This window comes from Aquimarina macrocephali JAMB N27 (genome assembly GCF_000520995.1).
Taxonomy (GTDB): domain Bacteria; phylum Bacteroidota; class Bacteroidia; order Flavobacteriales; family Flavobacteriaceae; genus Aquimarina; species Aquimarina macrocephali.
This window is the reverse complement of record NZ_JACA01000005.1, coordinates 346,029-392,887: the sequence shown is the minus strand read 5'-3', so window position 1 is coordinate 392,887 and position 46,859 is coordinate 346,029. Positions and strand designations below refer to the sequence as shown.

The window sequence follows — 46,859 nt, the reverse complement described above, 5'->3', positions numbered from 1 at the left end:
ACTACATTTCCTCCCGGAGGTGTTTTAAGATCTATCATCTCTAATGTTCTTCCGTTTATATCCTTGATACTGATTTGAGAAGAAGCGGATTTCACATTATTAATTTCCAGATTTAAAATATTTTTTGCTGGATTAGGGAATGCTTTAAATTGTAATCCTCCTGCTGGTCCATCTCCTTTGAAAGCAGAAAATGCTCCACCACAAGAACCTAAGTTATTCCATCCATTAGGAGTATATTCATACAGAGATCCGTTATAGGTTACACGGTCACCAAAAGAATATTGAACATTAGGAGAATATGGTGCTACACCATCACAGTTACCACCACCACTACTACAATTTCCTGAAGAGTTATAGGTTGTTTGGCCACAAGCAATTGTAAAGTTATCTACTACATCTCCCGAAGCTTTTTTGGCTTGCCATGCACTTCCTATAGTAGTATTTGCATTATACGAGCCTCCTGCATTGGCAGATCCCTGTAAAGAATTGTTCTGGAAATACTCTAAAGTACAATCTGTATTATTGGTAAATGTAACAGATACTGCATCTCCTGTATTACATCCGGTACCACCACAAGTCTGTATACAACTCGATCTCGAAATATGATTACGGATCACATTAGCAGGTTGAGAGCCGAACCCTAGGCTAAAATCCACACCAACACTAGTTTGTGGACAATAGCTCATAATAGTTCCTCCTCCAGCTGGGTTTCCTGGCAGCGAGCAATTTCCTTCTACACGACCAGCACAACCATCTATTGCGGTATTATTACCATTCCATACACATGCATGCGTATGCCGTGATCCTACAAGATGTCCTGTTTCATGAGATACTAAAAATACATCAAAAGAATAAGTAGGTACATTACTAAAACTACCTTTAATACCAGAAACTGCATAGTTCTTAGAACCACACAAATCTGCGATAGACGCAGCTAATCCTCCATTATATGAATAATTAACCAGATGTGCTAAATCTGCTCCATTAAGACCATTATTTCTCCTATATCTACCATAGCTATCAAGATTAGAATTCTGAAATGGTTCATTAGAACTCCAAGCTTTGGTACCAGATAATTTGAGCGTTATCTGATCATTGGCATACAGGGCAGCCACCTGATTAAATAAAGTTTCCATATAATTAGTAGCCTGTTGTTCTCCTCCTTTATCCCTAATAATATCTGCGGCTATATCGAAGAACATTTTTACACACTTTGCTGCTGATTTACTCTGTGGATTATAAGACAATTCTTCAAGAGTGTATCCTTTTTCCATATTGTCCTCTACATGGCAAGAAAAATCATTTATATAACTAAGTTCCTTGTCCTTATAGATAATATGGTTCTTGCTATTACTTAAAGCACCCAATACTATACTCCCTTGACCATTCGGGCTAATAAAACCAGATACATTATCTTTATAAAAACTAAGAGCTACTAAAGAATTAGACTGTCCGTTTACCACACCTCTATAATGTGCTATACCAGAAGAAGGCAATACCTTATTCGAAGTACCTAAAGCTGAAAAATCGTCTGTTTTAATATTCACTTTTACAAGATCAACTGACATTGCTGATTTCTGCCCTGGAATACTTAAATTCATAGTATTTGGGTAACTCCCTTGCAAAGATTTCATCTTGTTTTGATCTAATGAAAACAACACATAATCATGAAGTCCTTTAGGAAGTTTTAGGTTATTTTTTTGTTTATCTATTATTTTGAAAAGTTGAATTTTTTCAAAATCAGAACCAGATTTTTTTTGTTGAGATACTAGATCACTAGCCTTTTGTGGTTGAGTTTGCGCAAAGCTCATTATTGTAAAAAGAGCAATTGCGATTGTTAATATACGTTTCATTTTTTTGATTTTAAGATTTGAATATTTAATTGATAATGGCTGACCCCAAACCATTAACTCTAAAAATTTTATATTAATTAGTTCTAATAAAACTATAAAGTAGATGTACTATATTAATGTGTTAAATTCTAAAATAACACACTAATTATTTAACATAAGTAGAGTTTATCTAAATTAGAAGCTTCATTTTCTATTTACTCATTTTGATAAGAGATCAAAAAAGTAATAACAAATGATGCTACACATTAAAACTTTAAGAGTTTTAATAGTAATTTGTATTGGTTGAAAAATTTAGTTTAAATGCAAAAGAAGTGATCATAGAATTATTGAAGAATAATTTACGAGACTATTTATATCTCACTGTTAGAAAAATCATATCCAATAATAGTAATTGAATGAATGAGTTCTCAGATTGAGGTAATTTTGCACTGATTATTGGGAAATAACTAAATAGCAGTTATTCTAACAGTGAATACTGCTAAAAGCCTTGTGGATTGTAATAGTAACATTTTTGTCAAGTTTGTTTAGTTAAAGTTGCTGCTAAATTGATAAAAAAAATAAGTATAATCAATTAACACATGTCCCAAAACATGTAATAAGACATCTTAATTCATGTTTTAAGTCAACACAAATAACTTAAAATCAAATCACTAACTTTTTTTAGCTTCATTCAAGCCAAAGACTTCGTAAGACCTGTTTTAGAGCTCTCTTTGGCTTGATTTTTTCTACTAATTTGCTACTTCGCTTACCTTTACTATGTTCAAAATATTTATCTCTAAATTTTAATATTTTGAAACATATCGCTTATTATATGCTGCTTTGATTGAAGCTAGAAGTTGTGAGCGTTTTAAATTACTTTCTGAAGAATTAGAAGATCCAGAATTAGCTGATTTTTATAGAAGCCTGATGGTAAGTGAAGCTAATCATTATACCATGTTTATAAATTTTGCTCGCCAATATGGAAATCGCAAAGAAGTTGACAAAAATGGCAAGAGTTGCTAATTTTTGAAGCAGAAATAATGAAATATCGAGGGAATAAAGAGGCAATTCACGGATAAGAAAAATGGATGAAAATAGAATAAAGCTATCTCTCGATAGCTTTATTCATTACATCACAAGTAAAGATAATATAACAATCTGAACTGTGAAAACGGATTTTTAACCATTATCACATAAATTGATATATGGATTAACACTTATCCTCTTAAAATGGTATAAAAGCAGATACTTTATAAAATTCGTCTGATGCACCTACATCTGTAACCAAGTTAGCACCGGCAGAAAATCTAAATGCCATACCACTATCAAGTTTTAGTTTTACAGAACCTCCTAAATAACGATATACCTGTATATTTTTATTAACATCATCATTTTCCAGATTCATAAAGGCTAATTCTTCAAAAAACCCACCTAGTACTAAACGATCACTTACATTAATTCCGGGTGCTGCCCAAAAAAGGAGTAAATCCCTTGTAGAAATATCTTCTTTATCTCTTAATGATTTATAATAAGCAAAGTAAGCTTCTATATCAAAAATAGAATCATGGTAAGCCACAAAAGTATTGGGTATTACGGCCTCTCCTATCTTAGTCCCAGCAACATCTGAAAAGAATTTTCCATGACCAAAACCTATACCAGGATTAAGAAATAGATTTCCGTCCATTAGTTTAAATCCTAATCCAATACCTGTTTCTAATAATTGATCACTACCAGATTGCAGGTTTCCAAAGGAAGGGTTTGTCCAGAACATACTATAAAAAGTGATGTCAAAATTTTTATTCGTTTCAAAACCTCCTAAAAATAAGGTCGAAAACCCTGCAACACTATTTTGGATCACTTTTACAGCTAATGTTGCTTTTTTCTTTTTTTCTTCTTGTCCCTGTATTGTTGAATACTGAAAACTTATTGCAATTAATAATATTATGAATTTTTTCATGATTTAGTTTCTTTAATATGTGTTTAATGATTAGTGAGCTTGAATGGTCTGTTTTTTATTAGGTATAGAAAAATCAGGTTTTCTTTTTTCTACAAAAGCCTGCATACCTTCTTTTTGATGTTCTGTAGCGAATAGTGCATGAAAGGCTCTTCTTTCATAGAGTACCCCTTCGCGAAGACTTAACTCCATAGCTCTATCTATAGTTTCTCTGGCAACCATAGCTGTTGTCTTACTATAAGAAGCAATAATTGCTGCTGCTTCTACAGATTCCTCTAGTAGGGTTTCTACTGGTATTATGCGAGACACCAGACCTGATCGTTCTGCTTCTTCTGCATTCATTAAACGTCCGGTAAGAATCAAATCCATAGCTTTTGTTTTTCCTACCATTTTTGTTAAGCGTTGGGTCCCACCAATTCCTGGAATCACTCCCAGTTTTATTTCTGGTTGACCAAATTTTGCTGTATTAGATGCGTAGATGATATCACACATCATAGCTAATTCACATCCCCCACCTAAAGCATACCCAGATACAGCTGCTATTTTAGGGGTTCTAATTGCTGTAAAAGCTTCCCAGGCAGCAAAATAATTTTCATGAAACATATCCATATAGGATTTATTTTCCATTTCTTTTATATCTGCTCCTGCGGCAAACGCTTTTTTAGATCCTGTGATTACAAAACACCCCACACTTGGGTCTTTATCTAATTTCTGCATAACAGAAACCATTTCCAGCATCAATGCACTATTTAGTGCATTTAATGCTTTTGGGCGATTTAAGGTTATAATCACTACCCGTTTTCTTTGTTCGATTTTTATATTCATAGTTTTAATTTTTACATAGCATCTCCTATAGACTGTCTATTTTTTTTAGACGTCTGTATTAAAATTGTTAGTTTCTGCTATATGTTGTTGTATAAAAAAGTTGAGTTTGTGTTAGTACGTATTTAAGTTTAAGAATCCCAAATTGCGCCATATGCAGGTATTCCTCTACTTTCCATTCCGTAGACTACTTTCCAGGTAAGTTTTTTATTAGAAATACATATTACTGCTTCTGCATCAAAATCTTTATATGCTTTGTATGCAAGTTTCACCATATCGGGTTTTCCATGGGCATCTGTATCCCATATGATAGCTTCTGGTTGTGATTCGAGAATTTCTTCTACCAATTCATCTCCATATGTTTTTCTTGGGTTTCGTGTTGCCCATATTAAACGAGCGGGAGTTTCCTGAGAAAAAAGGTGAGGTAAACAGGGGCCAATACCGCTACCTGTCGCTACCCAAATGACTTTTTTGAATAGCTTATCAACATTTCCTACTCCTGCAGTAGTGATTCCCTTAACCCACAAGTGTTTTGGCATATCATCAATAAGATCACCTGTCCAATCCCCAGCTCTAGAGATGGTTAATCGAAATCCATCTCTACCAGGCTCTGGTACATTTGCAAAAGAATGCCACTCCATTAAAGGATCTCTACTAATTGCTGTAGAGGAACCGGCAAAAGGAGTTTCTCCATAATTGAATCTTGCAAGAATAACATGATTTGATGGTCTTGTAATATCTACTTCTACTTTTTTTAATCTTAGCCATGGTAATACTATACTGGTCGTTATTAATGCTAATGCCCAAAAACTAAAAGAATTGAATAAATTACTTAAAAAGGGTTGTTCTGAACCATTATTACTTAATATAAGTATCGTTTGTATCCAAAATAGCACTAGTGCTGTCCATCCACCAAATCGATGAGTTTTTTCAAAACTATTATGAAATTTTGCTCTTAATTTTGGTAGAGCCATAATAATCATAAAAACCAAAATCCCTGTAAGCATAGTGGTTACCCATAACAACATAATATCCTTAGAAGTTTCATTTTGGGGATTAAAGAAATCATAATACAAGGATCCCATAAATACTATAAACCAAAGGGTTCCGCTTATAGTTCCTCCAATATGAATTCCTCCAAAATGATATATTTTCCCGGCTCTTCTTCTTATTGACAAAGGCCAACTGGTAGGAATACTGGTAGCTACCCAAAACAGGAAATTAATAATATATTGTTGCCTGATAAGGATTCCTATTGTAAAATTAATTAGTGTAATCTTCGATATAATATCTAAGCGCATTTCTTGCTGAGACCACCAATTCCCTTCTGTTATCCCATAAATCATGACCCCTATATTTGCTATTAAAAGCAGTGCAAATAAGCGATAATAGTGCATTAGCTTTTCTCCTTTCCATATCCTGCTAAATGATTTTTTCTGAGGAGGTAGCTGTACCATTTCTAAATTGGGAATTTCTTCATTCCCTGTAGATTTTTGATCTATTTTTATGTTTGTTGCTTTTTCTTCTTGTTCTTCTTTCAGAGGGATCAAATTCATTAATTTTTTTTTATCGATTTTACCACGATCTGTCATTGGAAGTTCTGGCATAGTAACCACTATTGCCGGAACACAGTAATATGGCAGTACTTCTTCTACTTGTTTTTTAACTTTTTCCTGATCAATATCCTCTGGGCTTACAAAGGATATTAATGTTCTATTATCTATTTTTAAGGTAGCTGCTCTTTTACTATCTGGCATTTTTTCTATAATAGAGGATACAGAATCTAATTCTACTCTAAAGCCACATATTTTTACCTGATCATCGGTTCTTCCTAAATGTTCTAATTCACCATCCAAAGTCCATCTTCCTAAGTCTCGTGTTCTAAACATTTTTTTACCTTGACCAAGAAATGGGTCATCCACATATCTTTCATTTGTTAATTCTGGATTATTGATATATCCATGAGTTACACAAAGACCTCCAGCCCACATTTCTCCGGCTTCACCTATGCCACAAGGTTTTAGGTTTTCATCTAAAACATATACTGTATTATTAGGTGTAGGTTTTCCTATGGTAAGTAATTCATCTGTTGGAAAAAACCGCTTTACGGTATTGATAATTGTAATTTCGGTGGGTCCACAAGAATTATGAAAGGCGCAAAATGAAGACCAGTTTTCTGCCAAAACCCTTGGGCAAGGTTCTCCTGCAACTATGGCCACACGAACATTCTGACAACGTGTAACATCCAAGGAACTAAGAATCGTTGGTGTAGAAATCACTACATCTACCTCACTTACCGTTTCTTGAATGTTTTTTCCCCGTATAACCAAAGTAGCTCCATTTGCCAGGCTCCCCAAAATTTCCCATACAGACATATCAAAAGCAATACTTAAAATTTGCCCTACTTTTAGCCCGGGTCTCATTCCCAAATTACCAGGTGATGTGAGGAGTATATTGCACGTATTTCCATGGCTAACCTGTACTCCGTTGGGTTCTCCGGTTGTTCCTGATGTAAAAATTATATAGCAAATATCATTTTCGGTAACAGGTATACGTGGTAATACTATTTCTTCACTGCTATTCGTATTTGATTTCAAAAAATCGTCTATCACGATAAGCGTACTATCATCTACTACTGGTACTAAATCTTCAAATTCTGATAAAGTGAGTATTAAATTTATACTTGCCGATTTGATAACATACCTTAGTTGCTCATCTTTGGCTAATCCAATATGTTGAGGAACATAAGCTCCCCCTGCTTTTAATATGGCTAATATCCCTACTAACATTGGTATTGATCGTTGGACGAACAACCCAACATTATCGCCTTTTTGAACTCCATTTTTTATAAGTTCTAAAGCCAGTAAATTTGCTTGATAATTTAATTCTTTATATGTGATTATTTTATCTAAATGACTAGCAGCAATGGCGTTAGGACTTACCTTGGCATGGGCTTCAAATGCATGATGTATGCATCTATATGGAACTCTGGTTATTGGCCCCTGACCAAATCTTTGAAAAAGATATTGATCTGGTAATGATAAATTTGCTATTGTAGATTTTATAAAAGTATCGCCTGGTACTATGGGTATATACCCAAAAGTGTCACGTACTTCTGCTTCAGAAGTAGCATGAGAAACTGTAGTTTCCATAACAAAAATACCTTTCTAGTTTAATCTACTAAATGAAATTATCTGATATAGTCTTCTAGGAATACTATTTTTATAGAGATGATGTATACCTCTACACGTTGAGTTTGTGCGCTTCATGAGTTTGTGCAAATTAAGAGTTAATATTTGTTGCACCGAAATTAGAAACGCATCGAAATTATTGATATAAAAATTCTAACACTTAATCATTTTTATTTTAGTTATGATTGATATGGTATTACATTTTTAGCGTAAAAAGAATGCGTATAAGTCACAATAAAAAACTTAAATATCTGTTAACAATTCGATTTTTTAACATTTATTTAATGAACGTCAGAAAATAATTCAATTTGTAAAAATAACCCCTATGTGCTTTGAATTATTAAACATTCTAGTAAAAAACGATCAATACAATTGTAACATTTATTATCAAAATGAGGTTATAAAAAGTACAGGGGCATGCTCTAAAAAGATCTATCTTATTAAGAATGGAGTTATGAAAATTGGTTGTTTTACTGACCAAGGAGAAGAGGTAGTTCTTATTATATTGACAAAAAACCAAGTTTTTGGGGCAAGTTCAATTTTTATAGATTTTTGTTCATATTGTATTTATGAATCTCTTAGTGAAGAAACAAAAGTGTATGAATTTGACAAAAACATCATACAAAAGGCTATAAAAAAAAATCCTGACCTTTATAAAGACTTTTTATCAATACTAGGTAAGGAATATCAGGAGTATGAAAATAGAATAAAAACGCTTCAAATTCAATCCGCAGAATTACGGTTAATAAAAGTACTTTTTGAATTTAAAGAGAAATTTGGATGTCCTTACAATTCGGAAGAAATTATTATACATTCTCCCCTTAACCAAAATGAGCTATCAAACTATATCAGGGTTTCCAGGGTGACGACCAACAAAATCATTAATAAACTGAATAGTAATCTTTTGCTAGAATATAGCAACAAAAGTATTATTATAAAGAAGTCCTTCTTTGATAATTATAAGCAATACAATACATAGTGTGTTTTATCCTATATATTATATTTTGTAACCAAAAGAAAGTTGAATATTCCTATTACTTCCCTTTGCTCCTCCAGGAATATCTTCATCATCTATAACATTAGACACACCAAAACCATATCGTAAATCAGCAAAGAAATTCTCTGTAATACGTACACCAATACCTGCAACAGCAGATAGATTAAATGTATTAAAATTTGTTTCGACTGTTGAGTTATCTTCCCATTCCCATATCTTAAGTCCTACCTGAGGGCCGATATGAACATTAAACAATTCTGAAAAATTATATTTAAGTAATATTGGTAATTGAAGATAGTCTATTCTTAGGGATTCATCATCATTACCCAAAGAAGAGTACTGAAACTCTGGCTGAATACTCCATTTTTGGTTAATAGGGACTTCTGCTAAGAAACCTGCTATTATACCAAATCTGCTATCTTTAAGATTTTCAGGAATATCATCAGAACTAATAGAACTTAGATTGGCTCCAAGTCTTACTCCATATGTAATCTCCTGAGATTGAGATTTTAAAGCAACAAATATTAATAAAATCACAGTGAATAGTACTGTTTTTTTCATAGTACAAGATATTAGATTACGGTTCAATTTAACGCAAAATAATGGATTTTTATTGACTTTTCGGGGCTCAATGAAGATTATTACTCTTTAAAAATCGATAAAATGTACTACTTATGAATTTCACCGATTATTTAGTTTTTCATTATACAATGATTTTATAATTCCGTCAGATAGACCAATTTTTGGAACAAAGATTTCTCTGGAACTGCTCCATTTCATCGCCGAAAGATATATTCGAGTTGCTGGAGTAATCACATCTGCTCTATCCTGATTTAAATTAAGTTGCCATATTCTTTCTTCATAAGTTAAAGAATTAAGCAATTTATAATAAGAACTTAGATATAAAAAAGATAGTGGTTTCCCCATTCTTTTGCCACTATTTTTAAAGATATTATTAATATTTCCTCCAGATCCAATTAATGAAACTTTACCATAGCCTCTAGTACTTTCTTTAATCCAATCTTCTACATCTTTCCAAACTTTATCAGAAACCAAATTATTAAGAAGTCTTACAGTTCCTAATTTAAAAGATCGGGATATAATAGTATTTCCATTATGGTATAATGTAAATTCTGTACTACCTCCTCCTACATCTACGTATAAATATGTTGCATCTGTATTTATCAATTCGTGTAGATCTGTCATGGCAATTATAGCAGCTTCATCTTTACCATCTATAATATCTATTTGAATACCTGTTTTCTCTTTTATAAGGCGTGCTACTTCTTCTCCATTCTCAGCTTCGCGCATAGCAGATGTTGCACAGGCTTTATATCTAATCACTTTATGCGTTTTCATTAATAATTGATATGCCTGCATGGCATCTATCATTCTAGTAATATTTTCCGAAGAAACACGTCCGGACTTAAAAACATCTTCTCCTAATCGGATTGGTACCCTAACGAGGCTTGTTTTTTTAAATCTAGTAGTTTTTCCTTTCTCTTCGTGAATACTACTTATTAATAATCGTACCGCATTGGAACCTATATCGATGGCTCCATATTTTTCTATAGTTAACAAAATAATTAATTTCCAAGTTTTTTTAAATAATAGTCGTATGTTGCCTTTTGTGATCTTACTTTCTCATTATCGTTTTTAATGTACACATTATCTTGCTCTTTAGAAAGTCTTCTGGCTTTAACATTATCTTTCCAGCAAATATCAAAAGTATCCATTAATTCTAATTTGATATCTTCATCATAGATAGGGCAAGAAACCTCTACTCTTCTATCTAAATTACGCGTCATCCAATCTGCTGATGATATGTACACTTTGGGATCTCCACCATTTTGAAATATGTACAATCGAGTATGTTCTAAAAATTTATCTATTACACTTATTGCTCTTATATTTTCACTCATTCCCGGGATACCAGGGATTAAACAACAAATACCTCTAATAATTAGATCTATTTTCACTCCTGCTCTACTGGCTTCATATAGCTTATCTATCATATCATAATCACTCAAGCTATTCAATTTCAGTTTAATTCCTGCTGGCTTACCTTCTTTTACGTTTCTAATCTCTTTTTCTATCAATTTCACCAGAGATGATCTTGTATAATGCGGAGAAACTAACAAGTGCTTGTAGCGGTTTATTTTATAATTTATTTCAAAGAATTTAAAAACTCTATTCGTTTCTTTTAAAATAGATTCATTGGTGGTAAATAAGGTATAATCGGTATAGATTTTTGCTGTAGATTCATTAAAATTACCTGTACTTATAAAACCATACCTTTTAAGTTTTCCTTTTTCCTCTCGTTCAATTATACATGCTTTACAGTGTACTTTAAGCCCAGTAACTCCAAAAATCAAATGTATTCCTTCTCTTTGCATTTGCTCTGCATAACGAATATTTGCGGCTTCATCAAAACGAGCTTGTAATTCTATTTGTACAGTAACGCTTTTACCATTTTTGGCTGCATTTATGAGAGAGCTGGCAATGTGAGATATATTTGCCAATCTATATATAGTAATTTTAATACTTTTTACTTTTGGATCAATTGCAGATTCTCGTAAAAATTTTACCGTATATGAAAAAGTATGGTAAGGTGTGTATTGCAGGAAATCTTTTTTAGCAATCTTATTTAATAAGCTTCCTTGTAAAACAAGACCTGGTATCGCTAAGGGTTTAATTGGTTGATATACCAAATTGGCATCACCCAAGTCCGGAAAATTCATATAATCTCTACGATTATGGTACCTTCCTCCGGGAATAATACTATCGGTATTATCAACTCCCATTTTTTCCATTAAAAAATCAAGAGTATCTCTTTCTATCGTTTTATCATAGACAAATCGAACTGGTTCTCCGTCACGACGAGACCTCACACTACTTGATATTTTTTGAATAAAACTTTTACTTAGATCATTATCAAAATCCAACTGTGCATCACGTGTAATTTTAATCATATGAGCTGATGCCCGTACATAATCAAAAATACTAAAGTTAATATGCATACAATATCGGATCAAATCATCTAGAATGATAATAAATTGTTTTCCTTCTTTTTCGGGAAGTACAACAAATCGATCTGTATTTTTTGGTATCTCGATCAGTGCATATATTTTTTCTTTGGTCGTTTGTTGTAATATTTTGGAGATTCGTCCTTCTTTAGGAATTTTATCCTTAAGAACGAGTTTTACTGCTAAATAAGCTACACTATCTTTTAAATGTGGAAACTTTTCTAGATCATTAAGTATATAGGTAACTAAAGCAGGGCTAACTTTACTTACAAAATAATTGCGAATAAAAGCATCTTGATCCGGTGTAACTTGATTTTCATCTATAATAAAAATATTATGATTTTCAAGTTCATATTTAATGTTATCAATAGTTTTAAGGCTTTCTGCCTGTTGCTTGATAACTATATTTGTAATCTTTTCTAATAGCTCGTTTGCTGTAGTGCCTTTAAGTACATTCTTTCCATCTTTTCCTGCTTGGTCAATTCGTTTAATGGTAGCATATCTTACTTTAAAAAACTCATCCAGATTATTAGAAAATATCCCTATAAAACGTAACCTTTCTAACAATGGAACTGTATCATCTGCTGCTTCTTGTAATACTCTTGCATTAAATTGAAGCCAACTTAATTCCCTATTAACATATTGATTTTTAATGTTTTCTGTCATTATCGCAAAGATTTAGGAAAAATCGTTAATAAGTTTTTTCCTACAGAAATATTTTGCCATGTATCTACTTCAAATTCTATAGCAACTACTCCCGCTGTCGGTAAATTATCTATATGTTGATCTCCATAAAGATTAGCGATTGAAGTAAAAGCATGATTATGCCCAAATATCATTAAAGTATTAATATCGTCCTGGCAATTTTTTATCACATCAATAACTTGACTTCCTTCAAAATCATAAAGATTTGGTTCTAAAGAAAATATGCTTTCAGAAACATCTAAATGGCTTACGATAATTTCTGCAGTACTATACGCTCTTTTGGCTGGGCTACATAAAATTTTATCAATCGGTCTTACCAATGTTTTCAGATGTTCACCTACCAATCCAGCATCTCTTACACCTCTACTATTAAGAGGTCTTTTATCGTCTGACACATCAAACTCCCAAGAAGATTTTGCGTGTCTTATTATATATAAAGTTTTCATGAATCTGATACTATTTTAGCAAAAATGAAGTTATTTAATACAAGTTTAAGGATTCGTTTTTACAAATCTTAATATAAGAATATAAAAAATCATTTTTTATATAGTTATAGGTAAGATCAATTTTCATATTTATGCCACTTATACATATCAAATAATTAATGTAAAAATAATATGTAAAACGGCTAAAATAATGAAAATGAACATAATAAACACCTGATTTTAATCGATAAAAATGGTATTTACATCGAAAACATGTTTTTTTTCGTATAAAATTAAATGTTAAAATATAAATTTACATACGGTTTTCCCTTAAATCAGAATGTTTCCCCCAAACATTATGAGCACAAATTTATCATAATATCAGTAGGGTAATAAAAAACAAGAAAGGTGGAAAAAGTGATTACTATAAAAAGAGATCTTAAATGGTTTCAGAATATGTACCTGCTTATATTCATATGCTGTATTGGTTCTACAATTGCATATGGGCAAGTAGAGGTACCCCTTAAGAAGCGTACAGAATTAACTCTTAAAGGGGATTTCAAGTTTGTATCCAATACTGTTCTGGGGAAAGTTAGTAATGATGACGGGTCTGGTGTATTTGACCCTAATGAGAGCTATAATGATGGTGGATTAAACAATTTATTTAAAATGGGCTTTATCGATATTGATAATGATCCAACTACTTTTAATTCCAGTAGCGCAGATTTAGATATTGATTCTAATTGTAATGCTATTAAACATGTTGGTTTATATTGGACTGCTGCTTATGCAGATAAAAATAGACAACATGATATAACTTCTATAAAAATAAAATACCCTGGCCAAAAGTCGTATTCGACTATTAGTGGTGGTCAAATAATCCATGATTATTATAATGATAGTGAATCTTTGTTCAAACAATACTCTTGCTATAAAGATATTACTACAGATATTTTAAAGTTAGAAAATCCCTTAGGGACATATACTGTTGCAAATATTCCTGCTACTACTACTGCGGTAAATGATGATGAAACTTTAGGTAATGGCCTTGCCGGTGGATGGACAATGGTTGTTATTTATGAAGATGACACCAAACCCAGAAAAAGATTTTATGTATACGATGGTTTTGTAAATATTGATTCTAAAGCAAAACCTGTAGCCTTTTCTTTTAACAATTTTCAAACTATTCCTAATGGAGCTGTTCACGGAAAAATAGGTGTAATTGCCTATGAAGGAGATAAAGGAATTATTGGAGATCGTTTTCAGGCAATGTCTAATGAGACTAATAAATATAAAAGTCTTGCAGATGGCATTAACCCTATGAATAACTTCTTCAATGCCAATATTACTGAAAATGGTAAAAATGTAAAAACCAGAGTACCTGCAAGTCAAAATACATTAGGATATGATGCTGATTTATTTGATATAAAAAATGTAAGAAATAGAATTATAGGTAATAATCAAACGGAAGCCAAATTTAGATTATCAACTAATAATGATGGATATTCTGTTATGGCAGTTGCGTTTAGTGTAGAAATATATGAACCTGCAATCCACATTGTAAAAAGATCAAAATATACAGCAAACGATCAATATATTCATCCAAATGATGTTTTAGCCCCAAAACAAGAAATAACGTATCATCTTACAGTATATAATGATGGTAATGATGATGCGAAGAATACAATAATTAAAGATGTTCTGCCAAAAAATGTAATATTTTCCGAAAAGACTATGATTTTGCCTACTAAAAGAATAAAGGTAAAATACGATAAAGCATCTCGAACATTAAATTTCATTGTACCAAATAAAATGGTAAAAACAGATAGTGAGCCATTTAAAATTAGCTATAATGTGATTGTAGATACCGAATGTGAATCAATTAATACAATTGATGATATTCTTGTAGTGGATCAACCGGTTATGGCCGAGTTTAATGGTACACTAAACGAAACTATTAAATACTCTAAAGGGTACAACCATATTAACTCTTGCGAATTACCAGATTACTACCAATTTAAATTAGCTATAGACATTAGTGAATTAAACTGTCCTAATGCCAGTCGTCTTGTTTCTATTCCTAAAAAGAAAATGAATAGCCAATTTGCAGCGGTAATACCAGGAGAAATGGACGAAGTAACCAAATCTAATAATACAAAAAGCGGAGGTCTTGCCTCGGGAGATATCGTACAATCTAGCGGTGCACCAGAATCACCTTTACAATCAGAGATGAAATTGACCAAAACAATCAATGATCTGATAAATCTAAATGAAATTTATTTTGATTTTGATAAATGGGATATCACCGAAAAAGCAGAAATAGAGCTTGATAAAGTGGTAGAAATTATGAATAATGATTATCCTAATATGGTAATCAAAATAGAAACACATTCTGACAGTCGTGGTGGAGAAAATTATAATCTAACTCTTTCACAAAAAAGAGCAGAATCCATTTATAATTACTTATTAAGTAAAAATATTTCTAAAAACAGAATCCTCTCCTATGTTGGATTTGGAGAAACCAGACCTGTTAATAATTGTAAAGATGGAGAAGACTGTTCTGAAGACCAATACCAAAAGAACAGACGTTCTAGTTTTGTAATTATGTAATCTTTTTTATGGAGATAACCTTTCTATCTCCCAATTCTTTTTTTGATTAGAAAAACGAATGCGGTCATGTAATCGATTAGCTCTACCTTGCCAAAACTCAAACTCGATAGGCATTATACAATACCCTCCCCAAGATTTAGGCATAGGTATTTCTTTATCTTTATATTCTTTTTCTAAAGATTGTAATCGGTTTTCTAATGTTTCTCTTGATTTGATTACTTCGCTTTGATCCGATGCTAAAGCTCCTAATTGACTCCCTCTTGGGCGAGATAAAAAATAACGAGCACTCTCTTCTTCTTCTACCTTTTGCGCAATACCTTTAACAATAACCTGTCGCTCCAAATTAGGCCAAAAGAAAGAAATACACACTTTATTATTAGTAGTTATAGCTTTTCCCTTTTCTGAAGAATAATTAGTGTAAAACACAAAACCATTTTCGTCAAAATGTTTTAACAATACTATTCTTGCTTTTGGAAACCCGTCTAACCCTGTAGTCGTAATTGTCATTGCATTAGTCTCATCAACTCCCCCTACTTCTTCTACTTCTGCAAACCAATCAGAAAAAAGTTTAAATGGGGAATCCGGAAGATTCTCTTCTTCTAAAAAGCTTTTTTCATATGACTTTCTATATGCTGTAAGATCTCTATTCATTATCTCAAATTATTATGCAATTTACCTATTTTTAAAATATAGAAAACAATAATAAGCTGATAATTTTTATCACATCAATACTCAAACACTTTACCATCATCAGCTATTTCTACATCATCAAAAACAGTCTGCGCTTCTTCTCTAAAAAGCTCAATGTTTTCATACCTCGTAGAATAATGCCCCAGAATTAAGGATCCAACATTTGCTTTTTTGGCAATAGTAGCCGCTTCAATAGCCGAACTATGCCCTGTTTTTGCACACAAATGTTTATGACTTTCTAAAAAGGTAGATTCATGGTATAATACAGTAACATCTTTAATTAAAGGAATTTTCTCTTCGTTATACTTGGTATCGCTACAAAATGCATAACTCTTAACAGGTTTAGGAGGATCGGTAAGCTCTTCATTAGAAATCACAGTACCGTTATCCAAAACAACATCTTTTCCTTTTTTTATCGCACGATAATACACTTTATCAATATCATAATCAGATACCTTATCAATCAGTAACGTTCGATCTCCAGGTTTTTCCTGAAATAAAAACCCATTACAATATACCCTATGCTGTAAGGGTATTGTACGCACTACTACTTTTTCATCTTCAAAAACAATTTCTGATTCTGTATTGGTAAGTTCATGAAAGTGCAAAGGATAATCTGTCCACGAATTAGAAAGCTTTAATTGTAATGTGATAGCTTCTTTTATTCCCTTTGGACCATGAATGTGTAATGGTATATCCCTGCTAAGTAATCTAAACGTAGATACTAATCCGATCAACCCAAAAAAATGATCCCCATGAAGATGTGAAATAAAAATATGTTTTATTCTTGAAAACTTGATTTTATTTCGTCGTAATTCTACCTGGGTTCCTTCTCCACAATCAATCAAAAAGATATGATTATTCATTTCTAAGACCTGAGAAGTTGGATTTGTAAATGTTCGGGGAGTTGCAGAATAGCAACCTAAAATCGTAAGTTTCAAAATTATTTTTCCTATTTATTAAACAGGCTGTGAATATAATCTAATCTTATTTATAAATCAATCTAACGACCAAAAGAATCAAACGATGTTAATAATGATATATATCCTTTTGCATCAAGATTTCTTCTATAGCCTGTTACCCCTAATACGTTTCCTTCCTTATCCAGAACTAAAATAACAGGAAAAACCCATTTTCTGTTATATTTTTGGGCAAGCACTTTATTTTTCTTTTGCTGAACCAAAGAAAGTTTATTTTTTTTACGCTTAGGAAAATCAGCTTTTACCCAAACAAATTTTTGATCAGCAAATTCCATAAATTCCTCATTAGAGAAAACTTTTCTTTCTAATCTAATACAAGGAGGGCACCAATCTGATCCGGTAAAAAATAATACGATATTTTGGTCCTTTTCTTTTGCTAATGATTTTGCTTCGTCAAAATCATATTTCCAATCCTGACCGATAACGTCTTGACCAAAAAAAACAAAAAAAAGTATACTTACAAATGGGGCAAATCTGTTCATAGCATATCAGACGAAAAGCAAAACAAATAATTACAAAAAAGTTAAATTTTCTAAAAACCCAGATCTCTCTCTATTTCTTCCATTTCAACCAAGTCATATGCTTCCTGTAATGTAGGAACAATTGTAATTTCGCCTAGGACCTCATCATAGGATATCTTGCTTGTAACAATCACGAATGAATGCTTAGCAGCCTTATGCAAGTTAGAAATCCTTAAAAACTCATTGATATCATCTACTGAGATTTGTTCTAGTGAAAACAAGTTAACAATTATATTATCATTTTCCAGGGAAGTATACTTGTCTTCAAGGCCTTTAACAAATTCTATAATTGTAGTTTTTTCCTGTGTAATTATAGTTGTAGAACCTTCTTTATTAAAAATCATAAATCATCGTTTAATTTTTGAAGCTAAAAGATATATTACAGCCATTCGCACTGCAACCCCATTCTGTACCTGATCCAATATTATGGCTTGGTTAGAATCAGCAACATCACTCGTGATTTCTACTCCACGATTGATTGGTCCTGGGTGCATGATTACAATTTCCTTATTCAGACTATCCAATAACTTTTTATTTACTCCAAATTGTTGAGTATATTCTCGTGTTGATGGAAAATAACTAATCTCCATTCTTTCATTTTGCACACGCAACATATTGGCGACATCGCACCATTCTAGTGCTTTTTTTAGATCTGTTTCGACCTGAACTCCTAATTTCTCAATATATTTAGGAATTAGAGTTTTAGGGCCACAAACTTTTACTTCTGCTCCTTGTAGTTTTAAGGCAAAGATATTAGACAGTGCAACTCTAGAGTGCAAAATATCCCCTACAATCACAACCTTTTTCCCTCCTACTTCTCCTAATCGTTCGCGTATAGAATACGAATCCAATAAAGCTTGTGTAGGATGCTCATGGGCTCCATCTCCTGCATTAACAATACTTGCTTCTACATGTTTAGAAAGAAAAACTCCCGCCCCGGGGTTAGGGTGTCTCATGACTACCATATCTACTTTCATAGAAAGGATATTATTTACGGTATCAATAAGGGTTTCTCCTTTCTTTACAGAAGAAGATGCTGCAGAAAAATTAATTACATCTGCAGAGAGTCGTTTTTCTGCTAATTCAAAAGATAATCTTGTTCTTGTACTATTCTCAAAGAAAAGATTAGCTATCGTTATGTCTCTAAGCGAAGGAACTTTTTTAATTGGTCTATTAATAACTTCTTTAAAGTGATCAGCAGTCTCAAAGATTAAATTAATATCTTCTTTATTTAGATATTTTATTCCCAATAAGTGATGTACACTTAATTCGCTCATTCGTCTTAATTTATAATTTTAAATAAAACAATCTTATTTAGAGATCTTAATTTCCTATCAAATACACGGCATCTTTACCATCATTTTCTTCCCAATCTACTTTCACCTTTTCTTGATTTATGGCATCTACCTGTCGACCTCTATAATTAGGTTGTATCGGTAAATGTCTACTAAAACGTCTGTCAATTAGCGTTAGTAGTTCAATTTCTTGTGGCCTTCCAAAAGATTGTACAGCTGTCAAAGCTGCTCTAATACTTCGTCCTGTATATAATACATCATCAATAAACACAATTCGTTTATCTTCTACAACAAAATCAATATGGGTTTTATTAGCCTCAAGAATTTTTTCTCCTCTCCTAAAATCGTCTCGATAGAACGTAATATCAAGGTAACCTAATTTGATATCTGTTACCATATAATGATCTACCAAAATTTTCTTGATACGATCAGCTAAAAAAGCTCCTCTAGGCTGAATCCCAATTAAAACAGTATCTCTAAAATGCGTATGATTTTCAATTAATTGACAAGCCAAACGGTGCAGAATTATATCAATCTCTTTCGCACTAAGTAGTAATTTTTGACTCATAATCTCCAAATGGATATCTGGAATACAAAAGTAGTGAAATTTTGGAACTATACAATTCAATTTCTAAATAACATACTATAGAAAATCTACTTTGCAGAAAACATATTACCGTAAATTAATAGTTCTAAATTTATAGTATATAAAAAAGAGATCCCTTCAACATTATGAGCTACAAAAAAAGGCGTAATTTAATAATTACGCCTTTTTAAAATAATTATCTATACTATATTCCCCCAGCTAATAGTACAAACGAGTTTTTGGACACTGGAGATACTTCATAATTCTTAATATCTTCAATAGTCTTCATATATTTTTCGGCTTCCAGGAATGCCGTTTCCAAAGCACTTAAATTAGAGTTTTCTTTTACAACAATAGTTTTAGACATAATACCGCCATCTGTGTATTCTATCGTTATTTTCCATTTTTTGATAGAATGAAAACTTTTATTCTTAGTTACTTTTTTAGTTTTTTTATTTTTTGGCTCTGTATCTATATTCTTTTTTACAGACGTTATAATTGGCTTATCATTTACTGCAATTGCCAGTCTATTTGTTTCTTTGGCATTTGCCTGAATGATTATTAAAAAATTTAATACAAATATGATTGCCCTGTTTATATTTTTCATTTTAAAAAACGTTTATGATTTTGTACAATGCAAATATCAGGAAGCTTCACTCTCTATACCATACTACTATTAGTGAAAATAACCTCCCATTTTTCAGGGATATAAAATTTTACAATTCAGTCAAGTCAACACATTATCAAATAATAATATCATTGTATTATGTTTGCTAATCAAACCATTTTTCACTAGAGTACATGTCAAAAAACCCAGTTATAATCATGGTTATGGTATATACTAATAAAACATAGTTATAATTTTGAGCAGAATAAGCCCAAAGTAGAGGGAAGTAAAAACAACACTGGATACAGTGTATTTATAAAAACAAAAGGCCGTTCATAAGAACGGCCTTTGCTATATCAAAAAATGTTGAGAAACTAGTTCCCTCCTTTTTCCATTTTAGCTTTAAGATCTGCTAAAGCATCGATATCACCAAGCGTTGTTTTTTCTGCTGAACCTGTAGCAGCTTTCTTCGCAGCTTGTTTAACGATCTTAGCTTCTTCTTCTTTGAATAAAGCTGTATGAGAAGCAACCACTCTTTTGAATTCTTTATTGAACTCAATAATTTGGAATTCTGCTTCATCACCTTTCTTAAGTTTGCTTCCATCTTCTTTTTCAAGATGACGAGATGGTACAAAAGCAACTACATCTTCATTGAAATCTATAGTAGCACCTTTGTCTACGATTTCACCGATTGTTGCAGTATGCTTAGTTCCTAAAGCAAATTCACCTTCATATTTATCCCAAGGATTATCTTCTGTTTGCTTATGACCTAGACTTAACTTACGTCCTTCTACATCTAGTTCAAGAACAATCACATCAAGCTTATCACTTACATTAGTAAAGTCTGATGGGTGTTTGATTTTCTTAGTCCATGAAAGATCTGAGATATAAATTAAACCATCGATACCTTCTTCTAATTCTACGAATACACCAAAATTAGTGAAGTTACGAACAATACCATTATGCTTAGATCCAACAGGGTATTTAGTTGTAATATCTGTCCATGGATCTGGAGTCAATTGCTTGATACCAAGAGACATCTTACGTTCTTCTCTATCCAAGGTAAGAATTACTGCTTCTACCTGATCACCTACTTTTACGAAATCTTGTGCAGAACGTAAATGTGTAGACCAAGACATTTCAGATACGTGAATTAATCCTTCTACTCCTTCTTCAACTTCGATAAAAGCACCGTAATCAGCAATTACAACAACTTTACCTTTAACTTTATCACCTACTTTAAGTTCTTTATCAAGAGCTTCCCATGGGTGTGGTTTTAATTGTTTAAGACCTAATTGAATACGAGTCTTAGCCTCATCAAAGTCTAAGATAACTACATTCAACTTCTGATCAAGTTCAACGATCTCATTTGGATGGTTGATTCTAGACCAAGAAAGATCTGTAATATGAACTAATCCATCAACTCCTCCAAGATCAACAAATACACCATAAGAAGTAACATTCTTAACAGTACCTTCTAATACTTGACCTTTTTCTAATTGACCAATAATTTCTTTTTTCTGCTCTTCGATATCTGCTTCGATAAGCGCTTTATGAGATACAACAACGTTTTTGAATTCGTGGTTTATTTTCACCACTTTAAATTCCATTGTTTTTCCTACATACGCATCATAATCACGAATTGGCTTCACATCGATTTGAGAACCTGGTAAGAAAGCTTCAATACCAAATACATCTACGATCATACCTCCTTTGGTTCTACATTTCACAAAACCATTTACAATTTCACCTGTATCATGAGCACTATTTACTCTATCCCATGCTTTAATCACACGAGCTTTACGGTGAGATAAGATTAATTGACCTGTAGCGTCTTCACGCACATCAATTAAAACCTCTACCTTGTCTCCTACTTTAAGATCTGGGTTATAACGAAATTCGTTTAGCGAGATAACACCTTCACTTTTAGCATTGATATCAATAATAGCATCACGATCAGTGATATTAATTACTGTTCCGTCTACTACCTCATCGTTTAGGGTATCCACAAAATTCTCGGCAACTAACTTTTCAAACTCTTCAAGTTTTGAATCAGCGATAGGATCTATCCCTTCTTCGTAGTTATGCCAGTTAAAATCTTTTAGGAATTGTTCAGGGTTTGCTTGTTGTGGAGTTTCAGCTACTGCTTTCTTCTCTACTTCCTGAACGTCTGTGTTTTTTGTTTCTTCAGACATTGAAGATAAAATTTGTATCCTGTATATTATTGAGAATCAAGACGAAAATTATACAGAAGTATTAATTAAATTAAACTATGTCCTTTTTAATCCTCTTATTCGCTAAAAAGGAGTGCAAAAGTACAATTTAATTTATTAGAAAACAAAAGATTGTAATGCGTTTCAGTAAATTATTAATACTTAATAATTTCGAATTCACTCCTCCTATTGGTTTGATGATCTTCTTCTGTACATACTTTACTACCACAGTCAATTAGAGGTTGTGATTCACCAAATCCAACAAACTGCATTCTCCTTGCATTTACATACCCTACCAAAGCGAGATAATTACGTGTAGATTCAGCTCTTTTTGCCGATAACACCTGATTATATGATTCTGTACCTCTACTATCTGTATGGGAACTTATATTAATATAAACCGTCTTATATCGTTCTAACTTTGCAGCAAGTTTATCAAGCACTTTTTTAGAATCAGCTCGTATATTCCATTTATCATAATCAAAATAAATTGGAGGCATATCAAAATAGAGTTTTCCATTCTTTTCTATAACCGGCGGGCCATCTTTGTCTGCAAGAAGGATTTCTCTTAGTCTGGTTTTGGTTATTTCTTCTTTTTTACGCTCTGTATTAGATTCACTAATTCTAGTACGCTCATTGATATTAGTACTGTCACTGGATTGTATTCTGTTTTCATCATCTGTTACGGCAATATCCTTTTCTCTATCCAAGTAAATAATGTAGATCTCTTCATCTTTCTCCTTAACCATCAACGGTTTGGTTCTAGTTTTATACTTATCTGCAGAAGCTTTAAAGTTATATCTCCCAGGAAATATCTTTAGATCAAAAGCTGCAATAGAATCTAATTGACCCTCATACACCTTTACATTATCGTTATTATACAAAACAACATCTGGATTGGCGATATAATTATCGGTTGCAAAATCCCGGACTTCAAAACGTGTTCTATATTCGCGTGGGAAAATATCTCCAATCTGAGAAAAGGTATAAATATCATCTCCTGATTTTTTTCGGTTTGATGCAAAAAAACCATCTGTTTCGTTATAATATGTGATAGAAAAATCATCGTAGCTAGAATTAATTGGCGCTCCTAGATTAACGGGTCTGATTAGTTTTTCTTTTCGTAGTTCTGAAACAAATATATCCATCATACCTAATCCTAAATGTCCATTTGAAGAAAAAAACAAATGACCCTTTTCTGAAATAAATGGAAACTGCTCTCTATTTTCGGTGTTAATCGTTGGCCCCAGATTAGTTGGTTTACCATATGTACCATCCTGATTTACGGTAACAAAATAAATATCAAAATCTCCATATCCTCCAGGCATATTCGAACTAAAATATAACATCTCTCCATTTGCACTTAATGAAGGGTGCTCAACAGAGTAGTTTACATCATTAAATTCTAATTTCTCAGGTTTGCCCCACTTACCATCAACCTTAATGGCCTTATATAAATGAATAGCATTATTATTAATACTATCAAATTTCTTTTTTCCTTTTTCAGAATTACTTTTAGACAAGTAGATTGTATTTCCGTCGGTAGTAAAACAAAAATTCCCTTCATGAAGTTTTGAATTAATTTCTTTTGAAATAGTTTCAATTTCAGAAACAGGTTTATTGTTCTGGTCCACCTTTACTTTATAAATATCCAAAAACGGGCGATGTGTCCACCTATAGTTTTTATCTAAAGGACTATAAGGACGTCTATCTGTACTAAAATAAAGAATACTATCTCTCTTAATAGCTCCAAACTCAGAAGCTTCTGAGTTAAAAGCAGCACTTGCTATAGTATAATCATCATCTTTTAATTTAAAATCCTCTATTGTAGAAATCGCATCAGAGGCACTAAAATCTCTCACGGTATTGTTTGACTTGTATATAGAAAGGTATTCTACAGATTTTTCATATTCTCCTAATGCAGAAAGCACCTGATACATCACAAAATTATACTGATTATGATATGTTTTATCTTTATCATAAAACTTACCCGAAGTTAATATCTTTAGATATCGATAAGCTTTTCTAAATTGAAAAGTATTATAGTATGAAGTGGTAATATTTTTAAGGATATGTTTTGTATACCCTTCCTTATTTAACTCTTCTTCATATTGCTGTGCAGCATTTATAAAATCTCCTTTTTCAAAAAAACGATCTGCTCTGCTTTTTTGTTGTGAAAAGGCAAATTGAGTAATCAGTACAGTTATTATCAATAATATCTTAGCTTTCATCATCTAGAAAAATCTTGGAGAGGAATATTTATTACTAAACTTAAGAAGATCAAAATTGAATAATATTACAATTTCATGGCTTCCATTATTATAACCACTTAAATCACTAACACTAAAATCATAGGAATATCCAACTTTTAGGTTTTTTGTAATATTAAACCCCGCCAAAGCAATAAAAGAGTCCGTATATCGGTAAGATATCCCTAATTCGAATTTATCATAAATCAAAGAATTTAGTGAAAGATCAAAGGTTAAAGGAGAATCTACAACCTGCTTGATAACCATTGAAGGTTTTAATTTTACTTCATCAATAAAATCAAAGACATAACCTGCTATACCATATATATGTGTTTTTGTTTGTGCAACACCTATACCATCAATATCTATATCGCTAGGAAGTAAGTTTGGCGAAGATATACCCGCGTAAAAATTATTAGTAAACAAATACAAGCCTGCTCCAATATTCAATTGTGTAGTAGATGTATTATCTGCAAACGCAGGATCATTAGCTACATCAGAACCAGAAGGATCAATTTTAAAATTATTGATACCTGCTTTTAGTCCGTATGATAATCGAGTCTGATCAGAAATTCTTGTGATATATGCAAAATCAACATTTATATAATCATTATTAACCGGGATAGCATCTCCTATCCTATCGTTTACATAATTTATACTAAGCTCAATTTTTTCACTCATAGGAATATTAGCAAATATATTGGCTGTTTGTGGCGCTCCTTCAATACCTGTCCATTGTCTTCTGTATAACAACCCAGTCGAAATCAATCCATTCTGACCTGTAGCATATGCGGGATTAACCGTACTCATATTATACATATATTGAGAATATTGTGGTTCCTGCTGAGCATAGATCATCGAGCAGAAAATTATTGACATTACAAAAACTAACTTCAATTTCATTGGTTTATCTGCTTAGGTAAAAACTTCCTTGTATAGGTAAATTATTTTCAAAGTTTGGAACAAAAACATAAAAGTATGTTCCCGAAGGAAGGTCATCTCCTAGCTGCACAGACACATTGCTTTCTCCTCTAAACTCTTCTGTATTAAGATTTCCTTCATAAACAAGGCTACCGTATCTATTGTATATTTTTAAATCAAAATCAGGGAATGCTTCTGGGATATTATACACCTCTTCTATCAACAAATCAAAAGTATCATTCTGGCTATCACCGTTTGGTGATACTCCGTCCTGAAAATCAAGAGTACATAATTCTCCATTTGCAAATCTCTCCCCGGTATTTAATATATTTATCAAAACTTCAAGACGTTCGGATTCACAATTATTTGCATCAATCGTAGCAATATAATATACCTGGTTATCAAAAAGTAAAGGATTATCAATAATAGGAATTTCACTTTCTAATGTGGCATACCAGTTATAGTTTAGAACATCAACTTCAATATCTTCTAATCTGGAGGCATCAAGAATACAAAATTCCTGAGGAGGTACGTTAGGAATCGGTAAATCTATGATTTGTATCGCTACATTTAAAGAAGATTGATCACAGGGTAACGTATTTGCTATTACATATCTAAAATTATAAATATTGTTGGTTAATGTCGCAAACTCTACTACTCCATCCGCACTTAACGCACCTGTATTATCGGTATCTTCAAAAATCCCAGTACGTGGGGTATCTCTGTCTAAAAGCGAATACAAGCTTACTCTACCATCTATTTTACAGAACGTTTCACTTCGATCATTACCAATTTCTACTGGTTCGACAATGGTAATAGTTACTGTAGATTGATCTTGTGCAGAACACCCTGGATTACCAGGTACTACATATATATAATCTCCTGCTCCCAAAACTGGCAGCAAAACATTATCAGAATCAAAAATACCTAAATGATCTGGTGAAGTATATCCAAAAGGACCCGCCCAAGTTCCTGTGGTAACTGGGTTTCCTCCTAAAAGATCAAAAAGTGTTATCGTTAAATCGTCTGAGCAGAGTGTTCTACTTGCATTCTCTCCTGCATTAGGTAATGTGTTAACTGTAAATGTTAAATCTGCACTATCAACACATCCATTTATAGTATTTGTTGTGTATGTAAATGCAAATGTTTGTGAGCTATTACTATTTGGAAAAACAAATGTATTATCAATTACATCTCCAGCTGTGTTTGTCCAAACTCCTGTTGTTACTACTGTAGTACCATTAGTTCTTAATAAACTTCTAAGATCTACTTGTCCTTGAGATTCACATAAACTAATATCTTTTGTATCTTCTCCTGCATAGTCAAATCCAAATATTTGAATTTCTACTCTGGCAGTCATAACATCACAAGGATGTTCGCAATAAAATTCTCCTAATGGATTAGTCGCATAGGGATCACAAACAGAATCAGGATCACCATTAATACTGGGGCTCACTGCATATTCAAAAACATACGTTCCCGGTTCTGCTCCAAAAGGGTTTATAGTTCCTTTATATGTATAAGGTTTTAATGGATTGGGAGGTGATAAAACATGTAGCCCTAAATCAGATGAACCTGAAACCAAACGCCAATTTGTTTTTTTATCACTAAAATATTCGAATAGTAAGCCATTTTCTGTAGTGAATTCCAGCAAATTATATAGATCTATTTCTCCCGGGATATTATTACATCTTTGAAAAGGAGGGTTACTTTGATTAAATGGCCTAAGTTGTTCATAAAACACAAAACTAACTTTCGTAGTTTCATCACTACACACTGCAGAACGTTGCTCTACACTATAGGTAAAATCAAATTTTTTCCTTCCAAATCGTAAATTATTACCATTATCAATAAGGTTATCATAAATCGCTCTCAGATTAACCATCGAATCCTGTGAATTATCAATTTGTCCTGTAGGTTCTGGCAGCCATATTCCTTCAATATCTTCTCCTAATAAATATAGGTCATTAGTTAAATCTATATCGGCATCATATACTCCAGCCAAAAGATCGTCTTCACAAATATGAATGGGCTCAGATTCTCCCGAATCTACTTGTCTAACCATTGCTACCCGAACGGTAGTTTGTTGTGGAGGAGAGCATCCCGCAATACCTGAAACAGTATAAGTCAATTCGAAAACTTCCTGATCTACTAAAGGCACTCCAGGCTGGTAAGGTATTTCTACCTTAAGAAAACCATCATTATTAACACTTATAAAGCTACTACTAGAACCATTGTATGTCCATTCCCCATTCAAATGTGGAGATGGTGTATTCTTATCTAATGCAAACGCACTAAATAAATCAAAACCAATAAGGTCACAACCTTGAGCATTTACATTAAGTGGTCCTGATGGTGGAAGTGCTACACCAGAATATGGGCCCAAAACTAATCTTGCTGTCCTAACAGGAACATCTCCACAAGTTGCATTCTTTAATTCGAAAAAATAATCATCTTGTGTAATTATTGTGGTCGACTTTTTTAGTTCCCACATAAATAAATTACCCGTCGCAGCGTCGAATGCTGAAACAAATTTTGGGTCTATAGTCCATGTTCCATCTGCAGGAGTTGTGCCTGTCTCTGTATATATATTGATAATCCCATCGGGTCCATCAACCCCATCGAAGTCTATATTTTCCATATCACACTTTTCAATAGTGATAAGACCTAGATTACATTGCGAATGTATTCTCTGTGTAATTAGGGATATGATAAATAATAGAAATAGTAACTTGCTAGTATATTTCAAAATTGGTTTTTTATTTAATAAATATTCAACATCTAAAATATTTTACAAAAAACATTGATATAAATCTTACAATTACATGCAGATTTTATGCGGGTAGGAAAAATTTAACAGCAAATATATACATAAATTTTATACTCTAAAACCGCAACATTCAAATAGTTTCCACTTTAATTAAGATAAAAAAACTAAGATCTTGATTTTAAAACTCCTACAATATCTTTTAACTCATACCCTTTTGCCTGTAGCAGTATCAAATAGTGAAATAACAGATCTGCACTTTCGTTTAAAAACAATTCTTCATTATCATCCTTTGCTTCTATAACTACTTCAACAGCTTCTTCTCCTACTTTTTGTGCTACTTTATTAATTCCTTTCCTAAATAACGATGCTACATATGATTTCTCATCCTCTTGATTTTCTTTTCGAGTTCTAATTACATCTTCAAGATCAGACAAAAAACCATAGGATTGTTTATTATCTTCGTTCCAACAGGTATCTGATCCTTTATGACAAGTTGGACCTACAGGATTCACTGTAATCAAAAGGGTATCTTTATCGCAATCATTCTTTATGTCTACTACATTCAAAATGTTACCACTTTCTTCTCCTTTTGTCCATAATCTATTTTTGGTGCGACTAAAAAAAGTGGCTTTTTTTGTTTCTACAGTTGTATTGTATGCCTCTTGATTCATATATCCAAGCATTAATACATTCTTAGTCATTGCATCCTGAATGATAGCCGGAATAAGTCCGTCGCTATTTTTATTGAAGTTTATTTCCATAATCTAAAACACTTCGATGAGTTTAACACAGTATTAAAATTTTAATATCGTTAGTTTTCATCTATCGAAGATTCTTTTTTTATAACCGTACAGGGATATTATTATCCTGTAATTTCTTTTTTAAATTTTTGATTTCTATTTCCTTAAAATGAAAAACACTTGCTGCTAATGCTGCATCTGCTCTACCCTCTATAAATGTGTCCACAAAATGTTGAACGTTTCCTGCTCCACCAGAAGCAATTATGGGGATATTTAACTCCTTTGACAGTATAGACAATGCTTCATTTGCAAACCCATCTTTGGTACCATCATTATCCATAGATGTAAATAATATCTCTCCAGCTCCTCGTTTTTCTACTTCTTTTGCCCAATCAAACAAATCCAATTCTGTAGGCACTTTACCACCTACTAAGTGTACTATCCACTTACCATCGATTTGTTTTGCATCTATAGCAACAGTAATACATTGTGATCCGAATTTTCCCGCCAGATCGTTAATCAATTGTGGGTTCTTTACTGCAGATGAATTTATAGATACTTTATCTGCTCCATTTTGCAATAAAACATCCACATCTTCGACAGATGAGATTCCTCCTCCTACGGTAAAAGGAATATTTACTTTTTCTGCTACCTTAAGCACTAATTCTGCTAATGTTTTACGACGTTCTTCTGTTGCAGAGATATCTAAAAACACTAATTCATCTGCACCTGCTTTTGAATATGCATCAGCAAGTTCTACAGGATCACCCGCATCTCGTAGATCCACAAAATTAACTCCTTTTACGGTGCGTCCGTTTTTGATATCTAAACATGGTATTATTCTCTTTGTTAACATGATCATTCTTTTTTACTCAAACATGAGTTCTGTACGCTACTATTCTTTATTTACTATAGACTTAAATTTTTCAAAAAGTTGCTTTTCAGTATACTCTTTAGCCATTTCTTCATTCATTTTTTTATGCTTTTGACAGGATATATTCTTCTAATTGTTTCAGACTAATTCTGTTTTCATAAATCGCTTTTCCTATGATAGTTCCTTCACAACCGAGTTCTGCCAGTTTTGGCAATTCATCAAAAGTAGATATTCCTCCTGACGCTATTAGTTTAAGGTTATCTGTTTGAGATAGAATCCTACGATACAGCTCAAATGACGGCCCTTGCAACATTCCGTCTTTACTAATATCAGTGCAAATCACATAGGTTATTCCTTCTTTTTGATACTCCTGGACAAATGGGATCAACTCTTTATCACTTTCTTCCTGCCATCCGCTCACTGCTATCTTTTCATTATTTGCATCTGCTCCTAGAATAATCTTATCTGTACCGAATTTTTGTAACCACGATGTAAAAATGTCGGGATTTTTTACAGCAATACTTCCTCCTGTAATTTGATTTGCTCCACTTTCAAAAGCAATTCTAAGGTCATCATCAGTCTTAAGACCGCCTCCAAAATCAATTTTTAAGCTTGTTTTTGAAGCGATTTGTTCTAAAACTTTATGATTGACTATATGTTTAGATTTTGCTCCATCAAGGTCTACTAAATGTAGGTATTCGATCCCATGAGCTTCAAATTCCTTAGCTACTTCTAAAGGGTTTTCATTATATATTTTTTTTGTGTTATAATCTCCCTTAGAAAGACGAACGCATTTTCCGTCGATAATATCTATTGCTGGTATTATTCTCATAATTTTATTGTCTTAAGTAGTAAGTATTATGTCCTAAGATTGTTTAACGCTTCGTTGAAGAGAATAATTCATATTTCTAATCTCTCTACAGGAATTGAGTAATACATCTATTTGACCCTTATTTATAAAATCCAGTTTAACAATTAAAAGCAATTGTGTTTCTAACTCACAAGTTGATCCATTAGCTATACTCAAAAAATGAATAAATTCTTTTGATGAATTTATTCCAGCACCTTCTGCTATATTTGATGGTATCGAAACTGAACACCTTTTTATTTGTGATATTAAACCATATCTTTCATTATCAGGAAGAAGCTTCATTAGTTTATATACCTCGCAAACTAAATCCATTGACTTCTTCCAAACATTTAAATTCCCAAATTGATTCATACTATAACTTAATACTTTATTTTTACAGCTTCAGAAAATTCTCTAATATCTTCTCTCCTACAACACTACTTTTCTCTGGGTGAAACTGAGTTCCATAAATATTATCTTTCTGCAGAGCTGTACTATACGTTACCCCATAATGAGTTTGTGCGACTGTATCTTCTGTAACTGGCGCATAATAACTGTGTACTAAATAGATGTATTCTTTTTCTAAGATCCCTTCAAACAAAGGTGAATCGAGAGATTCTATCTGGTTCCAGCCTATCTGAGGTACTTTTACTCCATTGTCGAATCGTACAACATCAACATCAAAAATCTGTAATCCCCTGGTATCTCCTTCTTCGGTATAATTACACATTAATTGCATCCCCAGACAAATTCCTAAGACCGGTTGTTCTAGTTCTGGAATCAAGCCATCTAATCCAGAATCTTTAAGTTTTTGCATTGCACTACTAGCTTCGCCTACTCCAGGAAAGATAATTTTATCTGCTGCTTTGATCTCTTCGGGATCATTACTTAATATCGCTTCATACCCTAATCGTTGTATTGCAAACTTTATAGATTGGATATTCCCTGCTCCGTAATTGATAATTACAATTTTCACTTTATATTTTAGATTTATGATTTCAGATGTACAATTTCAAATTGATAATTCTTCAATCTTAATTCGCAATTAACTATAATACTCCTTTAGTACTGGGTAAGACCATTTTATCAGGATCGCGTTTTACTGCAACTTTAATAGCTTTGGCAAAAGCTTTAAAAATAGCTTCAATCTTATGATGCTCATTGATACCTTCTGCTTTTACATTTAGATTTGCTTTAGCTCCGTCTGTAAACGATTTAAAAAAGTGGAAAAACATTTCTGTAGGCATTTTACCAATCATTTCACGATTAAATTCTGCTTCCCATACCAGCCAATTACGCCCTCCAAAATCAATAGCAACTTGTGCCAAGCAATCATCCATTGGTAAACAAAAGCCATAACGCTCGATTCCCAATTTGTTATCCAGAGCTCTACTAAATACTTCTCCTAATGCTATCGCAGTATCTTCGATAGTATGGTGTTCATCAACTTCTAAGTCTCCTTTAACTTTTATATCTAAATCCATTTGACCATGGCGAGCAATTTGGTCCAACATATGATCAAAAAAATCTAATCCTGTACTAATATCACTTTTACCGGTACCATCAAGATTTAATTTGATGTAAATATCAGTTTCATTGGTTTTTCGGGAAATTTCGGCAACTCGATCTTTTAGTTTAAGAAATTCATATATTTTTTGCCAGTCATTGCTCTCCAGAGCAATATGATTATCTAATTCCTCCCTTTTGATTGTAATCTCTCCTGTTCCCAGGTTAGTATTATCATTAATAAAAATCCCTTTTGCTCCCAGATTTTTAGCCAATTCCATATCAGTTAGACGATCTCCAATTACAAAAGAGTTTATCAGATCATATTCATCAGAAAAATATTCGGTTAATAAGCCTGTTCCCGGTTTTCTGGTATCAGCATTTTCATGAGGAAAGGTTCTATCAAGAAATACGTTATCAAACACAACTCCTTCATTTTCAAAAGATTTCATAATAAAATTATGCACAGGCCAAAATGTATCTTCAGGAAAGACATCGGTACCCAAACCATCTTGATTGGTAATCATTACCAATTCATAGTTTAATTCCTGAGCAATTTTACCTAAGTACGTAAATGCTTTTGGGTAGAATATCATTTTCTCGAACGCATCTATCTGCTCGTCTGCAGTTTCTTTAATAATCGTACCATCACGATCTATAAATAATACTTTCTTTTTCATAATGTAATAGTGTCTCTAAGTTTAGAGTATTTTTATTTAATTACTAATATGTTATTTGACTACTTTAGTTTTACTTTTATTTAAAAATTTCTGAAATGAGTTCACGATTTCGAAATTGTCATAAGTACCTGTATTAGTTTTTCATTTTCTTCTTTAGCACCTACTGTAAACCGAAGCGTATTTTCGCATAAAGGTTGTGTACTTCTATTACGAACCACAATACCATTCTTAATTAACTGATCGTATCGTTTATTGGCATCATCTACTCTTACCAAAATAAAATTGGCATCACTTCTAAATATCTTCTCTACAAAATCTATGGTGGACAAAGCTTCTTCTAATTGAATGCGCCCTTTTATTATAGCAGATACTTCATCTTTAATTTGATCTTCTTCAATAATCCTTTGCAGTGCTCGCTGTTGTGTTAGTTCGTTCACATTATAAGGAGGCTTTATTTTGTTTAAAACATCTATTATTTCTTCAGATGCATAGCAAATCCCTAATCGTATACCTGCCAAGCCGTAGGCTTTGGATAAAGTCTGTGTCACTATAAGGTTTGGGTATCTGAGTATCCCTTCCACCCAACTTTTTCTATCGGTAAAATCGATATAGGCTTCATCAATAATTACCAATCCACTAAAACGATCAAGAAGTTCCTCTATTCGTTTTTGTTCAATTAAATTTCCCGAAGGATTATTAGGAGAACAAATAAAAAGTAATTTAGAATCACTATTCTCAGCTGCGAGTATCGCTTCAACATCAGGTTGAAAATTTTCTTCTAACCATACTTGCTGTTCTTCTACATTATTGATATTTGCCAATACTTTATACATCCCATATGTAGGGGGCATTGTAATAATATTGTCGATACCAGGTTCGCAAAATGCTCTAAATATTAGATCTAATACTTCATCACTACCATTACCTAGAAGTATATTTGTTTCTGAAACTTTTCTTTGGCTTGCTATTATCTTTTTTAAACTTTTCTGTTGTGGATCAGGGTATCGATTAACTCCGTTCTCATATGGGTTTTCATTGGCATCCAAAAAAACCATATCCTGATCAAAATCTGTAAACTCATCTCTTGCCGAACTATACGGTTTTAGATGTAGTATATTCTTGCGAACTAATTGCTTTATATTAAATTGTGTTTTCTTCATTTTTAGTTTATTGCTGTTGGTTAAAGCATCATTTATGATTCCTGACTACTTGTCACGGCCAACTATTTTAAACTCTCTAGTCGTAATGTTACTGCATTTTTATGTGCTTGCAAGCCTTCTGCTTCGGCCATAAGTTCAATTGCTTTGCCTATATTCTGGATACCTTGTTTTGATATTTTCTGAAATGTCATTGATTTCATAAAGCTGTCCAGATTTACACCGCTATATTGTTTTGCATACCCGTTGGTAGGTAATGTATGATTGGTTCCCGAAGCATAATCACCTGCGCTTTCTGGTGTATAATTACCAATAAACACAGAACCTGCATTAGTTATATTATCAATATAAAATTCTTCATTTTTCACACATACTATAAAATGTTCTGGGCCATACTCATTGATTAATTCTATAGCTTCCTGATCATCTTCGACATAAATTAATTTAGAATTGGATATTGCTCCTTCTGCAATTTCTTTTCTAGGTAAAATTGCTAATTGTTTGATAACCTCTTCTTCTACTTTATCCATTATTTCTTTGGAAGTAGACACCAAAATTACCTGGCTGTCTTTGCCGTGTTCTGCCTGGCTTAACAAATCAGAAGCAACAAAGGATGCATTAGCAGTATTATCTGCCACCACTAGCAATTCACTTGGTCCGGCCGGCATATCTATAGCGACACCAAACTTCGTTGCCAGTTGTTTTGCTACCGTTACAAATTGATTACCCGGGCCGAATATTTTATATACAGATGGAATAGTTTCTGTACCAAAAGTCATTCCCGCAATAGCTTGAATCCCTCCTACTTTACATATTTTTGTTACTCCGCAAAGATCGGCTGCATACAAAATAGCTGGATGTATTTTCCCTTCCTTATTTGGAGGAGAGCATAATACTATTTCTTTGCATCCCGCAAGATTAGCGGGAACAGTTAGCATTAAAATCGTAGAAAACAAAGGAGCTGTTCCTCCTGGAATATATAGTCCTACTTTTTGGATTGGTCTTTTCTCTTGCCAGCATTTAACTCCACTTGTTGTTTCTATAGAAACTTTATCAGTTTTCTGTGCTGCATGAAACTTTTCAATATTAGATTTAGCTAATCGTATTGCATCTTTTAAACCCTGATTTACTTGTCTTTTTGCTTCTTTTATCTCCTCAGCATCCACAAGGATAGTATCTAGATCTACATTATCAAATTTCTTAGTATATCGTTGTATTGCCTGATCACCCTCTGCTTTGACTTCTTTAAAAACAGTAATTACTTTTTCTTCAATATCAGCCACAGTTTGCGTTGGTCTTTTCAATATTTCGGGCCAATTGTTTTTATTTGGATTGTATATTTTTTGCATCTCTTCTTAATTTCTGTCTTTACAGAAACACATTAAGTTATTTATAAAACCATTTTTTCAATTGGGCAAACCAAAATTCCTTCTGCTCCTTCTGCTTTTAGCTCATCAAGAATATCCCAAAACTTATTTTTCTCTACAACAGTATGAATAGAACTCCATCCTTTTTCTGCCAACGGTAATACTGTAGGACTTCGCATACCAGGTAGTATCTTAACAATGTCTTTTATTTTGTGGTTGGGAGCATTAAGTAAGACATATTTAGAATTTCTGGCTTTTAAAACTGCTTTGATTCTAAATTGTAATTTCTCAAGAAGTCTTTTATTATCGTTTGATATTTTTGGGGACACTGCTAGCACAGCTTCAGAAGTGAGCATTACCTCTACTTCTTTCAGGTTATTTTTAAATAATGTACTACCGCTGGATACAATATCGCAAATTGCATCTGCCAAACCAATATTCGGTGCGATCTCTACAGATCCCGATATTTGGTGTAATTCTGCCGAAATCCCTTGTTTATCCAAATATTCACTAACTGTATTTGGATACGATGTAGCAATTCTTTTTCCATCAAGATCTTTAATCGAACTGTATTCAAAATCTTTTGGAACCGCCAGAGAAACTTTACATTTAGAAAAATTGAGTCGTTCTGTAATCGAAATATCTTTTCCTTTTTCTATAAGTACATTCTCTCCTATAATAGCAATATCAACAATACCATCCCTTAGGTATTGAGGTATGTCTCCATTTCGTAAAAACATAACTTCCATAGGAAAATTACGAGTTTGAGCTTTTAGTTGATCTTTACCATTATCAATAGAGATACCACAGTCTTTCAGTATTTTTACTGAATCTTCATTAAGACGCCCACTTTTTTGAATTGCAATTTTAATTTTTGACATTTTTATTGTTGTTGTTGTGCTTGAGTAATTCAAAAACGAGTTTTGTAGAAACAAAAAACCCGTTTGAATTACTCAAACGGGTTTTCATATTATTGTGTTATACACATATCATACCTACCACGCCTGAGCGAAAATGTAAGAATGATGATGATGTATAAATATATTATTCATTGTTTTTTTCTAAATACCCTGCGAATTTATAAAAAATTATTTTTACTCAAACGCATTTCAACTTATTTTTTTGCGATTCATCTTTTTTCTATGATTAAATCCATAGAATTTAAAGCCTTCAATAGGTTGATTATAAACATTTTTATAACTTTAAGAAACCAATACTAATCAACAACACATGAAAAATCTTTCCTCTTTTCTTATTTTTCTACTTTTTGCCTGGCTGGCAATATGGTGGTATTACTCCTGTGATTGGTGTACAAAAAGCACTAATAAAAGTATACCTGTGGTAGAACAAAAACCTGATCCGGAATTAGAAGCATTAGCTAAAAAAGCATATGAAGATAGCATTACAGCAGCAAATAGAACTGTTGGATTATTTGCAAAAGGTCCACATGGACAAGATGTATTTAGATATATCGAAAATCTAAAAATTAACAATACTAACGGAGATGTATTTATTCCTGATCCTCTAAAAGGATTTAGTCAACAAGTAGCTGATTATTTAGGTCAATATCAAGATCAGGAACTCATCGTTTATGGTTACGAGAATTCTTCTGAAAATAGAGATAGTACACAATTGGGTATCTCTAGAGCTAACTTTATTAAAGATATTTTGGTTAAGACCGGAATTAATGCAGATCGTATCGTTACCAAAACACAGTTGAATAATTACACTTATTCTGATGATGGTAACTATACAGGTGGAATACTATTGAATTTTATGACTCTAAATGAAGCTAGATTGGCTGAAGTAGAAAAAAGTATAGCGGCCAGGACATTGCATTCTAATTTTGCTCAAAAAACATTTCAACCAGATGCTACTTTATCTAATTATGCACTAGAACTCAAAAATTACATCAATAAATATCCTGACAAGTCTGTTGTAATCACTGGACATACAGATGATGTTGGTGAGGAAGACGCAAATCTCTGGTTTGGACAACAAAGAGCAAATAATGTACGGGAGTATCTTATTTCACAAGGTATTGTCAAAGATAAAATCATAGCCTTATCCAAAGGAGAATCAAGTCCTATCGTTCCAAATGATAGTGAGGAAAACAGAGCAAAAAACAGAAGAATAGAAATAACCGTAAACTAAAAATATTACAACTATGTTAGATTTTTTAAACGAAGCAAATTGGTGGTGCTTATTATTGATATTATTCCTGGCATTTTTGTTAGGAAGATTTTTAGCAAAAAGAGCGCTCAAAAAAAAATATAAAAAAGCATTGGATGAGTGTGAAAGAGAAAATACCATGCTTAAAAATGCAACTAATGAAAAGGCAAATTCTACATTTTCTAACCCAGAAAATGGGATTAAAGCAGTTAAGACGCGGGATCATGGAGGAGTAGCTGTTACAAATGGTGGAGAACTGCCTACATTAAATTTTGATAGTTTTGGTAAAGCAGATGCCTCTCAAAAGGATGATTTAAAGCTAATTAGCGGTGTCGGTCCTTTTATTGAAGAAAAATTAAACAGTATTGGTATCTATACTTTTGATCAAATTAGTAAATTTACCGCAGAAGACATAGATACAGTAACAGCACTTATTCAATTCTTTCCTGGTAGAATTGAAAGAGATAAATGGACAAAACAAGCTGAAAAACTTAAAAATAAGTAGTAACCACTAACCATTTTACTATTTAGTTAAGGCCTTCATAATTTATATTATGGAGGCTTTTTTACATATAAAGTTAAAATCAAGATATATAACTTATTCAAAAAAAAGAAGACTGCCTTTTCAGACAGCCTCCTAAACAAATCACTCTAATAAAATTATTATTTTTTCACAAATTGTTTAATCATTATATCATTTTCTGATTTCAATTTCAGTATATATATTCCTTTATTCAAGCTTTGAACATCTACTATATTATTAGTAATAACTCCTTGATCTACAATTTGACCAGCAGCATTCATTATCATATAATTTATTTCTGATGTATCTGTTGTAGCAACATACATATCATTTTCTACAGGATTAGGATAAAAACTAAGTGGTATCGGAGGTCCTGCAAGATCAGTGTTTGAGGCTGAATTAACAGATGCAACCGCAGCGGCAACTCCACATGGTCCAAGATTAGTCCAGGTAGTAGCCGTCCTCTCATATAAACTTCCTAAGTATGTAACTCTACTTCCAACCGGATATGCCTGGCCAGAAACATGGGCAGCCACTCCCGCACAAGGGTCAACTGGTGCTGGAGCTAATGTATTAACATTAACTGCATTACTAAATCCAGATTCGTTTCCTGCTGCATCCTTAGCTTTAATAGTGTATTGATAGACAGTATTGGCGGTTAATGAATTAACCCCTGTACTAGTTGCACTTGTAGATCCAATTTTAGTATTTCCTTGATATACATCATATTCTGTAACTCCAACATTATCATTAGATGCGGTCCAGGACAATGTTAGTGTAGTTTCTGCAATATTAGATGCTACAAGATTCGTTGGTGCTGTAGGTGCTTGAGTATCTCCTGGAACTCCACATGCTCCAAGATTAATCCACGTTGTAGCAGTTCTCTCATACAAATCTCCCGAGAATGTTACCCTGCTTCCAACCGGATATGCCTGACCATTAACATAGGCAGCTACTCCTGCACAAGGGTCAACTGGTGCTGCCGCTAATGTCGTAACATCAAGCGTATTACTAAATCCGGATTCGTTTCCTGCTGCATCCTTAGCTTTGATTCTAAATTGATATGAAGTATTAGCAGTTAATGAATTAATACCAGTACTAGTTGCGGTTGTTGATCCAATTTTAGTATTTCCCTGATATACATCATATTCTGTGACTCCAACATTATCATTAGATGCGGTCCAAGATAATGTTAGTGTAGTTTCTGCAACATTAGATGCTACAAGATTCGTTGGTGCTGTAGGTGCTTGGTTATCTTGCACTCCGTTAGCAGTAAATGAACCTGTAAAAATGCCTCGTCCATAAGTAGAAGCTATAATCTTATTGTTATTTTGATTTCCATTTATTTCCCAATAATCGAAAGAGGTTACACTAGCATCGCTCATACCATTTTGTGATCGAACCCAATTTGGATTTGCTGCATCAAAATTTGTAGTAACCCAAACTCCTAGTTGTGTTGCTACAATTACTTCTGTTCTATCTAAAGGGTTTTGTAAAATATCTCTAACTGGGATATCAGGAAGGTCTCCTTCTTTATTTGACCAATTAGCTCCTGCATCAGATGAGTACCATACACTAGTAACACCATAATTATGAATCGTCACTATAATATCATTTGCAGTTGCTCCTAATCTAACAGAGGAAACAGATCCTACAAAAGGTGTATTTATTTCTGCCCAGTTAGCTACTCCTAAACCAACATTTGTTAATCTCAACAAACCGCCAGAGGAAGTACCCACATACCATGTATTGTTGGCAAAAGAAGAAGCTATAAAAGCTGTAGGTTTACCTGTTAATAATGCATTTGTAATATCTGCATTTCTATCTCCTGCAACATCTATTGTCTTTATAGAATAATTCCAAGCCCCAGCAGCTCCATCATAAGAAGAACCATTTGACAATAGGTAATTAGCGTTACTATCATATCCCATTTGGTTTACAAAATCACCAGTTCCCTGATCATTTACAAGCGTTGTTGCTCCTCCTTGGATTCTACCGCGCCCGTCCCATGGTAAATTAAACCTATAAATTACATTATGTACATACGTAGCAATCATATATTCACCATCTTTATCTACAAAAGTATAGAAACCATCTCCTCCTGTTAATTGTTCGGATCCATTTATTCCCGCTACTACATTTCTAAATGCCTGAGATCCATTATCCTGAGCTCCTGCAGAAAAAATACCAGCTACGTCACCAGCTCCATTAGGTCCTATACCTGCCTTTACATATTGGGTTACATTATAATTATTATTTCTTGCTCCAAATACATTATTATTTGCAGCTGTAGACAAGCTATTTGCATAAAATATCCCTCCATCATTACCAAAAATTGCTTGATTTGAGTTTCCTGGTCTGAACGCCATAGCATGTTGATCAGCATGAACAATAGAAGCTCCTATTCCTGCTAAATTATTATTGTTTGACCATTTAGAAATTTGGCTCCATGCGTCACCGCTATTTGCTGATCTAAAAAGATCTATTCCTCCAACATATACAATGTTATCATTATTAGGATCAGATTCTATCATTAAATCATAAAATGCTTGTCCTCTTGTAAAATCTTTTGCAGGAATACCATTATCTACATCATTTGGTAATGCTGTAGCAGTTGGAGCTGTTGCAAAACCATCCAGTGTTTTATATACATGAACTGGGTCTATGACTTTATTATTTGCATCTCTGGCAACACCTTGAGTTAGTGCATATATTTTATTAGCATTGGTTGCGGAAGTCTCTAACTCTACTCTATTAGAATCATTAAGCGGGGAAGCCGCTGCTTCTGTCCAGGTTGCGCCATCATTAGAACTAAATACGCGTCCTCCACCATTTCCTCCAATTCCCGGAGAAGTAATAGTTCCCATCCACAGTCTATTATCTGCTCCAATTTCAAAATCATTTGGAATATATGAGTATTGGTTCCCATTATTCGCAAATCTCATATTTGCCGATTCTATTCTATTCCAGGTAGCGCCTCCATCTATAGAACGATACAATCCTGCAGATTGAAGTCCCAACCAATTTCTTGGTGTAGAAGCATTACCATATAAATGGGCTCCTACTCCTACAAATAATTCGGTACGATTCTGCGCTGTATTATTCCAGGCTACAACATCATTTACATAATAAATACCCGAAAGGAATAGGTTTGAGGCGTTATTATTAAAATTACCACCACCAGCAGCAGGGATATTAACAGCTTGCCAAGTATTACCACCATCTGTAGAACGGTATACTCCACTACCAACTACTGCTCCAAAGGTATATTGTTCTCCTGTACCTACATACCATATGTTTGAGTTTCTTGGATCTACAGTTATTGATGTTACCGAAAGGTTTCCGGGGACATTCTGCACTCGACTCCATTGTGAAGCTGCAGATGTAATATCATTATTAACCCATAATCCTCCACTAACACCTCCGGCATAAACTTTTCTGTTGTTAGCATCATTAGGATCAAATAAAATAGCACGTGTACGTCCTCCTATATCATTAGGACCTCTTTCTACCCAAGGATTATCTTGAGCATCTCCCGGTGCTCTTTTTGCTGTATTTACTAATTGTTTTTGAACTGCATAGATTTTCTCAGGTTCTGTTTTACCAGTTGCAGGGTTCATTGTCAATTCCCACATCTGCTCAAAATATCTATTTGGCGGAAGTCCTTTGGCTTTTCTCTCAGACTTTGTTAATTTTAAAGTCTCTTTGTAGGGGCTGTTTTTTAAATATGTACTGTGTTGTTCTCGTAGATTATCGATTTCAGTTTTGTTCGTACTTTGTTCTAAATTGTCTTTCTTTATAGAAATTATTACGATTACTGATAGGGCGATTAATCCTAGGCCCAGTAGAACCGGGCGGATCATTCTTTTTTTCATATTAGCATTAGTTGAGTTTGAGGTTTAAAAGTAATATCATTACGGTAAAAAACCAAATTTAACATAATAAAAGTTAAATTTAACTTAATTTAACTTTTAACATCTAATACTAACCTAACTATACTCTATTTTTCATCACTCCAAGCCACAGAAGACATTTTCCAATCAAGACCTACTTTGATAAACTGAATCGTTTTCATTCCCCGAGACTCAAAATATGAACCGTTTAATTTACCAGATTTTTCGTAAAAACTAAATCGTTGCGCTACATTTCTATATATTTCTGTTTTATGTGAAATTTCACGTTCACTAAAATCTGTAAGCGTCCCATCACTCAACATTTTTTTTCTTGGAGTTATAAACTCATTAATATTATAGGTCTCTGGAACACCATGAGTATTACTTATTATAATACCATTAGTAATAAATATATTTTCTATATCCTCAACATTAGGAATCTTCCCTCCTGCATTGGTAAACAGACTAAAAAACCTCGTCGTAAGTTTACTTATTTCGTTTTCTTCTTTAGTATCTGTAGGGGTAGAAAAAAATAGAACTGTATCCTTTTCTGATAATTCTATAGTTTTTTCAAAACGTAATCCAATCTTATTTAACAACTTAATCGAAGCAATATTATTAGGGTTTGTTATACCTACAATTTTATCAAGATGTAAGGTATTTTTAGCATAGTTCATTGTTGCATTTGCTATTTCGTAGCCATAGCCCATCCCTAAATATTCTGGAAGCATTGCAAATCCAATATCAATATCTTCTAGTGTATCTCTATTTACTAATCCACACATTCTTATAGAAACATTGGTTTCTTTCAATACAACTACCCATAAACCAAACCCATTTTCTTTGTAACTTTTTATTAGGTTATTTTTTAAATATCCCTCTGCTTCAACATTTGTCTTAATATTCCTGTCTCCAATAAATTCTATCCACTTTGGAGAGTTTATCAATTTTAAAACAAAGTCAGAATCTTCTAAATTAAATTCACGTAGAGACAATCTTTCGGTTTCTAATATTTTTCTCATTTGCTGCCTAACTTTCTATATTATAATTAATTATTGCTCACTTATGATTTTATTAAACATATCTATATCTGTTGCACCTTCTGTACTTATAAAAAGAATATTAGTGGTTTCATTTATATTTAGTTCTTCTTTTATAGGTTTACATTCTTGCTCTGTCATGATTGCAATAAAACCTGCTAAACCGCTAGCACCGGATTCTCCAGAAATTATTTTCGCATCTAATTCATTAGAAAAATAAAGTTCCCGAATTGCTTCTCTTGAATATTTATCATCAATTTTGATAGATACATCACTTCCATTTTTTAGTAAGTCCCAGGCTCCTAGTGAAGGTGTTCCACAATTAAGCCCTGCCATTATTGTTTTACTATTCCCTAATGAAGTAGTTATTTTTCCTTCTTTAAATGAAGCAAGAATAGCATCTGCTTCTGTTGGTTCTATAATGATAATCTTAGGACGATTTGCGCCATACCTTTCTAAGTAATACCTAATTCCTGTTCCTGCGAAACTCCCAACGCCAGCCTGTAGAAAAACAAGATCTATTTTTGGGTTTGGTATGAGATGAAGATTATCTTCCATTTCCTGAAAGAGCGTTAAATATCCACCCATAATATATGCCGGTATTTCTTCATAATTTTCCCAGGCAGTATCTTGTACTAGCTTCCATCCATTTTTTTTACTCATTTCTTTAGCATAAGCACAAGCTTTATCATAATTACCATCCACTTGTTCAACTACTGCTCCTTCTTTCTCAATAGCTTTTATGCGTTGATCTGTAGTATCGTTTGGGACAAAAACCACTGCTTTTTTATTAAAAAAATTAGCGGACCACGCCACAGCTCTTCCATGATTACCATCTGTAGCTGTACAAAAAGTTTCTATCTGTGGTTTCTTTTTAAGAATTTGATATATAGCATATGAAGCTCCTAACCCTTTAAATGCATTTAAACCAAAACGAAATGATTCATCTTTGATATAAATATTACCAACATTATACTTTTTTGATAAGCCAGGTAAATGAACTAAAGGCGTTGGTTTATATCCTGGTAAAGATGAATGAAATGCCAATGTATCATCGCATTCCTTAAGAATAGAAGTAGTTGTATTATCTACAAACGTATTATCTGGATTATTGATGTAAAACGAAGAATCCTTCTTATTTTTTATCTCCATTTAAATATTTTTATATGTTTACCAAAAATGCTTTTACACGTATTTCAACTCATAAAAAGAACAGGCACCCTAGAGTGCCTGTATATATAATCATGTGATCCAGTTTTTTACTGATTACCAAGAATTATTGGCATTCCGTTTTTTCCTGATCCTACAACAACAACCTTAGCATTAGGTGATTTGGCCAGTTGTAATGTTGCTTCAATTCCTTTTTCTGTAAGAATTTTATCTGTTAACGACGCACTCAAAATCTGGTTAGCTACTGCTTTACCTTCTGCATCAATTTTTTGTCTTTCAGCTTCTTTTTTGGCTTTTTCTAGTCTAAACTCATATTCCAGAGCTTCCTGCTCTTGTCTTAGTTTACGCTCGATTGCTTCTTTAATCGTAGGTGGTAATGTTACATCACGTACCAACACTTCATTAAGCTGAATGAATTGATTACCTACTATCTTTTTTGTCTCTTCAAAAATTTCTTTTTGGATCGCATCCCTTTTACTAGAATACAATTGTTCTGGAGTATATCTTCCTACTACACTACGAGCTGCAGATCGTATTGTTGGTAATAAAACTCGTGCTACATAATTTTCTCCTTTTTGCTGGTGTAATAACCCTAATTTATCATAATCTGGTTGAAACCATGCAGAAGCATCTAATTTAATTTCTAATCCGTTAGAAGAAAGTACCTGCATTTTTTCAAAAACTTCTTGCTGTCGTACTTCGTAAACGATTACTTTATTCCAGGGAGCAACTAGATGAAAACCTTCTCCCAGAGGTGGACCATCTGTAACCACACCTCCTCCAAATGTTTTATAAAGCACACCGGCTTCTCCAGAACCAATAGTTTCTGTTGATTTTGAAATAAAGACGATTGCTAATACTAATAGAATTAGAATAGGCAATCCTATTTTTGGTAATTTTTCCATAATAATTTTGAGTTTTTAATTTTAAATAAGTCCGTTATATTTTCGTGCAAACCACTCTATAGTAAGTAACAAAATAACTATTGCCAAAAGATATTTCCAGTCTATTAAAGATACTACATTTTCCTTATTTTTCTGTATGGTTTGATATCTTTGATCTTCTAGCAGTTCTTTTATAAGTGTGTCTTTTTGGTTTAAATAATATGACTTACCATTAGTATTAGTAGCTACTTGCATTAGTTTTGTTACATCTGCATTAAGAAATTGTTGTTCTACATCATATTCTAGAATTGCAAAACTCCCAGAACGTGCTATATTCTCACCTAATACTGTTACTGTATATTCATAATTTCCTGCTTCAAGATTACTCAAATCCACTTCATATGAATTATTTTTCAATAACATAGGTATAGTCTGGGTAGCTTCTGTTTCTTTATTTTTAATTGAAATTCTTAAATTTCCTCTCCTTTCAAATTCATAATTCTTTGTAAAATACTCTGCTTTAATAACAACACTAGCATTACCATAATAAAATGACTCAGAGATGGTATTTAACCTACTCTTTCTTTTACTAGAAGCCAGATACTGAATCAGTTTACCGAAAAACTCATCAAAATCTTCAAATTTTTGAGTATCTAAATAATTTTGAGCTCTCCATCTCCATATTCCTTCTCCAAACAAAACTGCTTCTCTTACCCCTCCTCGTTCTATAGTAGCAAGTAATATTTCTTCAGTATCAATATTACTTACCGTTCTGTATAATAAAGGATCGTGATTAGAATTCATTCTAATTTCGCCAAAAGTTCCTATTAAAGGAGGATAACTTTGAAAACCAATATCTTCTTGAAGAAATGCTCCATAATTATTATTATACCTGGGAACATAATATTCATTTTGCCTTGTAATTTCCTGGGTATACTTATTTTGAATCCTATTAAGAAAAACCCAATCTGTTTTTGGGCCGGTAATAGTAAAATAATTTTTTTTCAGCGTATTTAATTTTTCATAAACTCCTCTATATCTGGTGTTGGGTTGATATAATATAACTAACTGATAATCGTTTAGATCCTTCTTCTCATTAGGTTTACTAATCGTAATACTTCGTCTTTCATTGCTTTCAACACTTTTCTTTATAGCTCCAAGATCTGGATGTACTATATCACTTATCAATAAGACATTGGTTTTTTGATCAATTACCTCTACTGCAAAAGTTTTTGAGTTATTTATTGTATTTTTTTCTATATCCAAAGGTGTCAATTCGGCAACATATTGATTTACACCTACTCTATTAGCCGGAAGCGTAAAATTAACTACTGTAGAATTATTTGTACCTGAGAAAGAAACGGGCTGAGAAAAAATTGTACTATTTCCCGATTTTACTTGAAATGTAGTCGTAATTTCCTCATTACCGGAATATGTAAGAATTACCTCGACGGGAAACTTATTTTTTAAATATGCATAACGATTAACATTAAGTTGTTGGATTTTTGTATCCAACAACTTTATTGTATCTCCAGAAATAATTGGATACACAGCTTGCTTATACCCTAAGCTACTAAATTGATAATCTTTACCATAAGTTTGATTTCCA

The 46,859-nt window shown here is 32.9% G+C and carries 37 protein-coding genes and 1 pseudogene (1 of these 38 only partly in view); 5 read left to right on the top strand and 33 right to left on the bottom strand.

Going from position 1 to position 46,859, the window contains the following annotated elements; all coding sequences use genetic code 11:
* The coding region (locus tag Z054_RS0106880) for a M12 family metallo-peptidase (RefSeq protein ID WP_161635248.1) at nucleotides 1–1,853 on the bottom strand (1,853 nt) is incomplete at its 3' end.
* Nucleotides 1,854–2,651: 798 nt separating this feature from the next.
* Between Z054_RS0106880 and miaE the strand changes: the two are divergent.
* Nucleotides 2,652–2,911, top strand: a pseudogene (gene miaE / locus Z054_RS27980) (tRNA isopentenyl-2-thiomethyl-A-37 hydroxylase MiaE); the annotation flags it as partial.
* A gap of 146 nt (nucleotides 2,912–3,057) precedes the next feature.
* Here the strand turns inward: miaE and Z054_RS29950 are convergent.
* The 3 genes from Z054_RS29950 to Z054_RS32300 all read right to left on the bottom strand — a co-directional run bounded on the left by Z054_RS29950 (nucleotide 3,058) and on the right by Z054_RS32300 (nucleotide 7,760).
* Nucleotides 3,058–3,789, bottom strand: a complete 732-nt coding sequence (locus Z054_RS29950) for a DUF6733 family protein (RefSeq protein ID WP_024769344.1) — start codon at nucleotides 3,787–3,789, stop codon at nucleotides 3,058–3,060.
* A gap of 30 nt (nucleotides 3,790–3,819) precedes the next feature.
* Nucleotides 3,820–4,611: an enoyl-CoA hydratase gene (locus Z054_RS0106865; RefSeq protein ID WP_024769343.1), complete on the bottom strand. Its 792-nt coding sequence runs from the start codon at nucleotides 4,609–4,611 to the stop codon at nucleotides 3,820–3,822.
* A gap of 128 nt (nucleotides 4,612–4,739) precedes the next feature.
* On the bottom strand, nucleotides 4,740–7,760 hold the full coding sequence (locus tag Z054_RS32300; RefSeq protein ID WP_024769342.1) for an amino acid adenylation domain-containing protein: 3,021 nt from the start codon (nucleotides 7,758–7,760) through the stop codon (nucleotides 4,740–4,742).
* A gap of 364 nt (nucleotides 7,761–8,124) precedes the next feature.
* On the opposite strand from Z054_RS32300, the gene Z054_RS0106855 reads away from it, so the two are divergent.
* The gene (locus Z054_RS0106855) at nucleotides 8,125–8,778 is read left to right on the top strand and encodes a Crp/Fnr family transcriptional regulator (protein ID WP_024769341.1); all 654 of its coding nucleotides are present in this window, start codon (nucleotides 8,125–8,127) and stop codon (nucleotides 8,776–8,778) included.
* A gap of 18 nt (nucleotides 8,779–8,796) precedes the next feature.
* On the opposite strand, the gene Z054_RS0106850 is transcribed toward Z054_RS0106855, so the two are convergent.
* From Z054_RS0106850 to Z054_RS0106835, 4 genes are all read right to left on the bottom strand, one after another.
* A complete protein-coding gene (locus Z054_RS0106850) occupies nucleotides 8,797–9,357 on the bottom strand; it encodes a porin family protein (RefSeq protein WP_024769340.1) in 561 nt (186 codons plus the stop codon).
* A 120-nt stretch (nucleotides 9,358–9,477) separates the two neighbouring features.
* Nucleotides 9,478–10,377, bottom strand: a complete 900-nt coding sequence (locus tag Z054_RS0106845) for a Ppx/GppA phosphatase family protein (protein WP_024769339.1) — start codon at nucleotides 10,375–10,377, stop codon at nucleotides 9,478–9,480.
* A gap of 5 nt (nucleotides 10,378–10,382) precedes the next feature.
* Entirely contained in the window at nucleotides 10,383–12,488 is a 2,106-nt protein-coding gene (ppk1, locus tag Z054_RS0106840; RefSeq protein WP_035090801.1) for a polyphosphate kinase 1, read from the bottom strand.
* Complete coding sequence (locus Z054_RS0106835; protein ID WP_024769337.1) at nucleotides 12,488–12,973, bottom strand: SixA phosphatase family protein; 486 nt, start codon at nucleotides 12,971–12,973, stop codon at nucleotides 12,488–12,490. The genes ppk1 and Z054_RS0106835 overlap by 1 nt, the downstream gene beginning before the upstream one ends.
* 387 nt (nucleotides 12,974–13,360) lie before the next feature.
* On the opposite strand from Z054_RS0106835, the gene Z054_RS0106830 reads away from it, so the two are divergent.
* Nucleotides 13,361–15,562 (top strand): OmpA family protein, encoded by a 2,202-nt coding sequence (locus tag Z054_RS0106830; RefSeq protein WP_024769336.1) that lies wholly within the window; start codon nucleotides 13,361–13,363, stop codon nucleotides 15,560–15,562.
* Nucleotides 15,563–15,568: 6 nt separating this feature from the next.
* Here Z054_RS0106830 and pdxH read toward each other — a convergent pair whose 3' ends face one another.
* The 20 genes from pdxH to hisG all read right to left on the bottom strand — a co-directional run bounded on the left by pdxH (nucleotide 15,569) and on the right by hisG (nucleotide 36,449).
* Entirely contained in the window at nucleotides 15,569–16,213 is a 645-nt protein-coding gene (gene pdxH / locus Z054_RS0106825) for a pyridoxamine 5'-phosphate oxidase (protein ID WP_024769335.1), read from the bottom strand.
* Nucleotides 16,214–16,287: 74 nt separating this feature from the next.
* Nucleotides 16,288–17,193 (bottom strand): ribonuclease Z, encoded by a 906-nt coding sequence (locus tag Z054_RS0106820; RefSeq protein WP_024769334.1) that lies wholly within the window; start codon nucleotides 17,191–17,193, stop codon nucleotides 16,288–16,290.
* 62 nt (nucleotides 17,194–17,255) lie between these two features.
* A complete protein-coding gene (locus Z054_RS0106815; protein ID WP_024769333.1) occupies nucleotides 17,256–17,714 on the bottom strand; it encodes a thioredoxin family protein in 459 nt (152 codons plus the stop codon).
* Between the two features lie 50 nt (nucleotides 17,715–17,764).
* Entirely contained in the window at nucleotides 17,765–18,097 is a 333-nt protein-coding gene (locus Z054_RS0106810) for a hypothetical protein (RefSeq protein ID WP_024769332.1), read from the bottom strand.
* 3 nt (nucleotides 18,098–18,100) lie between these two features.
* Entirely contained in the window at nucleotides 18,101–19,030 is a 930-nt protein-coding gene (locus tag Z054_RS0106805; RefSeq protein ID WP_024769331.1) for an aspartate carbamoyltransferase catalytic subunit, read from the bottom strand.
* 46 nt (nucleotides 19,031–19,076) lie between these two features.
* A complete protein-coding gene (gene pyrR, locus Z054_RS0106800; RefSeq protein WP_024769330.1) occupies nucleotides 19,077–19,616 on the bottom strand; it encodes a bifunctional pyr operon transcriptional regulator/uracil phosphoribosyltransferase PyrR in 540 nt (179 codons plus the stop codon).
* Nucleotides 19,617–19,839: 223 nt separating this feature from the next.
* The gene (locus Z054_RS0106795) at nucleotides 19,840–20,241 is read right to left on the bottom strand and encodes a hypothetical protein (RefSeq protein WP_024769329.1); all 402 of its coding nucleotides are present in this window, start codon (nucleotides 20,239–20,241) and stop codon (nucleotides 19,840–19,842) included.
* Nucleotides 20,242–20,615: 374 nt separating this feature from the next.
* Nucleotides 20,616–22,436, bottom strand: coding sequence for a 30S ribosomal protein S1 (rpsA, locus tag Z054_RS0106790; protein ID WP_024769328.1), 1,821 nt, complete (start codon nucleotides 22,434–22,436; stop codon nucleotides 20,616–20,618).
* 173 nt (nucleotides 22,437–22,609) lie between these two features.
* Entirely contained in the window at nucleotides 22,610–24,688 is a 2,079-nt protein-coding gene (locus tag Z054_RS0106785; protein ID WP_024769327.1) for an OmpA family protein, read from the bottom strand.
* Nucleotides 24,689–25,606, bottom strand: coding sequence for a PorP/SprF family type IX secretion system membrane protein (locus Z054_RS0106780; RefSeq protein ID WP_024769326.1), 918 nt, complete (start codon nucleotides 25,604–25,606; stop codon nucleotides 24,689–24,691).
* A 4-nt stretch (nucleotides 25,607–25,610) separates the two neighbouring features.
* On the bottom strand, nucleotides 25,611–28,265 hold the full coding sequence (locus Z054_RS0106775; RefSeq protein WP_051473687.1) for a gliding motility-associated C-terminal domain-containing protein: 2,655 nt from the start codon (nucleotides 28,263–28,265) through the stop codon (nucleotides 25,611–25,613).
* Nucleotides 28,266–28,558: 293 nt separating this feature from the next.
* On the bottom strand, nucleotides 28,559–29,155 hold the full coding sequence (hisIE, locus tag Z054_RS0106770) for a bifunctional phosphoribosyl-AMP cyclohydrolase/phosphoribosyl-ATP diphosphatase HisIE (protein WP_024769324.1): 597 nt from the start codon (nucleotides 29,153–29,155) through the stop codon (nucleotides 28,559–28,561).
* A 79-nt stretch (nucleotides 29,156–29,234) separates the two neighbouring features.
* Nucleotides 29,235–29,990, bottom strand: coding sequence for an imidazole glycerol phosphate synthase subunit HisF (gene hisF, locus Z054_RS0106765; RefSeq protein WP_024769323.1), 756 nt, complete (start codon nucleotides 29,988–29,990; stop codon nucleotides 29,235–29,237).
* A gap of 121 nt (nucleotides 29,991–30,111) precedes the next feature.
* On the bottom strand, nucleotides 30,112–30,840 hold the full coding sequence (hisA, locus tag Z054_RS0106760) for a 1-(5-phosphoribosyl)-5-[(5-phosphoribosylamino)methylideneamino]imidazole-4-carboxamide isomerase (RefSeq protein WP_024769322.1): 729 nt from the start codon (nucleotides 30,838–30,840) through the stop codon (nucleotides 30,112–30,114).
* A 33-nt stretch (nucleotides 30,841–30,873) separates the two neighbouring features.
* Nucleotides 30,874–31,230 (bottom strand): four helix bundle protein, encoded by a 357-nt coding sequence (locus Z054_RS0106755; protein ID WP_024769321.1) that lies wholly within the window; start codon nucleotides 31,228–31,230, stop codon nucleotides 30,874–30,876.
* Between the two features lie 22 nt (nucleotides 31,231–31,252).
* The gene (gene hisH, locus Z054_RS0106750) at nucleotides 31,253–31,834 is read right to left on the bottom strand and encodes an imidazole glycerol phosphate synthase subunit HisH (protein ID WP_024769320.1); all 582 of its coding nucleotides are present in this window, start codon (nucleotides 31,832–31,834) and stop codon (nucleotides 31,253–31,255) included.
* A 73-nt stretch (nucleotides 31,835–31,907) separates the two neighbouring features.
* On the bottom strand, nucleotides 31,908–33,044 hold the full coding sequence (hisB, locus tag Z054_RS0106745; RefSeq protein ID WP_024769319.1) for a bifunctional histidinol-phosphatase/imidazoleglycerol-phosphate dehydratase HisB: 1,137 nt from the start codon (nucleotides 33,042–33,044) through the stop codon (nucleotides 31,908–31,910).
* Nucleotides 33,045–33,145: 101 nt separating this feature from the next.
* On the bottom strand, nucleotides 33,146–34,204 hold the full coding sequence (gene hisC / locus Z054_RS0106740) for a histidinol-phosphate transaminase (RefSeq protein ID WP_024769318.1): 1,059 nt from the start codon (nucleotides 34,202–34,204) through the stop codon (nucleotides 33,146–33,148).
* A 62-nt stretch (nucleotides 34,205–34,266) separates the two neighbouring features.
* A complete protein-coding gene (gene hisD / locus Z054_RS0106735; protein WP_024769317.1) occupies nucleotides 34,267–35,550 on the bottom strand; it encodes a histidinol dehydrogenase in 1,284 nt (427 codons plus the stop codon).
* 41 nt (nucleotides 35,551–35,591) lie between these two features.
* Nucleotides 35,592–36,449 (bottom strand): ATP phosphoribosyltransferase, encoded by an 858-nt coding sequence (gene hisG / locus Z054_RS0106730; protein ID WP_024769316.1) that lies wholly within the window; start codon nucleotides 36,447–36,449, stop codon nucleotides 35,592–35,594.
* Nucleotides 36,450–36,798: 349 nt separating this feature from the next.
* Between hisG and Z054_RS0106725 the strand changes: the two genes are divergently transcribed.
* A complete protein-coding gene (locus Z054_RS0106725) occupies nucleotides 36,799–37,722 on the top strand; it encodes an OmpA family protein (protein WP_024769315.1) in 924 nt (307 codons plus the stop codon).
* Nucleotides 37,723–37,735: 13 nt separating this feature from the next.
* Nucleotides 37,736–38,245 (top strand): hypothetical protein, encoded by a 510-nt coding sequence (locus tag Z054_RS0106720; protein ID WP_024769314.1) that lies wholly within the window; start codon nucleotides 37,736–37,738, stop codon nucleotides 38,243–38,245.
* Between the two features lie 158 nt (nucleotides 38,246–38,403).
* On the opposite strand, the gene Z054_RS27965 is transcribed toward Z054_RS0106720, so the two are convergent.
* The 5 genes from Z054_RS27965 to Z054_RS0106695 all read right to left on the bottom strand — a co-directional run.
* The gene (locus tag Z054_RS27965) at nucleotides 38,404–42,138 is read right to left on the bottom strand and encodes a fibronectin type III domain-containing protein (RefSeq protein ID WP_024769313.1); all 3,735 of its coding nucleotides are present in this window, start codon (nucleotides 42,136–42,138) and stop codon (nucleotides 38,404–38,406) included.
* 125 nt (nucleotides 42,139–42,263) lie between these two features.
* Nucleotides 42,264–43,178 carry a GNAT family N-acetyltransferase gene (locus Z054_RS32275; RefSeq protein WP_024769312.1) on the bottom strand — a complete coding sequence of 305 codons (915 nt, stop codon included), beginning with the start codon at nucleotides 43,176–43,178 and terminating at the stop codon, nucleotides 42,264–42,266.
* Nucleotides 43,179–43,208: 30 nt separating this feature from the next.
* Nucleotides 43,209–44,348 carry a diaminopropionate ammonia-lyase gene (locus Z054_RS0106705; protein WP_024769311.1) on the bottom strand — a complete coding sequence of 380 codons (1,140 nt, stop codon included), beginning with the start codon at nucleotides 44,346–44,348 and terminating at the stop codon, nucleotides 43,209–43,211.
* Nucleotides 44,349–44,455: 107 nt separating this feature from the next.
* The gene (locus Z054_RS0106700; protein WP_024769310.1) at nucleotides 44,456–45,271 is read right to left on the bottom strand and encodes a prohibitin family protein; all 816 of its coding nucleotides are present in this window, start codon (nucleotides 45,269–45,271) and stop codon (nucleotides 44,456–44,458) included.
* Between the two features lie 21 nt (nucleotides 45,272–45,292).
* Nucleotides 45,293–46,859, bottom strand: the 3' portion of a protein-coding gene (locus Z054_RS0106695; RefSeq protein WP_024769309.1) for a hypothetical protein. It continues 464 nt past the right edge of the window; only the last 1,567 of its 2,031 coding nucleotides appear in the window; the start codon falls outside the window, past its right edge; its stop codon occupies nucleotides 45,293–45,295.

Excerpts from the sequence above, each read along its gene's own strand:
- Z054_RS29950 (WP_024769344.1), bottom strand. The coding sequence starts at position 3,789 with ATGAAAAAATTCATAATATTATTAATTGCAATAAGTTTTCAGTATTCA.
- Z054_RS0106865 (WP_024769343.1), bottom strand. The coding sequence starts at position 4,611 with ATGAATATAAAAATCGAACAAAGAAAACGGGTAGTGATTATAACCTTA.
- Z054_RS32300 (WP_024769342.1), bottom strand. The coding sequence starts at position 7,760 with ATGGAAACTACAGTTTCTCATGCTACTTCTGAAGCAGAAGTACGTGAC.
- Z054_RS0106855 (WP_024769341.1), top strand. The coding sequence starts at position 8,125 with ATGTGCTTTGAATTATTAAACATTCTAGTAAAAAACGATCAATACAAT.
- Z054_RS0106850 (WP_024769340.1), bottom strand. The coding sequence starts at position 9,357 with ATGAAAAAAACAGTACTATTCACTGTGATTTTATTAATATTTGTTGCT.
- ppk1 (WP_035090801.1), bottom strand. The coding sequence starts at position 12,488 with ATGACAGAAAACATTAAAAATCAATATGTTAATAGGGAATTAAGTTGG.
- Z054_RS0106835 (WP_024769337.1), bottom strand. The coding sequence starts at position 12,973 with ATGAAAACTTTATATATAATAAGACACGCAAAATCTTCTTGGGAGTTT.
- pdxH (WP_024769335.1), bottom strand. The coding sequence starts at position 16,213 with ATGAATAGAGATCTTACAGCATATAGAAAGTCATATGAAAAAAGCTTT.
- Z054_RS0106815 (WP_024769333.1), bottom strand. The coding sequence starts at position 17,714 with ATGAACAGATTTGCCCCATTTGTAAGTATACTTTTTTTTGTTTTTTTT.
- Z054_RS0106810 (WP_024769332.1), bottom strand. The coding sequence starts at position 18,097 with ATGATTTTTAATAAAGAAGGTTCTACAACTATAATTACACAGGAAAAA.
- Z054_RS0106805 (WP_024769331.1), bottom strand. The coding sequence starts at position 19,030 with ATGAGCGAATTAAGTGTACATCACTTATTGGGAATAAAATATCTAAAT.
- pyrR (WP_024769330.1), bottom strand. The coding sequence starts at position 19,616 with ATGAGTCAAAAATTACTACTTAGTGCGAAAGAGATTGATATAATTCTG.
- Z054_RS0106795 (WP_024769329.1), bottom strand. The coding sequence starts at position 20,241 with ATGAAAAATATAAACAGGGCAATCATATTTGTATTAAATTTTTTAATA.
- rpsA (WP_024769328.1), bottom strand. The coding sequence starts at position 22,436 with ATGTCTGAAGAAACAAAAAACACAGACGTTCAGGAAGTAGAGAAGAAA.
- Z054_RS0106785 (WP_024769327.1), bottom strand. The coding sequence starts at position 24,688 with ATGATGAAAGCTAAGATATTATTGATAATAACTGTACTGATTACTCAA.
- Z054_RS0106780 (WP_024769326.1), bottom strand. The coding sequence starts at position 25,606 with ATGAAATTGAAGTTAGTTTTTGTAATGTCAATAATTTTCTGCTCGATG.
- Z054_RS0106775 (WP_051473687.1), bottom strand. The coding sequence starts at position 28,265 with ATGGAAAATATAGACTTCGATGGGGTTGATGGACCCGATGGGATTATC.
- hisIE (WP_024769324.1), bottom strand. The coding sequence starts at position 29,155 with ATGGAAATAAACTTCAATAAAAATAGCGACGGACTTATTCCGGCTATC.
- hisF (WP_024769323.1), bottom strand. The coding sequence starts at position 29,990 with ATGTTAACAAAGAGAATAATACCATGTTTAGATATCAAAAACGGACGC.
- hisA (WP_024769322.1), bottom strand. The coding sequence starts at position 30,840 with ATGAGAATAATACCAGCAATAGATATTATCGACGGAAAATGCGTTCGT.
- Z054_RS0106755 (WP_024769321.1), bottom strand. The coding sequence starts at position 31,230 with ATGAATCAATTTGGGAATTTAAATGTTTGGAAGAAGTCAATGGATTTA.
- hisB (WP_024769319.1), bottom strand. The coding sequence starts at position 33,044 with ATGAAAAAGAAAGTATTATTTATAGATCGTGATGGTACGATTATTAAA.
- hisC (WP_024769318.1), bottom strand. The coding sequence starts at position 34,204 with ATGAAGAAAACACAATTTAATATAAAGCAATTAGTTCGCAAGAATATA.
- hisD (WP_024769317.1), bottom strand. The coding sequence starts at position 35,550 with ATGCAAAAAATATACAATCCAAATAAAAACAATTGGCCCGAAATATTG.
- hisG (WP_024769316.1), bottom strand. The coding sequence starts at position 36,449 with ATGTCAAAAATTAAAATTGCAATTCAAAAAAGTGGGCGTCTTAATGAA.
- Z054_RS0106725 (WP_024769315.1), top strand. The coding sequence starts at position 36,799 with ATGAAAAATCTTTCCTCTTTTCTTATTTTTCTACTTTTTGCCTGGCTG.
- Z054_RS0106720 (WP_024769314.1), top strand. The coding sequence starts at position 37,736 with ATGTTAGATTTTTTAAACGAAGCAAATTGGTGGTGCTTATTATTGATA.
- Z054_RS27965 (WP_024769313.1), bottom strand. The coding sequence starts at position 42,138 with ATGAAAAAAAGAATGATCCGCCCGGTTCTACTGGGCCTAGGATTAATC.
- Z054_RS32275 (WP_024769312.1), bottom strand. The coding sequence starts at position 43,178 with ATGAGAAAAATATTAGAAACCGAAAGATTGTCTCTACGTGAATTTAAT.
- Z054_RS0106705 (WP_024769311.1), bottom strand. The coding sequence starts at position 44,348 with ATGGAGATAAAAAATAAGAAGGATTCTTCGTTTTACATCAATAATCCA.
- Z054_RS0106700 (WP_024769310.1), bottom strand. The coding sequence starts at position 45,271 with ATGGAAAAATTACCAAAAATAGGATTGCCTATTCTAATTCTATTAGTA.